The sequence below is a fragment of the Pseudomonas sp. O39 genome, from assembly GCF_045447295.1.
In the GTDB taxonomy this organism is placed as follows: domain Bacteria; phylum Pseudomonadota; class Gammaproteobacteria; order Pseudomonadales; family Pseudomonadaceae; genus Aquipseudomonas; species Aquipseudomonas antarctica_A.
Map to the genome: position 1 here is coordinate 56617 of NZ_JBJGXV010000002.1, position 56695 is coordinate 113311.

The 56695-nt window shown below is 60.2% G+C and carries 54 protein-coding genes (1 of these 54 cut by a window edge); 41 read left to right on the forward strand and 13 right to left on the reverse strand.

The genetic code is table 11. From position 1 onward, the window contains the following. The first annotated feature begins 20 nt into the window (after positions 1-20). The 3 genes from ACI77D_RS02695 to ACI77D_RS02705 are packed head-to-tail and all read left to right on the forward strand — an operon-like array spanning position 21 to position 1930. Positions 21-1229, forward strand: coding sequence for an MFS transporter (locus ACI77D_RS02695; protein WP_064453492.1), 1209 nt, complete (start codon positions 21-23; stop codon positions 1227-1229). After that, positions 1226-1348 (forward strand): hypothetical protein, encoded by a 123-nt coding sequence (locus ACI77D_RS02700; RefSeq protein ID WP_257784281.1) that lies wholly within the window; start codon positions 1226-1228, stop codon positions 1346-1348. Before ACI77D_RS02695 ends, ACI77D_RS02700 begins: the two co-directional genes overlap by 4 nt. A 33-nt stretch (positions 1349-1381) precedes the next feature. After that, a complete protein-coding gene (locus ACI77D_RS02705) occupies positions 1382-1930 on the forward strand; it encodes a glutathione peroxidase (protein WP_221295341.1) in 549 nt (182 codons plus the stop codon). Positions 1931-1993: 63 nt separating this feature from the next. Here the strand turns inward: ACI77D_RS02705 and ACI77D_RS02710 are convergent, their stop codons facing one another. The 4 genes from ACI77D_RS02710 to ACI77D_RS02725 form a co-directional block, all read right to left on the reverse strand. Further along, entirely contained in the window at positions 1994-3295 is a 1302-nt protein-coding gene (locus tag ACI77D_RS02710) for an OmpP1/FadL family transporter (RefSeq protein WP_064453490.1), read from the reverse strand. A gap of 146 nt (positions 3296-3441) precedes the next feature. Next, positions 3442-3924 carry a hypothetical protein gene (locus ACI77D_RS02715; RefSeq protein ID WP_407016007.1) on the reverse strand — a complete coding sequence of 161 codons (483 nt, stop codon included), beginning with the start codon at positions 3922-3924 and terminating at the stop codon, positions 3442-3444. Positions 3925-4200: 276 nt separating this feature from the next. After that, a complete protein-coding gene (locus ACI77D_RS02720) occupies positions 4201-4425 on the reverse strand; it encodes a hypothetical protein (protein ID WP_007898912.1) in 225 nt (74 codons plus the stop codon). Positions 4426-4868: 443 nt separating this feature from the next. Beyond that, positions 4869-5174, reverse strand: coding sequence for a hypothetical protein (locus ACI77D_RS02725; RefSeq protein WP_064453488.1), 306 nt, complete (start codon positions 5172-5174; stop codon positions 4869-4871). 461 nt (positions 5175-5635) lie between these two features. On the opposite strand from ACI77D_RS02725, the gene ACI77D_RS02730 reads away from it, so the two are divergent. Together ACI77D_RS02730 and rmuC are read left to right on the forward strand one after the other, a co-directional pair. Beyond that, positions 5636-5959 carry a sel1 repeat family protein gene (locus ACI77D_RS02730; RefSeq protein ID WP_221295339.1) on the forward strand — a complete coding sequence of 108 codons (324 nt, stop codon included), beginning with the start codon at positions 5636-5638 and terminating at the stop codon, positions 5957-5959. A 175-nt stretch (positions 5960-6134) separates the two neighbouring features. Continuing rightward, positions 6135-7499, forward strand: coding sequence for a DNA recombination protein RmuC (gene rmuC / locus ACI77D_RS02735; RefSeq protein ID WP_262668043.1), 1365 nt, complete (start codon positions 6135-6137; stop codon positions 7497-7499). Between the two features lie 103 nt (positions 7500-7602). Here rmuC and ACI77D_RS02740 read toward each other — a convergent pair whose 3' ends face one another. From ACI77D_RS02740 to ACI77D_RS02750, 3 genes are all read right to left on the reverse strand, one after another. Beyond that, complete coding sequence (locus ACI77D_RS02740) at positions 7603-11073, reverse strand: PAS domain-containing hybrid sensor histidine kinase/response regulator (RefSeq protein ID WP_064453485.1); 3471 nt, start codon at positions 11071-11073, stop codon at positions 7603-7605. Positions 11074-11289: 216 nt separating this feature from the next. Then, positions 11290-11673, reverse strand: coding sequence for a YbaN family protein (locus tag ACI77D_RS02745; RefSeq protein WP_407016008.1), 384 nt, complete (start codon positions 11671-11673; stop codon positions 11290-11292). Positions 11674-11693: 20 nt separating this feature from the next. Then, a complete protein-coding gene (locus tag ACI77D_RS02750) occupies positions 11694-12281 on the reverse strand; it encodes a YecA family protein (RefSeq protein WP_064453483.1) in 588 nt (195 codons plus the stop codon). Between the two features lie 276 nt (positions 12282-12557). Between ACI77D_RS02750 and recQ the strand changes: the two genes are divergently transcribed. Together recQ and ACI77D_RS02760 are read left to right on the forward strand one after the other, a co-directional pair. Then, a complete protein-coding gene (gene recQ, locus ACI77D_RS02755; protein ID WP_064453482.1) occupies positions 12558-14684 on the forward strand; it encodes a DNA helicase RecQ in 2127 nt (708 codons plus the stop codon). Positions 14685-14805: 121 nt separating this feature from the next. After that, positions 14806-15240 (forward strand): MarR family transcriptional regulator, encoded by a 435-nt coding sequence (locus tag ACI77D_RS02760; protein WP_053257333.1) that lies wholly within the window; start codon positions 14806-14808, stop codon positions 15238-15240. Positions 15241-15336: 96 nt separating this feature from the next. Here ACI77D_RS02760 and ACI77D_RS02765 read toward each other — a convergent pair whose 3' ends face one another. Further along, positions 15337-17526, reverse strand: a complete 2190-nt coding sequence (locus ACI77D_RS02765; RefSeq protein ID WP_262665799.1) for a patatin-like phospholipase family protein — start codon at positions 17524-17526, stop codon at positions 15337-15339. Between the two features lie 83 nt (positions 17527-17609). On the opposite strand from ACI77D_RS02765, the gene ACI77D_RS02770 reads away from it, so the two are divergent. Next, entirely contained in the window at positions 17610-17897 is a 288-nt protein-coding gene (locus ACI77D_RS02770; RefSeq protein WP_407016009.1) for a SelT/SelW/SelH family protein, read from the forward strand. A 3-nt stretch (positions 17898-17900) separates the two neighbouring features. On the opposite strand, the gene ACI77D_RS02775 is transcribed toward ACI77D_RS02770, so the two are convergent. Both ACI77D_RS02775 and ACI77D_RS02780 read right to left on the reverse strand, forming a co-directional pair. After that, positions 17901-18785: a DMT family transporter gene (locus ACI77D_RS02775; RefSeq protein WP_064453479.1), complete on the reverse strand. Its 885-nt coding sequence runs from the start codon at positions 18783-18785 to the stop codon at positions 17901-17903. 99 nt (positions 18786-18884) lie between these two features. Continuing rightward, positions 18885-19634, reverse strand: a complete 750-nt coding sequence (locus ACI77D_RS02780) for an AraC family transcriptional regulator (protein WP_407016010.1) — start codon at positions 19632-19634, stop codon at positions 18885-18887. 137 nt (positions 19635-19771) lie between these two features. Between ACI77D_RS02780 and ACI77D_RS02785 the strand changes: the two genes are divergently transcribed. Continuing rightward, complete coding sequence (locus ACI77D_RS02785; protein ID WP_053257328.1) at positions 19772-20581, forward strand: UDP-2,3-diacylglucosamine diphosphatase; 810 nt, start codon at positions 19772-19774, stop codon at positions 20579-20581. A 124-nt stretch (positions 20582-20705) separates the two neighbouring features. On the opposite strand, the gene ACI77D_RS02790 is transcribed toward ACI77D_RS02785, so the two are convergent. The 3 genes from ACI77D_RS02790 to phhA all read right to left on the reverse strand — a co-directional run bounded on the left by ACI77D_RS02790 (position 20706) and on the right by phhA (position 23151). Next, positions 20706-21899, reverse strand: a complete 1194-nt coding sequence (locus tag ACI77D_RS02790) for an amino acid aminotransferase (RefSeq protein ID WP_221295336.1) — start codon at positions 21897-21899, stop codon at positions 20706-20708. Beyond that, positions 21899-22255: a 4a-hydroxytetrahydrobiopterin dehydratase gene (locus ACI77D_RS02795; RefSeq protein ID WP_407016011.1), complete on the reverse strand. Its 357-nt coding sequence runs from the start codon at positions 22253-22255 to the stop codon at positions 21899-21901. Before ACI77D_RS02795 ends, ACI77D_RS02790 begins: the two co-directional genes overlap by 1 nt. 104 nt (positions 22256-22359) lie before the next feature. Next, positions 22360-23151, reverse strand: coding sequence for a phenylalanine 4-monooxygenase (gene phhA / locus ACI77D_RS02800; protein ID WP_064453476.1), 792 nt, complete (start codon positions 23149-23151; stop codon positions 22360-22362). 257 nt (positions 23152-23408) lie between these two features. Here phhA and ACI77D_RS02805 point away from each other — a divergent pair, with 257 nt between their 5' ends. From ACI77D_RS02805 to fliP, 32 genes are all read left to right on the forward strand, one after another. Beyond that, complete coding sequence (locus ACI77D_RS02805; protein WP_407016012.1) at positions 23409-24971, forward strand: sigma-54-dependent transcriptional regulator; 1563 nt, start codon at positions 23409-23411, stop codon at positions 24969-24971. A gap of 330 nt (positions 24972-25301) precedes the next feature. Next, entirely contained in the window at positions 25302-26042 is a 741-nt protein-coding gene (locus ACI77D_RS02810; RefSeq protein WP_053257324.1) for a flagellar basal body rod protein FlgF, read from the forward strand. Positions 26043-26111: 69 nt separating this feature from the next. After that, positions 26112-26897 (forward strand): flagellar basal-body rod protein FlgG, encoded by a 786-nt coding sequence (flgG, locus tag ACI77D_RS02815; RefSeq protein ID WP_064453474.1) that lies wholly within the window; start codon positions 26112-26114, stop codon positions 26895-26897. Between the two features lie 53 nt (positions 26898-26950). Continuing rightward, positions 26951-27646 carry a flagellar basal body L-ring protein FlgH gene (flgH, locus tag ACI77D_RS02820; RefSeq protein ID WP_064453473.1) on the forward strand — a complete coding sequence of 232 codons (696 nt, stop codon included), beginning with the start codon at positions 26951-26953 and terminating at the stop codon, positions 27644-27646. Positions 27647-27673: 27 nt separating this feature from the next. Next, complete coding sequence (locus ACI77D_RS02825; RefSeq protein WP_162232029.1) at positions 27674-28762, forward strand: flagellar basal body P-ring protein FlgI; 1089 nt, start codon at positions 27674-27676, stop codon at positions 28760-28762. A 10-nt stretch (positions 28763-28772) separates the two neighbouring features. After that, positions 28773-30032 (forward strand): flagellar assembly peptidoglycan hydrolase FlgJ, encoded by a 1260-nt coding sequence (gene flgJ, locus ACI77D_RS02830; protein WP_407016013.1) that lies wholly within the window; start codon positions 28773-28775, stop codon positions 30030-30032. Between the two features lie 10 nt (positions 30033-30042). Beyond that, complete coding sequence (gene flgK, locus ACI77D_RS02835; RefSeq protein WP_407016014.1) at positions 30043-32079, forward strand: flagellar hook-associated protein FlgK; 2037 nt, start codon at positions 30043-30045, stop codon at positions 32077-32079. Between the two features lie 14 nt (positions 32080-32093). Continuing rightward, positions 32094-33677 carry a flagellar hook-associated protein 3 gene (locus tag ACI77D_RS02840; RefSeq protein ID WP_407016015.1) on the forward strand — a complete coding sequence of 528 codons (1584 nt, stop codon included), beginning with the start codon at positions 32094-32096 and terminating at the stop codon, positions 33675-33677. A gap of 277 nt (positions 33678-33954) precedes the next feature. After that, the gene (locus ACI77D_RS02845; protein WP_064453469.1) at positions 33955-34884 is read left to right on the forward strand and encodes a ketoacyl-ACP synthase III; all 930 of its coding nucleotides are present in this window, start codon (positions 33955-33957) and stop codon (positions 34882-34884) included. Between the two features lie 265 nt (positions 34885-35149). Next, complete coding sequence (locus tag ACI77D_RS02850; RefSeq protein WP_407016016.1) at positions 35150-36595, forward strand: flagellin; 1446 nt, start codon at positions 35150-35152, stop codon at positions 36593-36595. A gap of 75 nt (positions 36596-36670) precedes the next feature. Beyond that, a complete protein-coding gene (locus ACI77D_RS02855; protein WP_128590691.1) occupies positions 36671-37030 on the forward strand; it encodes a flagellar protein FlaG in 360 nt (119 codons plus the stop codon). An 80-nt stretch (positions 37031-37110) separates the two neighbouring features. After that, positions 37111-38523, forward strand: a complete 1413-nt coding sequence (gene fliD / locus ACI77D_RS02860; protein ID WP_407016017.1) for a flagellar filament capping protein FliD — start codon at positions 37111-37113, stop codon at positions 38521-38523. A gap of 142 nt (positions 38524-38665) precedes the next feature. Continuing rightward, positions 38666-39055: a flagellar export chaperone FliS gene (gene fliS / locus ACI77D_RS02865; RefSeq protein ID WP_407016018.1), complete on the forward strand. Its 390-nt coding sequence runs from the start codon at positions 38666-38668 to the stop codon at positions 39053-39055. A 24-nt stretch (positions 39056-39079) separates the two neighbouring features. Further along, positions 39080-39376 (forward strand): flagellar protein FliT, encoded by a 297-nt coding sequence (locus ACI77D_RS02870; RefSeq protein WP_259763563.1) that lies wholly within the window; start codon positions 39080-39082, stop codon positions 39374-39376. 170 nt (positions 39377-39546) lie between these two features. Continuing rightward, positions 39547-41022 carry a sigma-54 dependent transcriptional regulator gene (locus ACI77D_RS02875; RefSeq protein WP_064453465.1) on the forward strand — a complete coding sequence of 492 codons (1476 nt, stop codon included), beginning with the start codon at positions 39547-39549 and terminating at the stop codon, positions 41020-41022. A gap of 110 nt (positions 41023-41132) precedes the next feature. Further along, the gene (locus tag ACI77D_RS02880; protein WP_064454989.1) at positions 41133-42344 is read left to right on the forward strand and encodes a PAS domain-containing sensor histidine kinase; all 1212 of its coding nucleotides are present in this window, start codon (positions 41133-41135) and stop codon (positions 42342-42344) included. 7 nt (positions 42345-42351) lie between these two features. Continuing rightward, the gene (locus ACI77D_RS02885; protein ID WP_407016019.1) at positions 42352-43731 is read left to right on the forward strand and encodes a sigma-54-dependent transcriptional regulator; all 1380 of its coding nucleotides are present in this window, start codon (positions 42352-42354) and stop codon (positions 43729-43731) included. A gap of 139 nt (positions 43732-43870) precedes the next feature. Continuing rightward, on the forward strand, positions 43871-44200 hold the full coding sequence (fliE, locus tag ACI77D_RS02890; protein WP_016972029.1) for a flagellar hook-basal body complex protein FliE: 330 nt from the start codon (positions 43871-43873) through the stop codon (positions 44198-44200). 16 nt (positions 44201-44216) lie between these two features. Further along, positions 44217-45992, forward strand: a complete 1776-nt coding sequence (gene fliF, locus ACI77D_RS02895; protein WP_064453463.1) for a flagellar basal-body MS-ring/collar protein FliF — start codon at positions 44217-44219, stop codon at positions 45990-45992. Then, positions 45985-47001, forward strand: a complete 1017-nt coding sequence (gene fliG, locus ACI77D_RS02900) for a flagellar motor switch protein FliG (protein WP_053257308.1) — start codon at positions 45985-45987, stop codon at positions 46999-47001. The genes fliF and fliG overlap by 8 nt, the downstream gene beginning before the upstream one ends. Positions 47002-47011: 10 nt before the next feature. Next, positions 47012-47776 carry a flagellar assembly protein FliH gene (gene fliH / locus ACI77D_RS02905; RefSeq protein ID WP_407016020.1) on the forward strand — a complete coding sequence of 255 codons (765 nt, stop codon included), beginning with the start codon at positions 47012-47014 and terminating at the stop codon, positions 47774-47776. Beyond that, positions 47766-49124 carry a flagellar protein export ATPase FliI gene (gene fliI, locus ACI77D_RS02910; protein ID WP_064453461.1) on the forward strand — a complete coding sequence of 453 codons (1359 nt, stop codon included), beginning with the start codon at positions 47766-47768 and terminating at the stop codon, positions 49122-49124. The genes fliH and fliI overlap by 11 nt, the downstream gene beginning before the upstream one ends. 3 nt (positions 49125-49127) lie before the next feature. Further along, the gene (gene fliJ, locus ACI77D_RS02915; RefSeq protein ID WP_064453460.1) at positions 49128-49577 is read left to right on the forward strand and encodes a flagellar export protein FliJ; all 450 of its coding nucleotides are present in this window, start codon (positions 49128-49130) and stop codon (positions 49575-49577) included. 200 nt (positions 49578-49777) lie between these two features. Further along, a complete protein-coding gene (locus ACI77D_RS02920) occupies positions 49778-50083 on the forward strand; it encodes an STAS domain-containing protein (protein ID WP_064453459.1) in 306 nt (101 codons plus the stop codon). Continuing rightward, positions 50080-51798, forward strand: a complete 1719-nt coding sequence (locus tag ACI77D_RS02925; RefSeq protein WP_407016021.1) for a SpoIIE family protein phosphatase — start codon at positions 50080-50082, stop codon at positions 51796-51798. Before ACI77D_RS02920 ends, ACI77D_RS02925 begins: the two co-directional genes overlap by 4 nt. Before the next feature lie 30 nt (positions 51799-51828). Continuing rightward, positions 51829-52176 carry an Hpt domain-containing protein gene (locus tag ACI77D_RS02930; RefSeq protein ID WP_064453457.1) on the forward strand — a complete coding sequence of 116 codons (348 nt, stop codon included), beginning with the start codon at positions 51829-51831 and terminating at the stop codon, positions 52174-52176. Between the two features lie 88 nt (positions 52177-52264). Next, positions 52265-53623 (forward strand): flagellar hook-length control protein FliK, encoded by a 1359-nt coding sequence (locus ACI77D_RS02935; protein ID WP_407016022.1) that lies wholly within the window; start codon positions 52265-52267, stop codon positions 53621-53623. Between the two features lie 222 nt (positions 53624-53845). Next, positions 53846-54346 carry a flagellar basal body-associated protein FliL gene (gene fliL, locus ACI77D_RS02940; RefSeq protein ID WP_064453455.1) on the forward strand — a complete coding sequence of 167 codons (501 nt, stop codon included), beginning with the start codon at positions 53846-53848 and terminating at the stop codon, positions 54344-54346. A gap of 9 nt (positions 54347-54355) precedes the next feature. Beyond that, entirely contained in the window at positions 54356-55324 is a 969-nt protein-coding gene (gene fliM, locus ACI77D_RS02945) for a flagellar motor switch protein FliM (RefSeq protein WP_064453454.1), read from the forward strand. A gap of 46 nt (positions 55325-55370) precedes the next feature. Further along, a complete protein-coding gene (fliN, locus tag ACI77D_RS02950) occupies positions 55371-55838 on the forward strand; it encodes a flagellar motor switch protein FliN (protein ID WP_064453453.1) in 468 nt (155 codons plus the stop codon). Position 55839: 1 nt separating this feature from the next. Then, a complete protein-coding gene (fliO, locus tag ACI77D_RS02955; protein ID WP_064453452.1) occupies positions 55840-56280 on the forward strand; it encodes a flagellar biosynthetic protein FliO in 441 nt (146 codons plus the stop codon). Further along, on the forward strand, positions 56280-56695 hold the 5' portion of the coding sequence (gene fliP / locus ACI77D_RS02960) for a flagellar type III secretion system pore protein FliP (RefSeq protein WP_017134948.1). It continues 328 nt past the right edge of the window; 416 of the gene's 744 nt are visible here — the first part of the coding sequence; it begins with the start codon at positions 56280-56282; its stop codon lies beyond the right edge, outside the window. Before fliO ends, fliP begins: the two co-directional genes overlap by 1 nt.

Here is a 56695-nt window from a genome sequence, read left to right on the forward strand (position 1 = left end):
CCGCGAGCGGAGAATAAGAAATGACCTCGATGTGGCGCACCAGTGGTTGGGTTCTTTTGGGCAGTGCGCTGATCCTGGCGTTGTCCTTGGGCGTGCGGCATGGCTTTGGCCTGTTCCTGGCGCCGATGAGCAACGAATTCGGCTGGGGTCGTGAGACTTTTGCCTTCGCTATCGCCCTGCAGAACCTGATCTGGGGCCTGGCACAGCCGTTTACCGGCGCCTTGGCCGACCGTTTCGGCGCTACCAAAGCGGTGTTTGTCGGTGGCGTGCTGTACGCCGTGGGGCTGGTGCTGATGGGCATGTCCGATTCGGCGTGGTCGTTGTCGCTAAGTGCTGGCTTGCTGATCGGGATTGGCCTTTCGGGCACCTCGTTCTCGGTGATTCTCGGTGTGGTCGGCCGCGCCGTGCCGCCGGAAAAGCGCAGCATGGCCATGGGTATCGCAAGCGCTGCAGGTTCCTTCGGTCAGTTCGCCATGGTGCCGGGCACCTTGGGGTTGATCGGCTGGCTGGGTTGGTCCGCCGCCTTGCTGGCGTTGGGCCTGATGGTGGCGTTGATCTTGCCGCTGGTGGCGATGCTCAAGGACAAGCCGCTGCCGGTGATGGCGGGTCAGCAAACCCTGCGTGAAGCATTGAAGGAGGCCTGCTCCCACTCTGGATTCTGGCTGCTGGCGTTCGGCTTTTTCGTCTGCGGTTTTCAGGTGGTGTTTATCGGTGTGCACCTGCCGGCGTATCTGGTCGACCAGCATTTGCCAGCGACGGTAGGCACTACAGTGCTGGCCTTGATCGGACTGTTTAACGTGTTCGGCACTTACACTGCCGGCTGGCTCGGCGGGCGCATGTCCAAGCCGCGCTTGCTGACCGGCCTGTACCTGTTGCGCGCGGTGGTGATCGTGTTGTTTCTGTGGGCGCCGGTCACTGAAGTCACGGCTTACCTGTTCGGCATGGCCATGGGCTTCCTCTGGCTGTCGACGGTGCCGCTGACCAACGGCACCGTCGCGACCTTGTTCGGTGTGCGAAACCTCTCGATGCTGGGCGGCATTGTGTTCCTGTTCCATCAGCTGGGCTCGTTCCTCGGCGGTTGGTTGGGCGGGGTGGTCTATGATCGAACCGGCAATTACGATTTGATCTGGCAGGTGGCGGTGCTGTTGAGCCTGCTCGCTGCGGCCCTCAACTGGCCGGTGCGCGAGCGACCAGTGGCGCGATTGCAGACGCAGATGGAGGCGGCATGAGTTTCAACAGGTACTGGCTTGGCGGGGCAGGGGCGGTGACGCTTCTGCTGCTTTTGGCGTGGTGGGGTTGGCAGCGCGGCGGGCTGGCGTTGATGCAACTGGGTATGTCGATCTGTTAAGTTCGTAATCTGGAAACTTTCAAGGACCACGACATGCAGTTGCGCTGGCTTGCAGTACCCATCTTGATGGCGATTGGCAGTGTTGCCATGGCCGCCGATTGCCCACCGTTGCTGGCGGGCGAGTTGCCCAAGCTGCGGGCCAAGGAATCCATTGATTTGTGCCAGCGCTTCGCCGGCAAGCCCTTGGTGATCGTCAATACCGCCAGCTTCTGTGGGTTCGCGCCACAGTTTAAAGGCCTCGAAGCCTTGTACCAGCGCTATAAGGGCCAAGGGCTGGAAGTGATCGGCGTGCCGTCCGATGATTTCAAACAGGAAGCCAAGACAGGTGAGGAGACCGCCAAGGTCTGTTATGTGAATTACGGCGTGACCTTCACCATGACCGAGCCGCAAAAAGTCAAAGGGCCGGACGCGGTGCACCTGTTCAAGATTCTGGCGCAGCAGACCAGCGCGCCGAAGTGGAACTTCTATAAGTACGTGGTGGACCGCCAGGGTAAGGTGATTGCCAACTTCTCCAGTTTGACCAAACCCGACAGCCCGGATTTGATCAAGGCAGTGGAAGAGGCGTTGGCCTCCAAACCTTGATCGTAGGCCATTAAAAAGCCCCGCTTCCTTTGCAGGAACGCGGGGCTTTTTTTACGGCTTAAATCAGAACTTGTACGTCACGCCCAGGCCGAAGCCGTTGGCGCTGTTTTCGTACTTGGAAGCGTAGGTCTGACCCAGCGCGTTCTGCTTGTTCACCTTGACCGGCTCTTCCTTGAGGTAGGAATAAGCCAGGTCGACGGTCATGTTATCCATCACCGCGTAGCCCAAGCCGACACTGAAGATCGTCCGGTCACCGGTAGGAATACGCGGCGAGCGATCAGTGTTGTTGGTAGGCGACTGGTCGAAGGTCAGACCGGTACGCAGTACCACTTGTTTGGTGATCTGGTACGAGGTACCCAGGGCGTAGGCCCAGGTGTCGTGCCAGTTTTGCGGCTCTTGGATCTGACCGACGATCTGAGGTGCGAGTGCACCACCGGCTCGGGTCACGCCTTCGTTGTTGACGGTAATGTCTTTCAGGCGGCTCCAGCGCGTCCAGGTTGCACCGCCGTAGACCTTCCAGGCATCGCTCAGGTCTTGAGTGACCGAAGCATCCCAGGATTCAGGGGTGTCAACTTTCAGCGATGCATCGTAGCGGCCTGCACCCAGATAGGCAGCTGGAACGCCAGTGCCCGGGGTTACGTCGGTGTGGCCTTCGAGCTTGTATTTCACTTCCGAGTGATAAGTCAGGCCAACGCGGGTGGTGTCGGTGGCTTGCACCAGGATACCGGCGTTGAAGCCAAGGGCGGTATCGTCGCCTTTGACTTTGACTTTGCTGTCACCGGTGCCTGCCAGCCCAGGAAGCGGCAGCAAACCCAGGTTTGGCTGCGACTCAAGGGTGCCCGAAATACGGTTGATGGTTGGACCAAAACCGATCGACACCTTGTCATTGAAGGCGTAGCTGACAGTCGGCTGGAAGGTAATGACTGCCACTTCACTTTTGCTGCCGAAAGCACGGCCCTGGAAGCCACGTTCGTAGTCAGTCTTCAGGCCGAACGGTGCGTAAACACCGAAGCCGATTGCCCACTGGTCGTTAAGTTTATTGGTGTAGAAGCCAAAAGGGACCGCGGTGAACGGGACCATGTCGCCTTTGTTACTGCCGCGCGAGCGACCGCTGGCGTCTTTGATGTCGGTTGTTGCATCGATCGCTGCAACACCACCAGTGATTTGCTGGCCTTCCAGGCGAGCCATACCGGCAGGGTTACCATAGACGGTGCTTGCGTTATCGGCAGAAGAAGAGCGGCCTGCGAAACCCGTACCCATGCCGGCGACGTCTTGTTCGTTCAGGGCAAAGCCGCTTGCGAACAGTTGGGAGGATGCCATGGTAACGGCGAGGCTAAGTGTGGTCTTGAGCATTACTTTTTTCATTATTAGAACTCCGTGGTGATCACCGCTGCGGAAAGTATCAACAATTTTAAGTTAGCGCTATAGGTTGTAATGTAGGAGATAGAGCGGTTTTGTAGGACAATCCGACCAAAATCAACGTTTTTAGCCGAATCTTGCAAAAAGCCTGATCAACAAGTGACGTGATTCTGGGGTGAAACACAGGTTTGCCAGGCTTGAGTGAAATCTCGCAGCCGGCCTTGAGGGTGAAATATTTCCTTCCAGATACGCGCCATGGCCAGTACGTCGCCCGGCTGTGGCAATGTGGTGCGATGCTGTTCTACCAGCAGCCAGGCGATGGCGGTGGCGTAACGCAGGTTCACCGTAAGCTCCAACTGGGGTGCACTCAGAAATGCATGCTGGCTGGCGAGGCCGCGCACCAGGCTGGCGCGCTCGGGGTCGCGAGCGAGGTATTCGTCCCAGAGGGCGCGGTGGCGAGGTTCGGTGATGCTGTACAGGCGGTGGCCGCGCCTGTCATGCAGGGCGGAGCCAAGTTCCGATTGGCTGGCGGCAATCCCCAGCAGCAGGGATTCGGCGGTCGGATGATGGCGGCCGAGGTAAATCAAGGTTGGCCTGATCACATAACGACACAATTCGCTGGCGGCGATACCCATACAGGCCTCAATCCATGAAAGTGGTCGACGAAACCTGAGAGAGGGAGCTTGGCAGCGGTGAATCGGACTCAGGCTCGTCGCAAGCGGATCATGCCGCTTGAGTTGAAGTGTAGTGTCATATTCACGATGTAAAGGACTGTTTTTAAAACATCTTCTTCATTTAGTTATAACGTTTATATCTATTCGTACTTAGTCAAAACGCCCGGACTTAAAAGCCAGGCAATAAAAAACCCTGCTTTTTAAACAGGGTTTTTGTATTTCAGCGACTCGGGTCGATCAGGCAACCAGTGCCTGACGGGTACGCTCGATCACAGCCTGCAGCGGTTCAGCGCTGGAGTATTGATCGGGGTACAGGCGTTCGCTGTGACGAGCGATGCCGTGTTCGTTGACCAGGGTGAAGCTGAAGCAGCCTTTGCGAGCGGCCATGATCAGGCAGTTCATTGGTGCAAAAGCGTTAGTGAGGGTGCGGATGGCATCCTGAGTGTGGATTTGAGTGGACATATTATTGGTGTTCCTACAAATGACACGGATAAGAACCGTGCAACGTTAAAACGTTCCAGTAACGTCGATCACCATTGATCGAACGAAGAACCCGACTGGAACAAAGCAGCCAGTTTGAAGCGCTAATAAGTTAGGCGCGCTTGGGCTGGCAGGTAGGTACTTAGGAGGGCAGGCAACACAACAAGGGCAAAGGTTCTGGGCCCGGGGTGAAGATCCTGATCAATTTGCAGGTTGGTTCGGTCAGAGTATTGAAACTTCGCGACACCCTTTGCTTGTTCAAAGGCAGTGCCGTCGCAAGAAATACCTGGAAACCATCGAGGTGGTCGATCCCGTGTTGTTCAAGGGAGTTGTTCGACCAGAATTGACTTTCAGCTTGGTACTAACGCCGCGGATAGTAACGGATTGAAGCAGGGAAGGGAAGTGTGCTAGCCAAAAAACTTTAATCAGCCGCCTGACCATCCGCGATACACCAGCACGGTTGCGGCGGCCGCCAGTGAGCAGCCCAGCCCGTAGGCCGCCAGGGTAAGGCGCCAGGAGCGGCCGGTCTCGATGATTTTCACCACGTCACGCATGTCATTGATCCTGCCTTCTCCCAACTCGATGCACAGGCTCACGGCGGTAAACGCTGCCGATAACAGGATGGCGATGGCAAACAAAGCACCATCGGGGGAAGGCAGGGCCGCATTGATTCCCAATGAGGTCGCACAGATGGCGAGCAGCAATAAGGCGAATAACAGTATTCCTTTCATCTGCCCCTACCTGAAGGTTGCGTCCTGGGTCGAGCAGTGTGGCGAGCCCGGGCACTTTTGAAAAGGCCACTGGTTTGGCCTGTCGGTAACATCTTTTGGGCGGGTTGAAGCAAAAAACGCCCGCGATATAGCCAATGGGTCGGTACTTGTGCACATTTGTTGCGAGGTGTGTAACCGCTCGGTCAACTGCCTTGAGGCACCGGCGTTTGCCTGCAATGGAAATTTAAGTCAATGAAAAATATCGCTTTTTTTTATTGGTGAAAAAATCGTCAGTTTGACTGCGGCCCCCGTTCCATGGGGCTTTGAGCGAGTTCAAGGCGGGTTGTCCACTGAGTTATCCACAGCTTCTGTGGATTGTCCCAAGCGCTTGCTCTAGAACGGGCGTGTGGGTTTTTTCTGGCTTTACGTCTGCGAAAAAAAGAGTAGAGTGGCGCGCCTTCCGTTCTGTCCCACAGTGCTTTATGAAGTTTCGCTCAGTATCACCTTCTGTTACCGACACCCCTCAAACTGTTACCGCACCCAAGCGTTTCTCCTTGAAAGTTGCCTTGTGGCTGCTCGACAGCCCGCGCCTGGGGCATAACACCAGCGTCAAGCACTTTGCCGGGTGTTTGCTCAAGCAGCCGGCGCGTGAAGGGGTGGTCGCCGCACAGAGCCGCCTGGGTCAGTTGATGTGCCGTGAGTGCGGCAACGCCCGCGACCGTCGCATCGGCCATGACTTGTTACGGCTGGCCGCCCGCGCCGGTGACCGCGGCGCCCAGCGCGAACTGGGGCAGGTCGAAGACTGAGCTGTCCTCAAGCCCTGCGCTTGGTTAACCTTGCTCTTTTTCGGTAATGGCAGAAATGGCTATGGCTTTTGACTGGACCAGTATTGCCTTGGGTCTTGCTGGCGCTGCAGTGCCTTTATTGGCCGTATGCTGGCAGATTCAACGGCGGCTGACCGTGCGCATGACGGGCTGGGAGTTGCTTGAAGAGCGCCTGGCCACTGCGCAACTGGCCCAGGAAGGACTGGCGGCGCAACTCGACGCCAGCCGCGACGAGATCAGTGACCTCAGCCAGGCCAACGCTGCCAAACAAGCTGACCTGGCCGCCGTGCGCCGTGAGGTCGAACTGCTCCAGATCGACCGCGACAACGCTCGCGACGCGGCACACGCCTGGAACCTTGACCGCAGCGCCAAAGAAACCGAGCTGCGTCGGCTCGACGCGTTGTCAGCGGCTTTGCGCGCCGAACTGCGCGAACAGCAGGAAAGCCATCAACAACGCCTTGCCGACCTGCAGGGCTCGCGTGACGAACTGCGCGCGCAGTTCGCCGAGCTCGCCGGGAAGATCTTCGACGAGCGCGAACAGCGTTTTGCCGAAACCAGCCAAGAACGCCTGGGCCAGTTGCTCGATCCGCTCAAGGAGCGAATTCAGTCCTTCGAAAAGCGTGTGGAAGAAAGCTATCAGAATGAGGCGCGTGAACGTTTTTCGCTGGCCAAAGAGCTTGAACGCCTACAGCAACTGAACTTGCGTCTGTCCGACGAAGCCACCAATCTCACCCGCGCCCTCAAGGGCCAGAAAACCCAGGGCAATTGGGGGGAGCTGATCCTTGAGCGGGTGCTGGAACATGCGGGGCTTGAGAAAGGCCGCGAGTATCAGACCCAAGTCAGCCTCAAAGGCCCGGATGGCGAGCGTTTCCAGCCGGACGTGTTGATCATGTTGCCCGGCGACAAGCAGGTGGTGGTCGACTCCAAGGTCAGCCTCACGGCTTATCAGCAGTACGTTGCGGCGGAGGATGATGTGATTGGCCAGGCAGCGCTGAAGCAGCATGTGCTGTCCCTGCGCAATCACGTCAAGGGCTTGGCCGGCAAGGATTACAAGCGCCTGGAGGGCCTGCACAGCCTGGATTTCGTTCTCCTGTTCGTACCTATCGAGGCGGCGTTTTCCGCCGCGTTACAGGCTGAGCCGAACCTGTTCCAGGAAGCCTTCGACCGCCATATCGTCATCGTCAGCCCGACCACTTTGCTGGCCACCCTGCGGGTGATCGACAGCCTGTGGAAGCAGGAACGCCAAAGCCAGAACGCCCGGGAAATCGCCGAGCGGGCCGGCTGGCTCTACGACAAGTTCGTGCTGTTTATCCAGGATCTGGACGAGGTAGGCAACCGTCTGCAACAGTTGGATAAAGCCTACAGTGCAGCACGGAACAAGCTGACAGATGGACGCGGAAACCTCGTCAGTCGTACTGAGCAATTAAGGTTGCTTGGCGCGCGCGCCAGTAAAAGCCTGCCGGCTGATTTGCTTGAACGGGCGATGACGGATGCAGACGGTGTGGCGCATCTGCCGGAATAGAGCCCGGCTGATGCGGGAGCTTGCGTGCCTGCGGTAGTGGGGGCGGCTGATCCACTGCTATCGCAGGCAAGCCAGCTCCCACAGGTTATTTTGTTCAGGCTTCCTACAGAGGTAGGTGCCGACTCAACAGCGCACGCAACGCCGCAGGCTTCACTGGCTTGGCCAGGTAATCCAACCCCGCCGCATGCACCTCGGCCACCATCTCCGGCCGTCCGTCCGCGCTGATCACCACCCCGGGAATCGGCTCCGCCAATTGCGCCCGCAGCCAACCCATCAGCTCGGTGCCGGTCTCGCCGTGGTCCAGGTGGTAATCCACCAGCGCCAGTTGTGGGCGTATGCCTTCGGCCAGCAGCGCCGCACACTGCGCCTGGTCGGTGGCGGTCCACACTTCGCAACCCCAGCGGGTCAGCAGGCTGCGCATGCCAATCAGAATGCTCTCTTCATTATCCACGCACAGCACCTGCGCACCGCTGAGTGGCAACCCACTGTCCTGCGCGGTCTTGACCTGCGGGCTGGCCTGGTTGCGCGCCAGTGGCACGCTCACGCTGAACACGCTGCCTTTGCCCGGCCACGAGCGCACGCTCAGTTTATGCTCCAGCACACGGCACAGGCCGTCGGCGATCGCCAGGCCCAGGCCCAGACCTTTTTCCGCGCGTGTCTGGTGGCTGTCCAAGCGCTTGAATTCTTCGAAGATGACCGTCTGTTTATCCAGCGGAATGCCAGGGCCACGGTCCCAGACCTCCAGGCACAGTTCGCCCTTGCGCCGGCGGACTCCAAGTAGCACAGGGCCGTCGGCATAGCGGAATGCATTGGTCAGAAAATTCTGCAAGATCCTGCGCAGTAATTTGATGTCGCTGTCCACCCGCAAACGACTGCCGCGCAGGCGAAAACGCAGGCCTTGCTCGTGGGCCAGCGCCTTGAATTCCGCGCCCAGGGTGTCGAACAGTTCATTGAGTACAAAAGGCTGTCGCTGCGGGTTGATCTTGCCGTTTTCCAGGCGCGAGATATCCAGCAGGTCGCTGATCAGGTCTTCGGCGGAGCGCAGCGAGCTGTCCAGGTGCTGCACCAACTGCCGCGCCTCCCTGGACAAACCGTCGTTCTGGTGGGAGAGGGCGGCGGAGAACAGCCGTGCGGCGTTCAGCGGTTGCATGAGGTCATGGCTCACCGCTGCCAGAAAGCGCGTCTTCGACTGGCTGGCGGATTCGGCCACGCCTTTGGCGTCGGTGAGCGCCACATTCAGTTGCGACAGTTCATGGGTGCGCTCGGTCACCCGTTGTTCAAGGCCCTCGTTGGCCTCGGTCAGTGCCTGCTCGGCTTCCCGGAATGCGGTGATGTCCGTGAAGCTCATGACAAACCCGCCGCCGGGCATCGGGTTGCCGATCAGCTCAATCACGCGCCCATTCGGGAACAAGCGCTCGGACGTGTGGGCGCGGCCCTGGCGCATCCAGTGCAGGCGTCGGGCTACGTGCACTTCGGCTTCGCCCGGCCCGCACAGGCCGCGTTCGGCGTTGTAGCGAATGATGTCGGCAATTGGCCGCCCGACACTGATCAAACCTTCCGGGTAGTTGAACAGCTCCAGGTAGCGCCGGTTCCAGGCCACCAGCTTGAGTGACTGGTCGACCACGCTGATGCCTTGGGTGATGTTTTCGATGGCGCCCTGCAGCAGCGCACGGTTGAACTGCAGCACCTCGGAGGCTTCGTCGGCGATCCGTACGACGTCCTCCAGCTGCATTTCCCGCCCTTCAATCGCGGCTTTTACTACAGCGCGTGTCGACGATGCACCGAGCACACCGGCCAAGAGCCGTTCGGTGTGGGCGATCCAATCGTTATCGGCATTCTGGTTGGGGTTGAACCCTTTGCCTTGGCGATAGGCAAAGCGGATAAAACTCTGCTGGGCGCGTTCTTCACCGACAAAGCGTGCTGCGAGGCTGAGTAAGTCGCTGATTTGCACTGACAACATCGAGCGAGCACTGGCGCGCTGGCTGATTTCCTGGCCGATAAAACGCCCGGCCTGCCAATGCTCGGAAACGCGTGTGCGCGACAGCATCGAGACCCAGACAAACAGCGTGAAGTTACCCGCCAGGGAAAACACGGTGCCCAGCGTGAGCGAGTTAACGGATAAACCAAATGGGTGCGAATGCATCCACGTCAGCCCGGGGAAAAGGCTGAACGACCAGCCGAGACTTTTCGCCGTCACCGGCAGGACCAAGGTGTAGAACCACAAAAAGGTGCCCGCCGCCAATCCGGCAAACACGCCACGCCGGTTGGCCTGCTTCCAGTAAAGTGCGCCGAGCATCGCCGGGGCCAGTTGGGTCACGGCGGCGAAAGCGATTTGGCCGATGGTCGCCAGGCTCGCGGTGGAGCCAAGCAGGCGATAGCTCACGTAGGCCAGCAACAGGATGATCACAATGCTGACCCGGCGTACCGACAGCATCCAATGGCGAAACACTTCAAACGGCCGCTCAGCGCTGGAGCGCCGCAGCAGCCATGGCAGCAACATGTCGTTGGAAACCATGGTCGACAGCGCAATACTCGCGACAATCACCATGCCGGTAGCCGCCGATGCGCCGCCGATAAATGCCAGCACAGCGAGGGCTGGATGCGCCTGTGCCATGGGCAGGCTGATGACGTAGGAGTCCGGTAATACCGAGCCAGGCAATAGCATTTTGCCGCCGAGTGCGATGGGAATGACGAACAGCGCGGCGAGGATCAAGTACGCCGGGAACACCCACTTGGCGAGGCGCAAATCCTGCGGGTCGATGTTCTCCACCACGGTGACGTGAAACTGCCGGGGCAGGCAGATGATTGCCATCATCGCCACACCGGTTTGCACCACCATCGACGGCCAGTTGATGGTTTCTTTCCAGTATTCCTCCAGGCGTGGTTCGAGCATCGCCTGGCTGAACAGGTCGCCGAAACCGTCGTACAGGCCGTAGGTCACAAACGCGCCGACGGCGAGAAAGGCGAACAGTTTGACCAGGGATTCAAACGCAATCGCCAGCACCATGCCTCGGTGGTGTTCGGTCGCGTCGAGGTTGCGGGTACCGAACACGATGGTGAACAGCGCCAGAACCAGCGACACAATCAGCGCGGTGTCCTGAGCGCGGGTGCCGGTGGTGTCGGGGCCGGAACCGATCAACAGGTTCACGCCCAGCACGATGCCTTTGAGTTGCAGGGCGATGTAGGGCAGTACGCCAACCAGGCAGATCAGCGCCACCACCACCGCCAGGGACTGGGACTTGCCGTAGCGCGCGGCGATAAAGTCAGCAATCGAGGTGATGTTTTCCTGCTTGCTGATCAGAATCATCTTCTGCAGCACCCACGGTGCCAGCACCAGCAGCAGGACCGGTCCCAAGTAGATCGGTAAAAATGCCCACAGTTGTTCGGCGGCTTGGCCTACAGCGCCGAAGAAGGTCCAACTGGTGCAGTAGACGGCCAGAGAAAGGCTGTACACCCAGGCGCGCACTCGTGGTGGCAGCGGCGCGTGGCGGCGGTCACCGTAGAAGGCGATGGCAAACATAATGGCCATATAGGCCAAGGCAACGGCGGCGATCAGCCCGCTGGACAGCGTCATGGTAACTCCGAGCATAAAAACACCCGGGCATTCCAGGCCCGGTTGGACAGTCTCGCATGATGCTCGGGGTTAGTCAGTGTCGACCAAGGTCGTGTGTAGGATCTGGCTTATGTGAGCGCTGGCTTGCCTGCGATTCAGGCACGGCGTTGTAGACACTTACAGCCTGGCGATGCTGTCGCGGGCAAGCCCGGCTCCCACACAAGCCAGCGCCCACCGTTATCGCGGTGGCAAGGTCTTCTGACGCAAGATATAGAGCGTTACAAGAATGGCACTGGTCAGCATAAACCCGCGTGCCCACGGTAGTGGCACCAGGTAACAGGAGAAGCCGATGCTCAGCCACATCAAGCCGATTGCATAGACCTTGCCCTTGAGCGGAATGCCATTGCCGTCCAGGTAGTCTTTGATCCATGGGCCCAGGCGCGGGTGTTCCACCAGCCAGTGGTAGAAACGCGGGGAGCTTCGAGCGAAACAGGCGGCGGCGAGCAAGAGGAAGGGCGTGGTCGGCAAGACCGGTAGGAAAATGCCGACAACCCCCAGCGCTACGCTCAGCCAGCCGATGGCCAGCAGCACGTAACGCAGGAGCAGCGAGCGGTTGCCCATGGGTGCCACGGGCAAACGACTCAGTGGTGACGTGGCTTGAGGATCGCCGGTTTTTCGTCGGGCGCGTTGCACAGCAGGTACAAGGCGGTCAGGGCTTCCGGGATCTGTACGATCATGTCGTCCATCAGGTTGGCGTCAGCGGCGATGTCGGCGAATTCCGGCTGGTCATCGAACAGGCCCGAACCCACCATGATCGGCAGCAGCATTTCGCTGACTTCTTCTTCGGCGGTTTCGAACCAGGCGGCTTCGCGCAGGAACACACCTTCCATGAAACCGATGCACCAGCCGCGCAGGTCGGAATCATCCGGCTCTTCGCCCAGGTCGAGGTCGCAGGGCAGTTCGAATTCCTCATCGGCAGCCAGTTGGCGACCGATATGGGCCTTGAGGGCCAGCAGGGTGGATTCGATTTCCTCACGCTGGGCGGCGTCGGCGTAGTGAGGTTCTTCGGCGAACAGCGCGTCGATCCATTCACGGTCAGGCACGACTTCGGAGCAGATCGACAGGGCGGTCAGGTAGCCGTGAGCGGCCACGTAGTCCAGCGCCTCGTCATGCAGCTCATCGGCGTCGAGGAAGGCTTGCAGGCGGGTTAGTTGCTCAGCGAAGGACATTGAAGGGCTACCTTGGGAATAAACGATGCTGAATTCTAGGCTTTCTTGAGCGCCCAGGCCAGCCACACTGCATATTTGCCAGGTTTTAGATAGCGGCCGCTATTCGTCAGCGGTGCCCTTTGCGGGGTAACGCTCGGGTATACTGCCGCGTTTTGTGATGCCCCTGCAGGCCAAGCGCCAACCCGAGAAAACTTCGCTTACGGATTATTTCCCGTGACCCCGCGTTTTTTCGGCCAGCCTGTACAGAGGAATTTCGGCACCATTTTGGAGTTTTACATGCTCGAGCAGGCTCAACGCGTCCTCAAGGACATCTTCGGCTACGACAGTTTTCGTGGCCGCCAGGGTGCGATCATTGAGCGCGTGGCCAGTGGCGGTGATGCCCTGGTCCTGATGCCTACCGGCGGCGGTAAATCGCTGTGCTTCCAGGTGCCGGCGCTGTTGCGTAATGGCTTGGCCGTGGTGGTGTCGCCGCTGATTGCGTTGATGGACGATCAGGTTGCCACCCTTGAGGAACTCGGCGTTGCCGCGGCGGCCTTGAACTCCACCCTCAGCGCTGAGCAACAGCGCGACCTGGCCGCGCGAATCAAGCGCGGTGAAGTAAAGATGCTTTACCTGGCCCCCGAGCGACTGGTGCAGCCGCGCATGCTGGCCTTCTTGCAGAGCCTGGAGATCGCGCTGTTCGCCATTGATGAAGCCCACTGCGTGTCGCAATGGGGCCATGATTTCCGTCGCGAATATTTGCAACTGGGCCAGTTGGCCGAGCTGTTCCCTGACGTGCCGCGTATCGCGCTGACAGCCACGGCCGACAAACGGACCCGTGAAGAAATCGTCGAGCGTCTGCATTTGCAGAATGCCGAGCGCTTCCTGTCGAGTTTCGACCGGCCGAATATTTTCTACCGCATCGTGCCCAAGGAACAGCCGCGCAAGCAGTTGCTGGCGTTCCTGTCCGAGCGGCGCAGTGATGCGGGCATTGTGTATTGCCTGTCGCGCAAGAAGGTGGATGAAGTGGCCGCGTTCCTCTGCGAGCAAGGCTACCCGGCGCTGCCGTACCACGCGGGCCTGCCGAATGAAACGCGCTCTGCCCACCAGAAACGCTTCCTCAACGAGGAAGGCCTGATCATGGTCGCGACCATCGCCTTCGGCATGGGTATCGACAAATCCAACGTGCGTTTTGTGGCGCACATGGACCTGCCCAAATCCCTTGAGGCGTACTACCAGGAAACCGGTCGCGCCGGCCGTGATGGCCTGCCCGCAGATGCCTGGATGGTCTATGGCCTGCAAGACGTGGTGATGCTCAAGCAGATGCTGCAGAACTCCGAAGGCGACGAGCGTCACAAGCGTCTTGAGCAGCACAAGCTCGACGCCATGCTGTCATTGTGCGAAGAGACCCGCTGCCGCCGCCAAACATTGCTGGCGTACTTCGACGAGGACATGCCCGAGCCGTGCGGCCACTGTGACAACTGCGTGGATGGTGTGCAGACATGGGACGCCACCGAGCCGGCGCGTCAGGCCCTCTCGGCCATCTACCGCACCGGCCAGCGTTATGGCGTTGGCCATCTGGTGGATGTATTGCTGGGCAAGGACAACGAAAAGGTACGCAGCTTCGGCCACGAAAAACTCTCGGTCTACGGCGTGGGCAAGGCCCGTGCAGAGGGCGAGTGGCGTTCACTGTTCCGGCAGATGGTGGCGCGCGGCTTAGTGGATATCGACCTGGAAGGTTATGGCGGCCTGCGCCTGAACGACAGTTGCCGGCCTTTGCTCAAGGGCGAAGTGAGCCTTGAGCTGCGTCGCGACCTCAAGCCGCAGACCACCGCCAAAAGCAGCACCAGCCAGGCCAGCCAGTTGGTGCGTGGCGAAGAACGCGAGCAGTGGGAAGCCTTGCGCACCCTGCGGCGCAAACTGGCGCAAGAGCACAGTGTGCCGCCTTACGTTATTTTCCCCGACTCCACCTTGCTGGAGATGCTGCGCGAACAGCCGACCACCCTGGCAGAAATGGGCAGGGTCAGTGGCGTGGGTGCACGCAAACTGGAACGCTACGGGCAGGCCTTCCTTGAAGTGCTCGGCGGCCAGGCCGAAGCGCCGAAGGAAGTCGCCGACATTCGCCACGAACTGATCAGCCTGGCGCGTGCCGGCATGACTCCGATCCAGATCGCCGGCCAACTGCAATGCTCGGAAAAAAACGTCTACACCTTGCTGGCTGAATCCATTGGCAAGCAGCAGTTGTCGCTGGAGCAGGCCCTTGATTTGCCGGAAGATCTGCTCGGTGAAATCCAGGACGCCTTCCTCGACGGAGAAGGCGAATTGCCACCTGTTGCGGAGATCGCGCCGCTGTTTACCGGGCGTGTTCCGGAAGGTGTTTTGTATTGCGTGCGTGCCGCTTTACAGTCGGAATTCGAAATTTAATGTGCCAATTACGACAATGTAACGAATCAGAACATAGCAACTCTTGCCTCATGGCATGGCTCATGCTTAGCTGACTAATAATTAGCCACACTTTATTTTCAGTCTAACCCACGAGTTTTTTATGCCTTTAACCGATCAACACCGCTTTGGCATGCAGTTGGCGCAAATGTCCCGAGGTTGGCGCGCCGAGCTGGACCGCCGTTTGGCGGGCCTGGGTTTGTCCCAGGCGCGTTGGCTGGTGCTGTTGCACCTGGCCCGTTTCGAGGAAGCACCCACCCAACGCGAATTGGCACAAAGTGTCGGGGTAGAAGGCCCGACCCTCGCACGCCTGCTCGACAGCCTGGAAGGCCAAGGCCTGGTGCAACGCCAAGCCGTGCTGGAAGACCGGCGAGCCAAGCGCATTCTGCTGTGCGACACCGCCCGCCCCTTGATCGAGCAGATTGAAACCATTGCCACGGCCTTGCGCCACGAGTTGTTTGTGGGCGTGGATGAAGAGGATTTGCGCGTGTGCATGCGTGTGCACGGGCATATTTTGGCGAATCTGGAAAAGCCCTGAGGTAGCGCCTGACTAATGTCGGGCAGGGTTGTTGTGGCGAGCGGGGCAAGCCCGCTCACCACACGAGCTCTTCGCACATTTGATGTGTGTTGAGCGTTAGAAGGTCTGGCCCAGGTTCAGGTACACCGCCTGCTGCTTATCATCATTGAACCCATAGCTGAAATTCAGCGGCCCCAGCGGCGTATCAAACCCGAGGAATATACTCGCGGCATTGATATACCCACTGTCGAACTGATTGTCGTTGTTCCACGCGCGGCCGCGTTCCAACGAGGCTCCGAGGTACAGCGGGAAATCCAGTGGTAGGTACGAGCGCGGTGTCAGGCGGCGGTAGTACACCGCACGCATCAGCGCGATGTTCTGCCCCGAGATCGAGTCTTCGCGAAAGCCCGATAATTGCCGTGCACCGCCGAGCAGGAAGCTGGAAATTACCACGTCGGATTTATCCAGCGTGCGCCCGTAGCGACCGCCCAGTATCAGCGTGTCCGGGCCGTGGCTCATGGCCTTGTCCAGCTTGAACTCCCACTGGCGGTAGCGTTGGTCCGAGCCCAGGCCAGGTGCGAACTCGCGGAAGGCCAGGCCGATGTCTTCGCCAGTGTGGGGGAAGTACACGTTGTCCAGCGAGTCGAAGGAGTATTTCAGCTCATAGAAACCCTCGCTGAAGCTCACGCTTGGCAGGTCGCGCTCGCCAATGCGCACATCCGCCTTGCCCCAGGCTTCGCCGACGCCGAAGCGAATTTCGCCGCTGTTGCCAATCTGTCGCCCCACATTCAGGCCAAAACCGTAGCGCTCCAGGCGGTATTCGGCGATGGGGTCGCTGTCCAGAACCAGATCAACGTTCTGCGCCTGAGCACTGATATAGGGCGCGACGAAGTAACGTGAGCCCACATCCAGCGGTTGGTAGAACTCGCTGTACAGTTCCTGACGATCGCCAATCTGTACCCGTGTCAGCCATTCAGCGCCGAGACGGTTGATGCCGTTCATGCGGTAACTGGCGCCGAGGTTGTAGGCGCTGTCGCCGCGCATGTCATCCGACAGGTTGAGGCCCAGGCGCAGATAATCGGTGCCGCTGCGTTTGCCGCGTGCGCTGATGACCAGGGTGTTGTCCGGGCCCTTTTTCACCACGCGGTATTGCACCTGCTCGAAGTAATCCAGGCCGTACAACGTGCCCATATCGGTTTGCAGGCGGTCCAGGTTCAGCGGCTCGCCCAGGGTTTGGCGGATGTAATAGCGGATCACGTCATCGCTGACTTTCGAGTCGTTCTCCACTTTGATCGCGGTGATTATCGGCGTGCGTTCGCCAGGGGTGCGTGCCTCCACCAGTTGCGGGTCGACCGGCTCTGCGGGGCGCAGATGTGCCAGGCGTACATCGAGCGCGCGGGTGGCGCGGTAGCCGGCGTCGATCATGTCCTTGGCGCGGCCAAAGTCCGTAACGCCATAGGCAGCCAGGGGCGGCTGGATCAGCACGTCCTTCGGATGCAAGGCCTTGAGTTGCTCCTCGGAATTGCGTCGGGTCATCAGGGTGATGGACTGGTTGAGCACGTCCACCACTGTCGCCAGTTGTTTACGTGAACGCAGCGGCGTACCGATATCCACCACGATAGCGATGTCGACGCCCATCTCCCGGGCCACATCCAGCGGAATGTTGTCGGTCATGCCGCCGTCCACCAGCAGCCGTCCGTCCAGTTCCACCGGGGCGAACACGGCGGGGATCGACATGCTGGCGCGGATCACCTGGGGCAGGTGGCCTTTGTTGAACACCACTTTTTCGCCGGTGGTGATGTCGGTGGCCACTGCGCGGAACGGGATCGGCAGCTTGTCGAAATTACGCGTGTTGCTGGCGTGAGCGAACATACTTTCCAGCAGCAGGGCCAGGTTCTGGCCCTGTATCACGCCGAGCGGCAGGCCCAGACTGCCGTCGTCGCGGAAACTGAGTTTTTGTTTGACCAGGAAATCCCGGTCATCCTGTTTGCGTCGAAACGGTACATCCTCCCGCGGTGGCGCATCGGACAGCGCCTGCTGCCAATCGATATTCAGCGCGAGCTTTTCCAGCTCATCTATTTTGTAGCCCGAGGCGTACAAACCGCCAATCACCGCGCCCATGCTGGTGCCGGCAATGGCATCGATCTGAATACCTTGCTCTTCCAGGGCCTTGAGCACACCAATATGCGCCAGGCCACGGGCGGCGCCGCCGGACAATACCAGGCCGATTTTGGGGCGTGGTGTTTCAACGGCGTCGGCAAGGAGCGGGAGCAGGCACAGGAAAAGGCAGGACAACAGGCGGCGCATCATGTATCTCGGGCTGGGCGATAAAGGCCGGTATTATAGCCACTCGATCCTCCGAGCCCGTTACGCCAGGAACCTCTCAAATTATGTCTGCAAGCAAACCCGAGATCGTCATTACGTATTGCACCCAGTGCCAGTGGCTGCTGCGCGCCGCATGGCTGGCCCAGGAGTTGTTGAGCACGTTCTGCGACGACCTGGGGCGTGTGACGCTGGAACCGGCCACCGGTGGCGCGTTTCGTATCACCTGTGACGGCGTGCAGATCTGGGAGCGCAAGGCGGACGGTGGCTTCCCTGAAGTCAAAGTGCTTAAACAGCGCGTGCGCGATCAGATCGACCCGCAGCGGGATTTGGGTCACAACGATCGTAACGCCTGAAGGTCATGCCGTTGCAGCGGGCTGTTTGGCCTGGCTGGCACTGCCCATCAGCCCCGAAAGCACGATGGCGACGATGATCAGTGCGCCCCCCAGCATCATGCGCAACGTCGGGGTTTCGGCAAACAGCAGCCACGCCGCAGTGATGCCGTAGACCGGCTCCATGGCAAACACCACCGACGCCGTGCGTGCCTTGATCACCGCGAGGCTGGCGACAAACAGGCTGTGGGCCAGGCCCGTACAGAAAACCCCGAGCAGCCCGATCCACAACCAGTCCAAGGCCCGCACATCCGCCAGCCCCGGCGCTGCCACGGGCAACAGGCAGGCCGCAACCACGACGTTCTGGCACAGCGCTGCCTGCACCGCCGGGATGCGCCCAGAACTGGCGCGATTGTTCAGCGACAGCAGTGAAAACAGCAGCCCTGAGGCGATGCCCCACAGCAAGCCGCCGGTTGCGGCACTGGCAAGGTTGAAGTCTGGAGTCACCAACACCAGGCCGATGCTGACCAGTACCACCAGCAGGATTTCATTGGCGCGAATGCGCTCACGGAAGATCAGCCCTTCGAGAATCACGGTAAAGGCCGGGAATGCGGTAAAGCCGAGCGTGGCGACGGCGACCCCGGCGACTTTGACTGCAATAAAGAAGGTCACCCAGTGCGCCGCCAGCAACACGCCGCTGACCAGCAGCCGACGCCAGTCGCGCATCTGCAGTTTTTTCCAGGTGGTATTGCTGGCGAATCGGGCAAACACCGCCAGGGCGAGCACGGCAAACGCGGCGCGGCCAAACACAATGATGGCGGGCGAGGCGGCCGCCAGCTTGCCGAATACGCCGGTAAGGCCAAACATCAATGCGCCGATATGCAGGGCGCCGAGGGCTGAACGGGGAGTCATTGCGATCCTTGAAACAACGGAGTGTCAGCATCGCAGTCTAGAGGGTCGAGGGCGTCGGTGTCTGTCGCGACTCTCGTGGTGATTAACGCAAGGCTCTTGTCAGGCCGCCCGCCGCAACGCGCCGGGTGAGGCGCCGAATTCGCGCAGCATGGCGGCAGAGAATGCACTTTGCGAGGCATAGCCGACGCGTTCGGCGATGTCGCCAATGACCAGGGGTGTCTCACGTAGAAGCCCGAGCGCCATGTGCAAGCGACGGCTGCGTAGATAGTCCATCGGCGTTTGTCCGCACTCCGCCATAAAGCGTGCATGCAGGCGCGCCACTGAAAGCTCGGCAATCCGTGCCAGGTCGGCCACCTGCAGCGGGCGCGCGGCGTGCCGCTCGATGTGCGCGTTGAATGCCGCATAGGGCAGGCGCTTGCCCTGCATCGGGCGGGCCAGCGGGTGATTGAGGCTGGCCAGTAACAACACTGCGCCTTGCTGCACGATCAGCGGATCATCCACCGGACTGTGCGCCAGCCATTGCACCAACTGGCTTTGCCGGGAGTCCAGGGCCAGGCGCGCCGGTTGATTGAGCAGGCGGCGGCTCGCGTCGGCATGGTCTCCCAAGGATTGCACCACCCAGTGTTCGGTGGGCACATCCAGCACCAGGCAGCGGCTGCCATCGCGACTGCCGCAGGTATGGTGGGCGGAGAAGGGCAGCACCATCACGCTGCTTTCGTGCACCTGGCTGCCATGGCCGTCGACTTCCAGGTCCAGGTGCCCGGACAGGCCGAACACCAACTGCGCATGATCATGGCTGTGGGCGAGGGGGGCTTCGATGTAGTGGCGCAGCGTGAGGGTCGGTCTCATCGCGGTCTCCTGGGCAGCATGGCGCCAGTCTACAACGCTTTGCGGCCAGCAAACGCTGTCATCAGACTGACGCACGCCTGTCATGGTCTATTAATCGCAAGGGTGCAAGCTCGCGAAAACACCGTCGAGGGATGCCCATGACCAGTGCCGAGTTCGTCAAGCCCAGCCGTAAGCAACGGGTGCGTACCCTGTGGATTTCCGACGTGCACCTGGGCACCCGGGATTGCCAGGCCGAGCACTTGTCACAGTTCCTCAAGGGCTATCACGCCGACAAGGTGTACCTGGTCGGCGACATCATCGATGGCTGGAAGATGCGTGGCGGCATGTATTGGCCCCAGGCCCACACCAACGTGATCCGCCGGCTGCTGACCATGGCCAAGCGCGGCACCGAGGTGATCTACGTCACCGGCAACCATGACGAATTTCTACGGCGTTATTCCAAGCTGATCCTGGGCAATATCCAGTTGGTGGACGAGGCTGTGCACGTCACCGCTGATGGCCGCCACCTGCTGGTGATTCACGGCGACCAATTCGATGTGATCACCCGTTACCATCGCTGGTTGGCGTTTCTCGGGGATTCGGCTTACGAGTTCACGCTGACGCTGAACCGCTGGCTCAATCACTGGCGTGCGCGGTATGGCTATGGCTACTGGTCGCTGTCGGCGTACCTCAAGCACAAGGTCAAAACGGCGGTGAGCTTTATCAGTGATTTCGAAGAGGCGATCGCCCACGAAGTGACCAAGCGTGAGCTGCATGGCGTGGTCTGTGGGCATATCCACCATGCGGAGATTCGCAAGGTCGGTGAGGTGGATTACCTCAACTGCGGGGATTGGGTGGAGTCGTGCACGGCGTTGATCGAGCACTGGGATGGGCATATCGAGTTGTATCGGTTGGCGGATGCGCAGGCAAAAGAGGCACAGCTAAAAGCGGAAATGGTCGCGGGCTAAAGCCGGGCGCGATCCAAATGTGGGAGCGGGCTTGCTCGCGAATGCAGTGTGTCAGTCAATGCATCTGGCGACTGATCTACCGCATTCGCGAGCAAGCCCGCTCCTGCCTTTACTTCCGGCTGCTTCAGTTGGATACGTCGGCGATGGCTTGGGCGAGCAGGCTCAAGCGTGTCGCATCAATACCTGCGACGTTAGCCCGTCCCGAACTGACCATGTACACGCTGTGCTTCTCCCGCAGTTGCTTCACCTGCTCGGCACTCAAGCCTGTGTAGGAAAACATCCCGCGCTGTGCACCAATATGCGCAAACCGTTCGGACAGCCCGTGTGGCGCCAGCGCCTCCACCAACCCGGAGCGCAACTGTGCGATCCGCGAACGCATGGCTTCGACTTCGTCGCTCCACACCTGCTTAAGCGCGGCATCACCGAGGATGGTCGCGACCACTGCGGCGCCATGATCCGGCGGTGTCGACCACAAATTACGCGCGATATTGGCCAATTGGCTGCGCACATCCGTGAGCTTTTCGGCATCCGCCGCACACACGATCAACGCACCGACACGGTCGCTATACAGGCCGAAGTTCTTCGAGCAGGAACTGGTGATCAGCACTTCCGGCAGCTCGGCTGCCAGCAACCGTACCGCCCAAGCGTCCTGCTCCAGACCGTCGCCGAAGCCCTGGTAGGCAAAGTCAATCAATGGCAGCAGTTGGCGCTCGCGTACGATTTGCAGCACTTGGCGCCAGTCATCCCGGGACAGGTCGAAACCGGTCGGGTTGTGGCAGCACGCATGCAGCAACACCACGTCGCCCTTCGGTACCGTGGAGAGTGTCGCCAGCATCGCCGCCACGTCCAGGCGATTGTCAGCGTCCACGTACGGGTAATGGCTGACCTTGAGGCCGGCCTTGGCGAAGATGGTTTCGTGGATCGGCCAGGTCGGGTTGCTCAGCCATACACCACGGCCGGGCAGGCTGTGGGCGATAAAGTCGGCACTCAGGCGCAGGGCGCCGGTGCCTCCTGGGGTCTGGGTCGCGCCGGCACGGCGTTCGCGGATCAACGTTGAATCGGCGCCGAGCACCAGTTCGCTGATCAACGTGCCGAAAGCTGCGTCGCCGTGCCCGCCGATGTAGGTTTTGGTGGTTTGAGTGTCCACCAGGCGCTGTTCGGCGAGTTTCACCGAGTGCGGAATCGGGGTCAGGCCCTGGTCGTCCTTGTAGACACCCACGCCCAGGTCGAACTTGTTCGGGTTGCTGTCCTGGGCATACAGGTCCATCAGCCCGAGGATCGGGTCGCCGGGCACGCGGCCAATGGCATCGAAATGCATTACTTGCGGCCCTCGGCGTCCTTGGCCACTTCGTCGGTGCGCGCGGCCATGATGAAGTCGTTGCGGTGCAGGCCCTTGATCGAGTGGCTCCACCAGGTCACGGTGACTTTGCCCCACTCGGTGAGCAAGCCTGAGTGGTGGCCTTCGGCTTCGGAGATTTCACCCATGGCGTTGGTAAAGGCCAGGGCGAATTTGAAATTCTTGAACAGGAAAACTTTTTCCAGCTGCATCACGCCGTCGCGGACTTCGATGTTCCAGTCGGGAATCTGCTTGATCAGTACCGGCAGCTCTTCGTCGCTGACTTGCGGGGCGTCGGCGCGGCAGGCTTCGCAGTGGGCTTGGTTCAAGGTGGTCATGTGTGTGTCCTGAATTCGAGTGTTTGAAAAACGGTCGTCAGTAGCGTCACCCTAAAGCAACGCGGGGCCAGGGAACAGACTCACCTGGCGTCAAAACGTAAGGCTCAAGCCGCTTTGGGTTTGGGTGGGAATTTGGGCGCGTGAAGACCCAACTGCATCCCGCGCTCGACCATGCCCATGATGTCTTCCTGCGCCACTTCGAACAGGCGCTTGAGCTCGGGCAGTACGAAGTACAGCGGTTGCAGGATGTCGATACGATACGGCGTGCGCATGGCTTCCAGCGGGTCGAAGGCTTGATGCTCCGGCTCATCCGACAGGCAATACACGCTCTCCTTGGGCGACGACAAAATGCCGCCACCGTAGATGCGCCGACCTTGTGGCGTATCCACCAGGCCAAACTCGATGGTCATCCAGTACAGGCGCGCCAGGTACACCCGTTGCTCCTTGGTCGCTGCCAGGCCGAGCTTGCCGTAGGTGTGGGTGAATTCGGCAAACCAGGGGTTGGTCAGCAGCGGGCAGTGGCCGAAGATCTCGTGGAAAATGTCCGGCTCTTGCAGGTAGTCCAGTTCTTCACGGGTACGAATAAAGGTCGCCACGGGAAACTGTTTGCTGGCGAGCAATTCGAAGAAGGTCTGGAAGGGGATCAGCGCCGGCACGCGGGCGACTTGCCAGCCGGTGGTCTCGGCCAGCACTTTGTTGATTTCACCCAGTTGCGGAATGCGGTCCAGGGGCAGGCCGAGCTTGTCGATGCCGTCCAGGTATTCCTGGCAGGCGCGACCTTCGATGACTTTCAGCTGACGAGTAATCAGGGTGTTCCACACCGCGTGTTCTTCCGGCGGGTAGTGGATAAAACCTTGCGCATCGGGCTCGCGGGCCACGTATTGCGTCTGCTTCATACGGCTCTCCTGCTAGGCATTCGTTCTTGTTATGTTCGGCGTATGGCCTATTGATAACGCGGAAGGCGGCGGATTCCATCCAGCCCTGACTTGGTCGCGTAGGAAAAGTTACCGATTTTCGTAAAGTATTCGTTACGATCACCCGGTTCTTCTGTGTCTTGGGCTGTGAAAAGCGCGCGCTCTGTCACATAATCTTGACGACTATCTGCGCCCAGCGGCAAAAAGACGCGGCGCCTTCCCACCTTTCGGGCCTTTTCATGCGTATCAAAGTGCACTGCCAGAACCGCATCGGCATCCTGCGGGACATCCTCAACCTGTTGGTGGAGTACGGCGTCAACGTCGCCAAAGGCGAAGTTGGCGGTGAGCATGGCAACGCGATTTACCTGTTTTGCCCCAATCTGGTGAACATGCAGTTCCAGGCATTGCGCCCGAAATTCGAGGCGATTGCCGGGGTGTTTGGCGTCAAGCGAGTAGGGCTGATGCCCAGCGAGCGTCGGCATATGGAGCTCAATGCGTTGCTCGGTGCGCTGGAGTTTCCGGTGCTCTCCATCGACATGGGCGGCTCCATCGTCGCCGCCAACCGTGCGGCGGCGCAGTTGCTTGGGGTGCGGGTCGACGAGGTGCCGGGGATTCCGTTGTCGCGTTATGCCGAGGACTTCGATCTGCCGGAGCTGGTGCGCGCGAGCAAGTCGCGGATCAATGGCTTGCGGGTCAAGGTCAAGGGTGACGTATTCCTGGCGGACATCGCGCCGCTGCAATCCTCCGAGCACGATGACAGCGAAGCCATGGCCGGCGCAGTGCTGACCCTGCACCGCGCCGACCGCGTCGGTGAGCGTATCTACAATGTGCGCAAGCAGGAGCTTCGCGGTTTCGATAGTATTTTCCAGAGCTCCAAGGTCATGGCGGCGGTGGTTCGTGAAGCACGGCGCATGGCGCCCCTGGATGCGCCTCTATTAATAGAAGGCGAAACCGGCACCGGCAAAGAGTTACTGGCGCGTGCCTGTCACCTGGCCAGCCCGCGCGGGCAATCGCCATTGATGGCGCTTAACTGCGCCGGGCTGCCAGAGTCGATGGCTGAGACCGAGCTGTTTGGTTATGGCCCGGGTGCCTTTGAAGGCGCGCGCGCGGAAGGCAAGCTCGGGCTGCTGGAACTGACGGCGGGCGGTACGTTGTTTCTCGATGGTGTGGGAGAAATGAGCGCGCGGTTGCAGGTGAAGTTGCTGCGTTTTCTGCAGGACGGTTGCTTTCGCCGGGTGGGCAGTGATGAGGAGGTGTATCTGGATGTGCGGGTGATCTGCGCCACCCAGGTCGATTTGTCGGAGCTGTGCGCCCGGGGCGAGTTTCGCCAAGACCTGTATCACCGCCTTAACGTGCTGTCGTTGCACATCCCGCCCTTGCGTGAATGCCTGGATGGGTTGGCGCCTTTGGTTGAGCATTTTCTTGATCAAGCCAGTCGGCAGATTGGCTGCCCACTGCCCAGGTTGGCACCGGCGGCAATGGATCGGCTCAGTCATTACCATTGGCCGGGTAATGTGCGGCAGTTGGAAAACGTGCTGTTTCAGGCAGTGTCGTTATGCGAGGGCGGCACCGTCAAGGCTGAGCATATTCGCTTGCCGGATTACAGGGTGCGTCAGCCGCTTGGCGATTTTTCGTTGGAGGGCGGGTTGGAAAACATCGTCGGGCGTTTCGAAAAGGCGGTTCTGGAAGCCTTGTATGCCGAGCACCCGAGCAGTCGTCAATTAGGCAAGCGACTGGGCGTGTCGCACACCACCATCGCCAATAAGTTGCGCGATTACGAAATTCTTAAGAGCGATAAATAAGGCACCAGGCTAAACACGGTTTAAAACTGTGGGAGCTGGCTTGCCTGCGATGGCGGTGTATCAGTGACACATAAGCCAACTTACCCTCCGCCATCGCAGGCAAGCCAGCTCCCACATTTGTTATTTGTCATCTTCAAGACCTGTGCTTGCCGCAGGCGGCAGTAGTCCGCCGTTTTTTCGACTCTCTCCCAGCCTTGAAATCCTCACACCTCCCCGCAAACCCCCGCGCTGTCTGGACTTTTCCCTCTTTTAAAAAGTTGGTTCGCAAATTGCTTAAGCCTTATCAGTACAGCGGTGGGCGGCAAGCGTCCGTCAGAGAGAGGATAGAGCGTGGACAAGTACCTTTATGTGGCAATGACCGGCGCCAGCCAGAATGCACTGGCGCAGAAGGCCCATGCCAACAATCTGGCGAACATTTCCACCAACGGTTTCCAGCGTGACCTGGAGCAGGCGCGTTCGATGCCGGTGTTTGGTGACAGCTTTCCGGCGCGGGCGTTTGCCATGACCGAACGACCAGCCACCGATTTTTCCCCGGGCGCCATGATCGAAACCGGTCGTGACCTTGATGTGGCCGTCAACGGCAATGGCTGGATGGCCGTGCAAACGCCGGATGGCAGCGAAGCCTACGTGCGCAGCGCCAGCATGAACGTCGACGCGTTGGGCGTGCTGCGCGCCGGCAACGGCATGCCGATCATGGGCAACGGTGGCCCGATTGCCGTGCCGCCCCAGCAGAAAATCGAAGTGGGTGCCGACGGCACCATCAGCATCCGCGCCATGGGCGAAGGCCCGCGGGTGATGGCTGAAGTGGACCGCATCAAGCTGGTCCAGCCTGACCTCAAGAACATGACCAAAGGTCTGGACGGCACCATCCACACCAAGGATGGCCAGCCAGCCCAGGCCGACGCGAACGTGAAGTTGACCTCGGGCTTCCTGCAGGCGAGCAACGTCAATGCCGTTGAAGAAATGACCGCAGTGCTGTCGCTTTCCAAGCAGTTCGAGCTGCACATCAAAATGATGAACAGCGCTAAAGAAGACGACCAGGCCATGACCCGCGTATTGGCGATGAGCTGATAGCCGTTTCTGACGGAACACTAATTTTGCAGCGCAGCGCCAACAAACAGGCGCACGAAGGAGAACAGCATGCTTCCGGCTCTATGGGTTGCCAAAACAGGTTTGTCCGCCCAGGACACTAACCTGACCACCATTTCCAACAACTTGGCGAACGTGTCGACCACGGGCTTCAAACGTGACCGCGCCGAGTTCCAGGACTTGCTCTATCAGATCAAGCGCCAGCCAGGTGCCCAGTCGACCCAGGACAGCGAACTGCCGTCGGGCCTGCAACTCGGTACCGGTGTGCAAATCGTCGGCACCCAGAAGAACTTCACCGCGGGTAACCTGCAGCAAACCGGACAGCCGCTGGACATGGCCATCAACGGCAAAGGTTTTTTCCAGATCCTGCAACCGGACGGCACCACCACCTACACCCGTGACGGCACGTTCCACCTGGACGCCAATGGCCAGGTCGTTACCTCCAACGGCTTTGCCTTGGAACCGGCGATCGTCGTACCCGCCAACGCCCAGACCTTCACCGTTGGTAACGACGGCACCGTGTCCATCACCGTTGCCGGCAACCCGGCTTCGCAAGTGATCGGCAACCTGCAAACCGCCGACTTCATCAACCCGGCCGGCCTGCAAGCCATTGGTAACAACCTGTTCCTGGAGACCGCTTCCAGTGGCGCGCCGCAAATCGGCACCCCTGGCCTGAACGGTTTCGGCACCACCCTGCAAAGCACCCTGGAAACGTCCAACGTCAGCACGGTTGAGGAGATGGTCAACATGATCACCACTCAGCGCGCCTACGAGATGAACTCCAAGGTGATTTCCACCGCCGACCAGATGCTTTCGTTCGTAACGCAGAATCTGTAATCAAGTCTATGGGGCGCCTTCGACGGCGCCTGCAACACCGTGAGGTAAGGGTCATGAATCGCTATGTTTCTGTTCTGGCATTGAGTGGGATCGCCGTGCTCGCGGGCTGTGTCGCCCCGACGCCAAAACCCAATGACCCGTACTACGCGCCGGTGCTGCCGCGCACGCCCTTGCCTGCGGCGGCCAACAATGGCTCGATCTACCAGGCCGGTTTCGAACAGAACCTGTACAGCGATCGCAAGGCGTTCCGGGTCGGTGACATCATCACCATCACCTTGAACGAGAAGACCCAAGCCAGCAAAAACGCCAACTCGCAGGTGGGCAAGACCAGCAAGACGAGCATTGGCTTGACCTCGTTGTTTGGTGGCGTCCCCAATACCAATAACCCGTTGGGCAGTGGTGATCTGAGCTTGAATGCCGGCTACAGCGGCGACCGCGCCACCAATGGCAAGAGCGCGGCGGGGCAGGGTAACAGCCTCACCGGTTCGATCACCGTGACCGTCGCGGATGTGTTGCCCAACGGCATCATCGCCATCCGTGGCGAAAAGTGGATGACCCTCAATACCGGTGATGAGTTGGTGCGTATTGCCGGGATGGTGCGGGCCGATGACATTGCCACTGACAACACTGTGCCGTCGACGCGGATTGCCGACGCACGCATCACCTACTCGGGTACGGGTTCGTTTGCTGATGCCAGTCAGCCGGGCTGGTTCGACCGTTTCTTCCTTAGCCCGCTGTTCCCTTTCTAGGTGACCACTTTGAAATTCAAACAGCTGATGGCGGCGGCACTCCTGCTTTCCTTAAGCGCTGTCGCCCAGGCCGAACGCCTCAAAGACATCGCCAGCATTTCCGGCGTGCGTTCCAACCAGTTGATCGGTTACGGCCTGGTGGTAGGGCTCAATGGCACGGGTGACCAGACCACCCAAACCCCGTTCACCCTGCAGACCTTCAACAACATGCTCTCGCAGTTCGGCATCAAGGTGCCGGCGGGTTCGGGCAACGTGCAGCTGAAAAACGTCGCGGCCGTGTCCATCAGTGCTGACTTGCCGGCGTTCGCCAAGCCGGGCCAGGTGGTGGACATCACCGTATCGTCCATCGGTAACTCGAAAAGCCTGCGCGGCGGCACGCTGTTGATGACGCCGCTCAAGGGTATCGACGGTAACGTCTATGCCATCGCCCAGGGCAACCTGGTCGTGGGTGGTTTTGATGCCGAAGGCCGTGATGGCTCGAAAATTACCGTGAACGTGCCGTCTGCCGGACGGATTCCGGGTGGCGCCATGGTCGAACGCACCGTGCCCAGCGGTTTCAACCAGGGCAACAGCCTGACGTTGAACCTCAACCGTTCTGACTTCACCACCGCCAAGCGCGTGGTCGACAAGATCAACGACATGCTCGGCCCTGGCGTGGCTCAGGCCATCGATGGCGGCTCGATCCGTGTGACGGCACCGTTGGACCCAAGCCAGCGTGTCGATTACCTGTCGATCCTGGAAAACCTTGAGGTCGACCCGGGCCAGGCGGTGGCCAAGGTCATCATCAATTCGCGTACCGGCACTATCGTTATCGGCCAGAACGTCAAAGTGTCGCCGGCAGCGGTGACCCATGGCAGCCTGACTGTCACCATCACCGAAGACCCTATCGTCAGCCAGCCTGGGCCGTTGTCCAATGGCCAGACGGCGGTGGTACCTCGCTCGCGGGTTAATGCTCAGCAAGAAGCCAAGCCGATGTTCAAGTTCGGCCCCGGCACTACCCTGGACGAGATTGTCCGTGCGGTGAACCAGGTGGGCGCGGCCCCAGGCGACTTGATGGCGATCCTCGAAGCTTTGAAACAGGCCGGCGCCTTACAAGCCGACCTGATTGTGATCTGAGGCCATCGCCATGGACATGCGCAAGAGCGGGATCAGCAGCACGGCGGACTCGGGGTCTTACTCCGACTTGAACCGGCTTAACCAGCTCAAGGTCGGTGCCGACAAGAACAGCGACGGCAACATGCGCAAAGTGGCGCAGGAGTTCGAGTCGCTGTTCTTGAGCGAAATGCTCAAGTCCATGCGCTCGGCCACCGAGGCCCTCGGCAAGGACAACCCGCTGAACACCCCGGCGGCCAAGCAATATCAGGAAATGTACGACCAGCAACTGGCGGTCTCGATGTCCCGCGAAGGCGGCGGTATCGGCCTGGCCGACGTGCTGATGCGCCAGATGCAGAAGAACAAGCCAGTGGACGCCCAGGCCGCTACCTTGCAGGGCCCGGCGGCTGCCGAGCCGCTGAAGAAAGCGGATGTGCCGACGGAAATCGCGGCGGGTACCAAGGCGAATGGGCCGCTGGGTCGCTCCAATGGGCAGCGGCCTCTGTGGGCGTTCCGTGTGGCGGTCCCAGAAGGCACCAACAGCCATGCCAACGACGTGGCGCTGATGAACCAGCGCCGTATCTCCTTGCCGAGCAAGCTGACTGATCGCCTGCTCATTGGCATCGTGCCAAACGCTACCGCTGCCACCACCCCGGCAAGCGCGCCACTGCGTAACAGTGTCGCCGCCGATACGGTGATCAACAGCGCGGCGCGCAGCTTTGCCGTACCGAGCGGGCGCATGCAGGTTTATGGTCGCGCCGTTGCCCAGCCACCCTTGGCACCGGCGAAGAAGGCCTTCAGCTCGCAGGATGAATTCGTCGCCACCATGCTGCCGATGGCCAAGGCGGCCGCCGCGCGTATCGGTATCGATCCGAAGTACCTGGTGGCCCAGGCCGCGCTGGAAACCGGTTGGGGTAAGTCGGTGATGCGCGCCGAAGACGGCAGCAGCAGCCACAACCTGTTCGGTATCAAGGCCGGTCAGAGTTGGCAGGGTGCCCAGGCCCGCGCAATCACCAGTGAGTTTCGCGATGGGGCGATGGTCAAGGAGACGGCGCATTTCCGTTCCTATAACTCTTACCAGGACAGCTTCCATGACCTGGTGACACTGCTGCAAAGCAATGATCGCTATAAAGAAGTTGTGAAATCAGCCGACAACCCGGAGCAGTTTGTACGCGAGTTGCAGAAAGCCGGTTATGCAACCGATCCGGCTTACGCCAGCAAGATTTCGCAGATCGCCAAAACGATGAACAGTTACCAGAATTACGCAGCCGCTGGCGCTACCACACATTTATAAGGTCTGAATCATGAGTTTGCTCAGTATCGGGATGTCAGGGCTCAACGCCGCTCAAGGATCGCTGTCGGTCTTGAGTAACAACATTGCCAACGTCAACACCCCGGGATACTCGCGTCAGCAGACCACTCAGAACGCCAATGCCAGCAACCCCTATGGCGGCGTGTTTATCGGCAGCGGCACGACGCTGGCGGATGTGCGCCGCATTTATAACGACTTTTTGGGCGCCGCCTACCAGAGCAGCACGGCGCTCAATAGCGATGCCACTGCCTACGCGGGCCAGGCCGCAGCGATCGACAAGACCTTGTCGGACAAATCCACCGGCATGTCTGCGGTGCTCAGCGCATTTTTTGCCTCGCTGCAGACCGCCGCGGCGACGCCCAGCGACGTGTCCGCCCGGCAACTGCTGGTGACCAGTGCCCAGACCTTGAGCAACCGCTTCAACGCGATTTCCACGCAATTGACTCAGCAGAAAGAAGGCATCAACGCCCAGTTGACCACCATGAGCGATCAGGTCAACAAGCTGACGTCGTCGATTGCGTCGCTCAATGGTCAGATTTCCCAGGCCCAGGGCTCCTCGACCAGCGCGCCGGCCAACCTGCTGGATGCGCGTAACGAGGCGGTACGTTCGCTCAATGAACTGATTGGTGTCACGGCCACCGAGAAGAACGGCCAGGTCAGCATCACCACCGGCACGGGGCAGTCGCTCGTGGAGGGTAATGTCGCCAACACGATTTCAGCCGTGCCCAGCAAGACCGACAACAGCCAGTACACCATCCAGCTGAATATGGGCGACACACCGATGGACATCGGTAATGTCGTTTCCGGTGGCAGCATTGGCGGCTTGTTGCGTTACCGCAGTGATGCGCTGATGCCGGCCATCAACGACCTGGGCCGCATCGCCATCGCCACGGCGGACAGCGTCAACAGCCAGTTGGGTCAGGGTTTGGACCTCAACAGTGATTTCGGCTCTTCGCTGTTCAGCGACATCAACAGTGCAGCAGCGATTGCTCAACGTAGCCAGGCCGCCTCGGGTAACAGCGCAGGCTCCGGCAACCTGAACGTGACGATTGCCGACAGCAGCAAGCTGTCGACCTTCGACTACAAAGTCACCTTCACCAGCGGCAACCAGTACAACGTGGTGCGTTCCGATGGCAAAGCCATGGGTTCGTTCGACACCACCACCACGCCGCCGCCGGTGATTGACGGTTTCACCCTGGCCTTGAATGGCAAGGGGCCGGTCGCTGCCGGTGACAGCTTCAAGGTCAGCCCGACCGCCACGGGTGCGAGCAACATTAGTGTCGACCTCAAAGACCCGAACAAACTTGCGTTCGCTGCACCCTTGGCGGGGAATGCCAGCAAAACCAACACCGGCACCGGCGCGTTCACGTCACCGACATTAACCGTGCCGATCGATATCAACGGCGGCGCCGCCACTGCTCAATTGCGTGCCGGGATCGAAAACTCGATGCCGGTGAAGATGGTGTTCGGCAAGCCTGCGGCGGACGGCACCCAGTCCTACACGGTCAACGATGCCCAGGGCAACGCGATCGGCACCGGCAGTATCATCCCGGGGCAGGGCAACAAGGTCACCATCAATGTGCCGATGCGCGATGCCACTGGCACGTTGATCCCAGGCAAGAGCTTCAGCTTTGATACCACGGTGTCCGGTGCGCCCGCCAATGGCGACAGCACGACCTTTTCGTTCAACAGCGGTGCGACCTCCGATGGCCGTAACGCCCAGCAATTGCTGGGGTTGCAGACCAAGGCGACGGTCGGCGCGGTGGATGGCAACGCGGGCGTCAGCCTGGTCAGTGCCAATAGCCGGTTGGTGTCGCAGGTGGGCTCCAAGGCGGCCCAGGCCAACACCGACAGCACCGCCACCGGCGCCTTGCTGGCGGCGAACAAGGCGGCCAGCAACTCCGTGTCCCAGGTCAACCTGGATGAGGAGGCGGGCGACATGATCAAGTTCCAGCAGTACTACACCGCGTCGTCGCAGATCATCAAGGCTGCGCAAGAAACCTTCAGCACACTGATTAACGCCCTTTAAAGGAGTCTGGAACGATGCGTATCTCTACACAGCAGTATTTCGACACCAGCTCCAGCAAGTATCAGGATAACTATTCGGGTGTGGTGAAGGCCCAGGACCAGGCGAGTTCCGGTGTGCGTGTGCAGACCGCTGCGGACGATCCGGTTGCCGCCGCCCAATTGCTGCTGTTGCAACAGCAGAAAGACATGCTGGGGCAATACAACGGCAACATCACGACCTTGCAAAACTCGCTGACCAACGAAGAAAGTGTCCTGGCGAGCATCAACACCACCATGCAAAGCGCGCAGGGCCTGGCATTGCAGGCCGGTAACCTCAAGCTCAGCGATGATGATCGCAAGGCGATCGCCAGCCAGATAGGTGCGCTTGAAGACCAGGTGTTGGGCCTGCTCAACACCAAGGACTCCAGCGGCAACTACATGTTTTCCGGGACCAAGACCGACACGCCGCCCTACAGCCGTAACAACGATGGCACCTACACCTACCAGGGTGATGAGACGCCGCTGAGCCTGCAAGTGTCGAGCAACCTGACGATTTCTGCGGGTGATACCGGCAAGACGTTGCTGGAAAGTTCCTCCAATACCGGTCGCACCCAGGCTACCTTGTTGCCGCCTGCAGTGAATGACGGCAAGGTTGCGATCTCGGCGGGCCTGATCACCTCCGGCACCGCTTACACCAAGAGTTTTTCCGATGGTCAGCCCTATAAGTTGACCTTCTCCAGCAGTACCCAATACAGCGTGAGCGACAAGGACGGTAACGACGTTACCTCCGAGATCACCGGTAACGGCACGTTTGACTCCACCAAGGAAGGCGCCGCCAGCGTCAACCTGCGCGGGGTCAAGTTTGACATCAGCTTGAACCTCGGTCCGGACGTCGCATCGGGTGCTCCTTCTGATGCATTGGTGGCGGGCAAGGCGTTCACCCTGGAAAGCAAGCCGGATACGTTCAGCAGCTCGCGTACCGCCAGTAATCCGTCCACGGCGCAACTGACCGGCGGCCGGGTCACGGATCAGGCGAGCTACGCCAGTACCTTTCCCAACTCGGGGGCGGTGATCAAGTTCACCAGCGGCAGTGCCTACGACGTGTATGCCCAGCCGTACACGCCGAACAGCAAGTCGATTGCCTCGGGCACCATGGCCGCAGGCGCGACGTCGATTACCGCTGCCGGGGTGACGTTCGATGTGAGCGGTACGCCGGGGGCTGGTGATCAGTTTTCCATCGGCGCCACCAGCAACAAGAACATGAACGCCCTGGATACCCTGAGCCAGTTGCGCCAGGCGCTGCTAACGCCGGCCGATGGCAACCAGGTCGCCAAGAACAACCTCAAGGACGTTATCAACACCACCATCGGCAACCTGACGAACGCTTCGGCGCAGATTGACCAAGTGCGTGGTTCGATTGGTGCGCGCCAGAATGCGCTGGATATTCAGGGCCAGGAAAACACCAGCCTGGGCTTGGCCAACACCTCCACCATGTCATCGCTGGCCAACGTCGATATGGGCCAGGCTGCCATTGACCTGACGTTGCAACAGACCATGCTGCAGGCCTCACAACTGGCCTTCGTGAAGATTTCCCAGTTGAGCCTGTTCAGCCGGATGTAATCGGCGGCAGCGCAAGCGGCCCACCCTGGAAGCAGGGTGGGCCGTTGTCGTTTCTGCCGCCGGGAATGTTGCAGGGTTTTGCACAAAGCGCACAAAATTGAGTGACCTGTGAGTCATAAAGCGCATCTTCACTGTATCGTGTGAAAAGGATAAGTCGTCTTCGGGTCTTTACGCGGCGGCTTTCAGCGATATTTTTATGGGGTTATCCCCTTTATTGTCAGCGCTCCCGGCGTAGCCCGAGGGGCGTTATCCAGCTATTTAGTATTGGGAAGCCACAATGATTGGCATAAAAAGCATCGCCAGTTACGTGCCGGCAGACGGGGTTGATAACTACGCCCAGGGCGCCAAATTCGCCAAGGATGAAGATTTCATCATCGGCAAGATCGGTTCGGCGTTCCTGCCGCGCAAGGATGCTGCGCAGGAAACCTCTGATCTGTGTGTCGAGGCGGTCAACGCCTTGTTTGCGGCTAACCCGGATTTGAAGCGCGAATCCATCGACGCGCTGATCGTCGTGACGCAAAACGGCGACGAAGAGGGTTTGCCCCACACCGCTGCTATCGTTCAGGACAAGCTGGGCCTGCCGACCCACGTAGCTGCGTTCGATATCTCCCTGGGCTGCTCCGGCTATGTCTACGGCATCTATGCGATGAAGGGCTTCATGGAAGCCACCGGCCTGAAAAATGGCCTGCTGATCACCGCCGACCCGTATTCGAAGATCGTGGACCCGGAAGACCGCAACACCACCATGCTGTTCGGCGATGCCGCCACCGCCACCTGGATGGGTGAAGACGCGCCCTGGTTGCTGGGCAAGTCGAAGTTCGGTACCGACGGTTCCGGCGCGCCGCACTTGAAGGTCAGCGACGGCGTGTTTTTCATGAACGGTCGCCAAGTGTTCAACTTCGCGTTGCTCAAGGTGCCGGCGCATTTGCACGAGCTGCTCAATGAGTCTGACCTTAAGGCTGACGAAATTGACGCGTTCTGCATCCATCAGGGCAGTGCGGCGATTGTCGACGCCGTCGCGCGGCGTTTCGAAGATGCGCCCGTGGAGAAGTTCATCAAGGACATGGTCGAGACCGGCAACACGGTGTCTTCGAGCATTCCGCTGCTGCTGGAAAAGCACATGATGGATGGTGACTGGAAGCGGGTTGCCATCAGCGGGTTTGGTGTGGGCCTGTCGTGGGGTTCGGCGATTCTCTATCGCCCGTGATGCCTTGATAGGTTGCACAAAAAACGCCCAGGCTTGAAAAAGCCTGGGCGTTTTTTATTTGGCGCCAAAAAACCCAGCATTTGCTGGGCATTGAGCTATCGTAAACGCTTGAATTACAAAGGGTGGCCCCGTGCTAGTAAAAAAAATCAAAAAAGTCCTCAAGCAACTTGCATTCACGACGATAACTATTACGAAGGTTCTCTAGGCCACACCCGGCGGTTGCCAGGGCCGGAAGCCGCAGTACACCACCCACGAGGATTTCGTCATGACTTTAACAGTAAACACTAACCTTGCTTCGTTGACCGTACAGAACAACCTGAACAAGGCTTCCGGTGCCCTGCAAACCTCCATGCAGCGTCTGTCCTCCGGCCTGCGTATCAACAGCGCCAAAGACGATGCGGCCGGCCTGCAAATCTCCAACCGTCTGACCAGCCAGATCAACGGCCTGGGCGTTGCAATCAAGAACGCCAACGACGGCAGCTCGATTGCTCAGACCGCTGAAGGCGCCATGCAGCAGTCCACCAACATCCTGCAAAGCATGCGTACCCTGGCTCTGCAATCCGCCAACGGCTCGCCAAGCGCTGACGACCGTAAGTCGAACCAGGCTCAATACGCAGCACTGACTGCTGAATTGACCCGTATCGCTACCACCACTACTTTCGGTGGCAAGAACCTGCTGGACGGTTCTTTCGGTACCACTTCGTTCCAGGTCGGCGCCAACGCCAACCAGACCATCGACATGAGCATCGGTAACGTTGCAGCCAACAACATTGGTTCGCAGCAGCTGAAAACCCAATCCCTGACGCCTTCGGCAACAGGTATTGCTGGTGGCGCGATCACCGTTACCGGTGGTGGCCAGTCTGCAACCGTTACCCTGGCAGCTGGCGCTTCCGCCAAGCAGATCGCTGCTCAAATGAACGGCGCCGTCGGCGGCCTGGCTGCTACCGCCAGCACCGAAGCTCAGTTCACCGTGAACGCGGCTACCATTGGTGCTGCTACTCCTCCGAACGCTAACTTCACCCTGCAAGTGGGCAGCGGTGCAGCCGTTCAGTTCACTGGCGTGACCAGCACTTCCGACCTGGCTAGCCAACTGGCGTCCAACGCTGCCAAGCTGGGCATCAGCGTTAACTACGATTCGTCGACCAACGCTCTGTCGGTCAAGTCTGACACCGGTGAGAACCTGACCTTCAACGCTGGTGACGGCGGTGCTGCTGGTATCTCGGTTGCAACCAAAGACGGCACCGGTACCTACGGTACTGCTACTGCACTGGCCGCCACCGCTATCGTTGCTACCGGTGCTGTTTCGCTGAACTCCTCCAGCAGCTACGCGCTGAACGGCGCTGGTGTAGCCGGTGTGTTCGCTGCCGGTGCTGCTACCGCTGCCAACTCCACCAAAACCACCGTCAACAACACCGACGTTACTACCGCTGCCAACGCGCAAAACGCGATCGACGTGATCACCCAGGCGATCTCGGACATCGACTCCCAGCGTGCCGGCCTCGGTGCTGTACAAAACCGTTTCGACAACACCGTTGCCAACCTGCAGAGCATCTCCGACAACTCCAGCGCCGCTCGCGGTCAGATCCAGGACGTTGACTACGCTGCTGAAACTGCTCAGTTGACCAAGCAACAAACCCTGCAACAGGCTTCCACTGCGATCCTGTCTCAGGCCAACCAACTGCCATCCGCTGTACTGAAGCTGCTTCAGTAATAGCAATGGGTAGATGACTGACGGAAGGGCGCGTTTACGTGCCCTTTTGTCTTTTGCGTGATGAGGAGATTGGACATGGACATGAGCGTCAAGTTGAACCTGTCTTATCCGGCAGCGGCGCCGCAAAGTGCTCCTGCTCCAGTAAGTGCCGGTCCGCAGAAAACCAAGGTAGACCCTACGGTTGCCACGGTCGAACCCAAGCAGGACTCGAAGCCGTCCGACCTTGAACAGGCGGTCACGGATATTCGCAAATTCGTCCAGGCTGCCCAGCGCAACCTGGATTTTTCCATTGATGACACCACCCATCAGGTGGTAGTCAAGGTCATTGCGACCGACAGCGGCGAGGTGATTCGGCAGATCCCTTCGGAAACTGCGTTGAAACTCGCACAAAGCCTTCACGACGCCAGCAGCGTGTTGTTTGACGCCAAAGTCTGAGCTGGCATGAATTTTGTTGCTGAAGCTGCTTGAGGCGTCGTACGTCAAGAAAGCGCCAGCCCCGGATCAGGAGAACAGTCATGGGTGATATTACGGTTAGCGGCCCAGTTACGAACATCGATACCCAGTCGATCGTGACGGCATTGGTGAACGCGGAACAAGCACCCAAGCAGTCGCAGATCAACAAGCAGACGCAGACGTCGACCGCTCAGCTGTCCTCGATCGGCAAGATTCAAGCAGCACTGGATGCGTTCCGCGGCGCCATGGACAACATGGCCAAAGACGCCAGTATCGGCGGTTTGTCGGCCACGACCTCGGATAACAACGTATCGGCCATCACCCTGGGGGCCGGTGCCTCCGCCGGTAGTTACCAACTGGTGGTCAATCAGTTGGCGACGGCCTCGAAGGTCGCTACCCAGACTTTTGCAGCCGGGACGAAGGCTGTCGTCAATACCGGCACTACGTCGACCACCCTGGAGATCTCCCAGTCCGGCAAGAGCTATGGTGTGAGCGTTCCGCCAGGTGCGACGTTGCAGCAGGTGCGTGACTCGATCAACGCGCAATACAGCAGTGCAGGCTTGAGTGCCAACATCCTGACTGACGCCACCGGTTCCCGCTTGGTCATGACGTCGACCAATACCGGCGTCGGTACCGACATTACCCTTGGCGGTAACTCTGGCCTGGAAGCCGGAACGTCCGTCGTGACCGTGCCGAAGAATGCACAGTACACCATTGACGGCACCGCTCAGGAATCCAAGAGCAACACCTTGGGTGACGCGATCAGTGGCGTGAGTATCAAGTTGACGGCTGTGTCGCCTCTGCCTGCCGGTTCTACAGATCCGCTGCCCGCAGGCTCCACCGTTACGCGCCTGAGTTCGACCATTACCATCGCGCGAAGCACTGACACCCTCAAGAGTTCGGTCAAGGGCTTTGTCGACACCTATAACGCCTTGATGACGGCGATGAACACTGAGACCGCCGTGACCACCAATGCCGATGGTTCCACGACGTCTGCTGCGCTGACGGGCGACGCTACCCTACGTACCCTGTCCTCGGCCGTACGTAGCGAGCTGAACGCGTTGGGTGGTACGGGGGCGTTGAAGTCCCTGGCCCAGTTTGGTGTGAACACTGACCAGAAGACCGGCAAGCTCAGCATTGACGATAAGTTGTTCAGTGCCGCGATCGCGACCAACCCCACTGACATTGGCGGCATTTTCAACGGTGACACGGGGCTGCTGGCTCGGATGAAGTCCGCGACCGACAGCTATGCGCTCAGTGGCACCGGGGTTCTCGCCACGCGTACGTCGACACTGTCGGCAAACATCAAGGACCTGCAAAACCAGCAGGACACCCTGACTGCGCGCATGGCTGCATTGAAGACGAGCCTGACCGCCAAATATACCACGATGAACAACTTGGTTGCCCAGCTCACCAGTCAACGTTCCAGCGTCATGACCACGCTTAACGCGCTGAATAGTCCGAAGACCAGTTGATCCTCAATGAGGCCGCCCGGCGAGGTGATTAACTTTGTCGGGCGTGACCTTCGCAAGACCACCGGCTTAAAGTTTTTTGCGACGCCGTCGACATAATAGTCAGAACCCTTTCTTTTAGTGTTGCCTGTCACGAGGTAGAAACATGAATCCCATGAGAGCCCTTCGCCAATATCAGAAGGTCAATTCCCATGCCCAGGTCTCCGAGGCCACTCCACACCGTCTGGTCCAGATGCTGATGGAAGGCGCGTTGGATCGCATGGCTCAGGCCAAGGGCGCCATGGCTCGTGGTGATATCGCGCAAAAAGGCCTGCTGCTGGGCAAGGCGATCGACATCCTGATTGGTTTGCGTGACGGCCTGAACCCGGAAAAAACCGATGATCCGGCCGCGTTGCAGCAATTGGATAACCTGTATGCCTACATGACCACGCGCTTGCTGGAAGCAAACAGCAAAAGCGATGTCGCCATGATCGACGAAGTAGCCGGCCTGATGATTACGCTTAAGGAAGGCTGGGACGGTATTGCAACGCTGTAGGCCTCTGGGCCTGAGGATGATGTCATGAGCCACGCCCTGCAACGGATTGACGAGACCCGCGAAGCCTTGGTCGATGCATTGGCCAAACGTAACTGGGACGCTATCGGCGAACTGGATTTGGGTTGCCGTGCGGTGATCGATGAGGCGCTCAATAATGCGCCGGTGGACGAAGACGCCCTGCGGGAAAAACTGGAGAGTCTGCTGGCGGTATATCAGCAGTTGCTTGAGGTAACGACGGGCGAGCGCCAGGCGATTTTCGAAGAGATGTCGCAGATCAATCGAGCGCAAAGTGCGTCAAAGGTTTACCATCTGTTCGGCTGAATGGGCTCAGTTAATCCGAACGGCGCGTCATATATTTGACTGTGCCAGCATTTTTGACTTAACTAGTGCTGTTTTCAGATTTCAGACGTCTAGTAATGTAAGAAGTCTTACAGGCGTCTAGATTGCCCTCACTCTGGGGCAGAGCGTTTTACTAGGGAAGTTGCTATTGCATGTGGCGTGAAACCAAAATTCTGCTGATTGATGACGATAGCGTCCGCCGCCGCGATTTAGCGGTAATTTTGAATTTTCTTGGCGAAGAAAATTTGCCCTGCGGCAGCCATGATTGGCAGCAGGCGGTCAGCTCGTTGTCATCGAGCCGTGAAGTCATTTGTGTGCTGATCGGGACGGTAAACGCTCCTGGCGCAGTTCTAGGCCTGTTAAAGACACTGTCGACCTGGGATGAGTTCCTTCCGGTGTTGCTAATGGGTGATATTTCTTCCGTGGATCTGCCGGAAGACCAGCGCCGCCGTGTGCTTTCCACCCTGGAAATGCCGCCCAGCTACAGCAAATTGCTCGACTCCCTGCACCGTGCCCAGGTCTATCGCGAGATGTACGACCAGGCCCGCGAGCGCGGCCGTCACCGCGAACCCAACCTGTTCCGCAGCCTCGTCGGCACCAGTCGTGCGATCCAGCACGTGCGCCAGATGATGCAACAAGTGGCCGATACCGACGCCAGTGTTTTGATCCTCGGCGAGTCGGGCACTGGCAAGGAAGTGGTCGCGCGCAACCTGCACTATCACTCCAAGCGCCGCGACGGACCCTTTGTGCCGGTCAACTGCGGGGCGATCCCGGCAGAGCTGCTGGAAAGCGAATTGTTCGGCCACGAGAAAGGCGCCTTTACCGGGGCAATCACCAGCCGTGCCGGGCGTTTCGAGCTGGCCAATGGCGGTACGTTGTTCCTCGATGAAATCGGCGACATGCCGCTGCCGATGCAGGTCAAGCTGCTGCGTGTACTGCAGGAGCGCACCTTCGAGCGCGTGGGCAGCAACAAGACCCAGAGCGTCGACGTGCGCATCATCGCCGCTACGCACAAGAACCTCGAAAGCATGATCGAGGTCGGCAGCTTCCGCGAAGATTTGTACTACCGCCTCAATGTATTCCCAATCGAGATGGCTCCGCTGCGTGAGCGCGTAGAAGACATCCCGTTGCTGATGAACGAACTGATTTCGCGCATGGAGCACGAAAAGCGCGGCTCGATCCGCTTCAACTCCGCCGCGATCATGTCGCTGTGCCGTCACGGCTGGCCGGGCAACGTCCGTGAGCTGGCCAACCTGGTGGAGCGCATGGCGATCATGCACCCCTATGGCGTGATCGGCGTGGTCGAGTTACCGAAGAAATTCCGCTACGTCGATGACGAAGACGAGCAACTGGTGGACAGCCTGCGCACCGACCTCGAAGAGCGCGTCGCCATTAACGGCCACACGCCGGACTTCGGTTCCACCGCCATGCTGCCGCCGGAAGGCCTGGACCTGAAGGACTACCTCGGTAGCCTGGAACAGGGCCTGATCCAGCAGGCTCTGGACGATGCCAACGGTATCGTCGCGCGCGCCGCCGAGCGCCTGCGCATCCGTCGCACGACCCTGGTTGAGAAGATGCGCAAGTACGGTATGAGCCGTCGAGAAGGTGATGAACAGGCGGATGATTGACGCCTGTTTTTCAAGTGACTGAAAAATAAGCCTATTATTTTAGGCACGGGTATTGCTACAGCCCTCGCAACGTTCCGTTTAACTGACGGTCAGCCAAGCGAGAGAGCATGATGCCCCACGCCGCCCAACTTTCTTCAGCCCCTGCTATCCCGGGGCTCGTTCCGTCCGCAGAGCCGCTTACCCGGCAGGGTCTTGAGCAGGCGTTCTCGCAGTTCAGCCAGATGTCGAGTCAACTGACTGACTCCTACAGCTTGCTGGAAGCCCGGGTGTCCGAGCTCAAAGGCGAGCTGGCGGTGGTGAGCGCTCAGCGCATGGAAGAGCTGGCCGAGAAAGAGCGTCTGGCCAACCGCCTGCAAAATCTCCTCGACCTGTTGCCCGGTGGCGTGATCGTCATTGATGAAATGGGCCATGTTCGCGAAGCCAACCCGGCCGCGCGCGACTTGTTGGGCGAACCGCTGGAAGGTGAGCTGTGGCGCCACGTCATCACCCGATGCTTCGCACCGCGTGAGGACGACGGTCACGAAATCTCCCTCAAGGATGGTCGTCGCCTGTCCATCGCCACCCGCTCCCTGGACGCCGAGCCCGGCCAGTTGGTGCTGCTCAACGACTTGACTGAAACCCGTCACCTGCAAGACCAGCTGGCGCGCCATGAGCGTTTGTCGTCGTTGGGGCGGATGGTCGCTTCTTTGGCGCATCAGATCCGTACGCCGCTCTCGGCGGCGTTGATCTACGCCAGTCATTTGACTGATGAGCAACTGCCGGCCGCCACCCACCAACGATTTGCCGGCCGCCTCAAGGAGCGCCTGCACGAATTGGAGCACCAGGTACGCGACATGCTGGTGTTTGCCCGCGGCGAACTACCGCTGACCGACCGCATCACGCCGTCCGAGTTGCTGCAGTCGCTGCAATCGGCGGCGGCTACCCATATCCATGATGCCAATGTGCGCTGGCAGTGCGACAGCCACCTCGGCGAGTTGCTGTGCAATCGCGACACGCTGGTCGGTGCTTTGCTCAACCTGATCGAAAACGCCACCCAGGCCAGCGGCCCGGGTGCACGCCTCAAGGTGCACCTGTACAGCCGCGAGCAAACCTTGCGGCTGTGTATCAGCGACAGCGGCAGTGGCATCGACCCGGTGGTGTTGCAACGCCTGGGCGAACCCTTTTTTACCACCAAGACTAACGGCACTGGCCTCGGCCTGACCGTGGTCAAGGCGGTGGCACGGGCCCATCAGGGAGAATTGCAACTGCATTCCCGGTTGGGGCGTGGCACGTGTGCATTGATGACCTTGCCGCTGTTTTCCAGCGCGGCAAGCGCGGAGTAAAAGGACTATGGCTATCAAGGTTTTATTGGTGGAAGACGATCGCGCCCTGCGTGAAGCATTGGCTGACACGCTGCTGTTGGCGGGCCATGACTACCGGGCGGTCGGTTCTGCCGAGGAGGCCTTGGAGGCTGTTGATCAGGAGTCCTTCAGCTTGGTGGTCAGCGACGTGAACATGCCCGGGATGGACGGCCATCAGTTGCTCGGCCTGCTGCGCGCGCGCCAGCCGCAACTGCCAGTGTTGTTGATGACCGCCCATGGCGCCGTGGAGCGGGCCGTGGATGCCATGCGCCAGGGCGCGGCGGATTACCTGGTCAAACCGTTTGAACCCAAAGCCCTGATCGAGCTGGTCGCCCGGCATGCCCTGGGCGTGGTCTCGGCTGCCGAAGGCGAAGGCCCGATTGCCTTCGAACCTGCCAGCGCACAGTTGCTGGAATTGGCCGCCCGTGTGGCGCGCAGTGATTCAACCGTGCTGATATCCGGCGAGTCCGGCACCGGTAAAGAGGTGCTGGCACGCTATATCCACCAGCAGTCCGGTCGCGCCAAGCAACCCTTCATCGCCATAAACTGCGCGGCCATCCCCGACAACATGCTCGAAGCCACCTTGTTCGGTCACGAGAAGGGCTCGTTCACCGGCGCCATTGCGGCCCAGGCCGGCAAGTTCGAACAGGCCGACGGCGGCACCATCCTGCTCGACGAAATCTCGGAAATGCCCCTGGGTCTGCAAGCCAAGCTGCTGCGGGTGTTGCAGGAGCGTGAAGTAGAGCGCGTCGGTGCGCGCAAGCCGATTCAGCTGGATATCCGCGTGGTCGCCACCACCAACCGTGACCTGGCGGGCGAAGTGGCGGCCGGGCGCTTTAGGGAAGATTTGTTTTACCGGCTGTCAGTCTTTCCTCTGGCCTGGCGCCCATTGCGTGAGCGCCCGGCGGACATCATCCCGCTGGCCGAACGCCTGCTGAACAACCACGTCAAAAAAATGAAGCACGCCCAGGCACGGCTGTCGGCTGAAGCACAGGCCTGCCTGATCAGCTACCCATGGCCCGGCAACGTGCGGGAGCTGGACAACGCGATCCAGCGTGCGTTGATTTTGCAGCAGGGCGGTTTGATCCAGCCCCAAGACTTCTGCCTCGCCATGGGCAGTGGCGCGGCACCCTTGCCGAGTCTTGCGCCGTCGCCTGTGGCGGTTGCCGAAGCCGAGTCCGGCGGTGCGTTGGGTGATGACCTGCGGCGCCGCGAATTCCAGATGATCATCGACACCCTGCGTGCCGAGCGCGGCCGCCGCAAAGAAGCGGCCGAACGCCTGGGCATCAGCCCGCGCACCTTGCGCTACAAGCTGGCGCAGATGCGCGATGCCGGGATGGATGTGGAAGCCTACCTTTTCGCGACCTGACAACCGCGCCTTACAACTAGGCCGACAGGGTTTGTCGCCTTTTCTTACGAATCGCCACGGATCTGGCACCCTTGTTGCTACCACTCTAGTAACCGCTGCGTAGTGTCAAAAAATTGCGGGTCGTCGGAGAGAGAAGGTCATGAGCCAGGGTATTGAGTTCAATCGGTTGATGTTGGATATGCGCTCCATGCAAATGGATGCCATGGCTCAACCGAAATCCGTCGCGCCAGCGCCGGAATTGGGCCAAAGCAGTTTTGCCGACATGCTCGGTCAGGCAATCAACAAAGTCAGTGATACCCAGCAAGCCTCGAACCAGTTGGCGACCGCCTTCGAAATCGGCAAAAGCGGCGTGGACCTCACCGATGTGATGGTCGCCTCGCAAAAGGCCAGTGTTTCCTTCCAGGCCTTGACCCAAGTGCGTAACAAGCTGGTTCAGGCTTATCAAGACATCATGCAGATGCCGGTTTAAGGACGAGATTTAAGTCATGGCAGAAGCAGTCGTGGACAACGTACCCGCCAAGACAGACGGCAAGCCGCCGCTGTTTGGTTTGTCGTTCCTGGAAAACCTCTCCGAGATGACCATGTTGCGTCAGGTGGGCCTGATGGTCGGCCTGGCTGCCAGCGTGGCGATTGGTTTTGCCGTGGTGCTGTGGTCGCAGCAACCTGATTACCGCCCGCTGTACGGCAGCCTGGCCGGCATGGATTCCAAGCAGATCATGGAAACCCTGGCCGCCGCCGACATCGCCTACACCGTAGAACCCAACTCCGGCGCCTTGCTGGTCAAGGCCGACGACGTCGCCCGTGCACGCATGAAGCTGGCCGCCGCCGGCGTGACGCCGTCCGACAGCAATATCGGTTTTGAAATCCTCGACAAGGACCAGGGCCTGGGTACCAGCCAGTTCATGGAAGCCACTCGCTACCGTCGTGGTCTGGAAGGCGAACTGGCGCGCACCATCTCAAGCCTCAATAACGTCAAAGGCGCCCGCGTGCACCTGGCGATTCCGAAGAGTTCGGTGTTTGTGCGTGATGAACGCAAGCCGAGCGCCTCGGTGCTGGTGGAACTGTTTTCCGGCCGCTCCCTGGAGCCTGGCCAGGTTCTGGCGATCATCAATCTGGTGGCCACCAGCGTTCCCGAATTGAGCAAATCGCAAATTACCGTGGTCGACCAGAAGGGCAACCTGCTGTCGGACATGGCGGAAAATTCCGCGCTGACCCAAGCCGGCAAGCAGTTCGACTACAGCCGCCGCATGGAAAGCATGCTCACCCAGCGCGTGCATAACATTTTGCAGCCGGTGCTGGGCAACGACCGCTACAAGGCTGAAGTGTCTGCCGACGTGGACTTCAGCGCGGTCGAATCGACCTCTGAACAGTTCAACCCGGACCAGCCGGCCCTGCGCAGCGAGCAGTCCACCAGCGAACAACGCACCGCCAGCAATGGCCCGCAAGGTGTGCCGGGTGCCCTGAGCAACCAGCCACCGGCGCCTGCCTCGGCGCCGCAAACCACCGGTGGCGCCGCTGCGACCGCCGGTGCGATCCAGCCTGGCCAGCCATTGTTGGACGCCAACGGTCAGCAGATCATGGACCCGGCCACCGGCCAGCCGATGCTCGCGCCATACCCGGCGGACAAGCGTAACCAGTCGACCAAGAACTTCGAACTCGACCGTTCCATCAGCCACACCAAGCAGCAGCAGGGCAAAATCAATCGCCTGTCGGTGTCGGTGGTGGTCGATGACCAAGTCAAGGTCAACGCCGCTGACGGCGCTGTTACCCGTGCGCCGTGGAGTGCCGACGAACTGGCGCGCTTCACTCGCCTGGTGCAGGACGCCGTTGGTTTCGACGCCAGCCGGGGTGACAGCGTCAGCGTGATCAACATGCCGTTCTCGGTCGAGCGTGGCGAAGTCATCACTGACCCTGCGTTCTACACGCAGCCGTGGTTCTGGGACATCGTCAAGCAAGTGCTGGGTGTGTTGTTCATCCTGGTGCTGGTGTTTGGCGTACTGCGTCCGGTGCTCAACAACATCACCGGCCACGGCAAGAAGCAGCTTGCTCTTGCAGGAAGCGACGTCGAGTTGGGTGGCATGGGCGGCCTGGACGGCGAACTGGCCAACGACCGCGTCAGCCTGGGCGGCCCGCAAAGTATTCTGTTGCCAAGCCCGAGCGAAGGCTATGACGCTCAGCTGAATGCAATCAAGAGTCTGGTAGCAGAAGACCCGGGCCGTGTGGCTCAGGTCGTGAAAGAGTGGATTAACGCAGATGAATGATCGAGCCGCTGTTGCCAAGCTCACCAAAGTCGATAAAGCCGCAGTCCTGCTGCTGTCCTTGGGTGAGACCGACGCCGCACAAGTGCTGCGCCACATGGGCCCCAAAGAGGTTCAGCGCGTGGGCGTGGCCATGGCGCAGATGCGCAATGTGCACCGTGAGCAAGTCGAGCAGGTGATGAGCGAGTTCGTCGAGATTGTCGGCGACCAGACCAGCCTGGGCGTCGGTTCCGACAGCTATATCCGCAAGATGCTCACCTCGGCCCTGGGCGAAGACAAGGCCAACGGCCTGATCGACCGCATCCTGCTCGGCGGCAACACCAGTGGCCTCGACAGCCTGAAATGGATGGAGCCGCGCGCCGTGGCTGATGTGATCCGCTACGAGCACCCGCAGATCCAGGCCATCGTGGTGGCCTACCTCGACCCGGACCAGGCCGGTGAAGTGCTCGGCCACTTCGACCATAAAGTGCGCCTGGACATCATCCTGCGCGTGTCGTCGCTGAACACCGTGCAGCCGGCCGCGCTGAAAGAACTCAACACGATTCTCGAGAAGCAGTTCTCGGGCAACTCGAATGCCTCGCGTACCACCCTGGGTGGCATCAAGCGCGCGGCCGACATCATGAACTTCCTCGACAGCTCGGTCGAAGGCCAGTTGATGGACTCGATCCGCGAGATCGACGACACCCTGTCCGGCCAGATCGAAGACCTCATGTTCGTGTTCAACAACCTCTCCGATGTCGACGACCGTGGCATCCAGGCGTTGCTGCGTGAGGTCTCGTCCGACGTTTTGGTACTGGCCCTCAAGGGCTCGGACGAAGGTGTCAAAGAGAAGATCTTCAAGAACATGTCCAAGCGCGCGTCCGAACTGTTGCGCGACGACCTGGAAGCCAAAGGCCCGGTACGCGTCAGCGACGTGGAAACCGCCCAGAAGGAAATCCTCACCATTGCCCGCCGTATGGCCGAAGCCGGAGAAATCGTTCTCGGCGGGAAGGGCGGCGAAGAAATGATCTAAGGCGCTTCCCATGTCGAACAAAGATGAGACGCCCAGCGATCTGATTCGCGCGCGGGATGTCGGCGGGTTCGACATCTGGTCGTTGCCCAGTTTCGACCCGCATGTGCCCGTGCCGGAACCAGAGCTGGTCGAAGAACCGCCTGCGCAAATGGAAGAAGTGCCGCTGGATGAAGTCCAGCCACTGACCCTTGAAGAATTGGAAGCCATCCGTCAGGAGGCCTACAACGAAGGTTTCGCAGCGGGTGAAAAAGACGGTTTTCGCAGCACCACGCTCAAGGTGCGCCAGGAAGCCGAAGAGGCCTTGAGCGTCAAGCTGGCCAGCCTGGAACGCTTGATGGGCAGCCTGTTCGACCCAATCGCCGAACAGGATTCGCAACTGGAAAAATCCATGGTCGGCCTGGTTGAGCACATCGCTCGCCAGGTGATCCAGCGCGAGCTGGTGCTCGATTCCAGCCAAATCGAAAGCGTGATGCGCGAAGCTCTCAAGCTGCTGCCCTTGGGTGTTGGCAATGTGCGGTTGTACATCAATCCCCAGGATTTCGAACAGGTCAAAGCCCTGCGCGAGCGCCATGAAGAAACCTGGCGCATTGTCGAGGACGCGGCGTTGCAGCCCGGTGGTTGCCGCGTCGAGACCGAACACAGCCGCATCGATGCCACGGTGGAAACCCGTATCAGCCAGATCATGGCCAAGCTCTTCGATCAACTCCATGAACAGGTCTTGCACCCGGCCGAGCCAGACTTGAGCGTGGACCTGGACGCCCCCGATGCGCCTTGATCGCACCAGTTTCGCCAAGCGCCTGAGCGGCTACGCCGAGGCCACCGAGTTGCCTGGCCATCCCATTCTTGAAGGGCGCCTGTTGCGCATGGTCGGCCTGACCCTCGAAGCCGAAGGCCTGCGCGCCGCCATGGGCAGCCGCTGCCTGGTGATCAACGACGACAGCTACCACCCGGTGCAGGTCGAAGCCGAAGTGATGGGCTTTTCCGGCAGCAAGATTTTCCTGATGCCGGTCGGCAGCCTGGCGGGCATCGCCCCCGGCGCCCGCGTGGTGCCGCTGGCCGATACCGGCCGCCTGCCGATGGGCATGAGCATGCTCGGCCGAGTGCTGGACGGCGCCGGTCGCGCGCTGGACGGCAAGGGCGGCATGAAGGCCGAAGACTGGGTGCCGATGGACGGCCCGACCATCAACCCGCTCAATCGCAACCCGATCAGCGTGCCGCTGGACGTGGGTATCCGCAGCATCAACGGTTTATTGACGGTCGGTCGCGGCCAGCGTCTGGGCCTGTTTGCCGGTACTGGCGTGGGTAAGTCCGTGCTGCTCGGCATGATGACGCGCTTTACCGAGGCCGACATCATCGTGGTCGGGCTGATCGGTGAGCGGGGCCGTGAAGTAAAGGAATTCATCGAGCACAGCCTCGGTGAAGAAGGCCTCAAGCGCTCGGTGGTGGTGGCGTCCCCCGCGGACGATGCACCGCTGATGCGCTTGCGCGCCGCGATGTACTGCACGCGCATCGCCGAATATTTTCGCGACAAGGGCAAGAATGTCCTGTTGCTGATGGACTCGCTCACGCGTTTCGCCCAGGCCCAGCGTGAAATCGCCCTGGCCATCGGCGAACCGCCTGCCACCAAAGGCTACCCGCCGTCGGTGTTTGCCAAGCTGCCCAAGCTGGTGGAACGTGCCGGTAATGCCGAGGCCGGGGGCGGCTCGATAACGGCGTTCTACACCGTGTTGTCCGAAGGCGATGACCAGCAGGACCCGATTGCCGACTCGGCGCGGGGCGTGCTCGACGGGCACATCGTGCTATCGCGGCGGCTGGCGGAGGAGGGGCACTATCCGGCCATCGATATCGAAGCATCGATCAGCCGGGTGATGCCGGCCGTGGTCACGCCGGAGCACATGGCCCGCGCGCAACATTTCAAACAGCTGTGGTCGCGTTATCAGCAGAGCCGCGACCTGATCAGCGTCGGCGCCTACGTGGCCGGTGGCGATCGCGAAACCGACCTGGCGATTGCCCTGCAACCGCAACTGGTGACCTACCTGCGCCAGGGCCTCAACGACAAGATCAGCATGGGTGAAAGCGAAGCGCACCTGGGCTCGATCTTCGCCCCGGCGCCAGGCGGCTAAGCCATGGCCAGTACCCGTTCGTCGCGCCTCGCGCCGGTGGTGGACATGGCCGAAAAAGCCGAAAAAGCCGCTGTCCAGCGCCTGGGTTACTTCCAGGGCCAGGTGCGCCTGGCGGAAAGCAAGCTGGGCGACCTGGAACGCTTTCGTGGCGAATACCAGCAGCAGTGGATCGACCGCGGCAGCAAGGGCGTGTCCGGCCAGTGGCTGATGGGCTACCAGGGCTTTCTCAACCAGCTGGAAACTGCCGTTGGCCAGCAGCGCCAGAGCCTGGCCTGGCACCAGAACAACCTCGATAAGGCCCGCGAGAGCTGGCAGGCGGCATTTGCCCGTGTGGAAGGTTTGCGCAAGCTGGTGCAGCGCTATATCGACGAAGCGCGGGCGATTGAAGACAAGCGCGAGCAAAAGTTGCTCGATGAGCTATCACAACGTCTTCCCCGTCAATCGCCGTACTAACGGCCACCACCGGCCCACTGTGGGAGCCGGGCTTGCCCGCGATGCAGGCGATGAGGTGTACCAGTGACACTGCGGTGATGCTATCGCAGGCAAGCCAGCTCCCACACAAGCCAGCTCCCACATTGAGTACTCGATGTTGCTCACTTCTGGTTCACCTGCTAAACCTTGTTGCACATAGCCAATGACAAGGAAGCAGTCGCATGTCAGTTGAGTCAGAAGTATCCCTGGATGGGACGAAGTTGACGATTACAGTCAAGGGCCGATTCGATTTCGGTAGCCACCAGAAATTTCGCGAGTCGTATGAGCGCTTCTACAAGGTGCCCGAGGTCTATGTGGTGGACTTGAAAGACACCACCTACATGGACAGCTCGGCGCTGGGCATGCTGCTGCTTTTACGTGACCATGCCGGTGGCGATACTGCCGAGGTGCAGGTGGTCAACAGCAACTCCGATGTGCGCAAGATCCTCGGTATCTCCAACTTCGACAAACTGTTCGACATCAGTTGAGCAGCCTGGCCCCCGTCCTTGAACCGCTGACGATCCTGATCGCCGAAGACAGTGCCGCCGATTTGCTGTTGCTGTCGACCATCATCCGGCGTCAGGGCCATCAGGTGATGACGGCGACTGACGGCGCGCAAGCCGTCGACGTGTTTGCCCGCGAGCGCCCGCAGCTGGTGTTGATGGATGCACTGATGCCGGTGATGGACGGCTTCGAAGCGGCGCGCCGAATCAAACAGCTGGCGGGGGAGGCGCTGGTGCCGATCATCTTTCTCACCTCCTTGCGTGAGAGTGAAGCCCTGGCCCGGTGCCTGGACGCCGGGGGGGATGATTTCCTGCCCAAGCCTTACAACCCACTGATCCTGGCAGCCAAGATCAATGCCATGGACCGTCTGCGCCGCCTGCAGGCCACGGTCCTGCGCCAGCGTGACCTGATCGCCAGGCACCACGATTACCTGCTGCATGAGCAGCGGGCGGCCAAGGCGGTGTTCGATAAGGTGGCGCACTCCGGCTGTATCAACGCGGCGCCGAATATTCGCTACCTGCAATCGCCCTATGCGCTGTTCAACGGCGACCTGCTGTTGGCGGCGTATACCCCGTCGGGTGACATGCACGTGCTGCTCGGCGATTTCACCGGCCATGGTCTGCCCGCAGCCGTCGGCGCCATGCCCCTGGCGGAAGTGTTCTACGGCATGACGGCCAAGGGGTACGGCCTGGCGCAAACCCTGCGGGAGATGAATGCCAAGCTCAAGCGTATTCTGCCGGTGGACATGTTCTGTTGCGCCACACTGATCTGCCTGAGTGCCCAGCGGCGCGTGGTGGAGGTGTGGAACGGCGGCATGCCCGAAGGCTATGTGCATGAGGTCGCCACGGGCAAGCGCACGCCGTTGGTGTCGCGGCATCTGCCGTTGGGCGTGCTGTCGGCCGAGGCGTTTGATGACAGCACGGAAGTCTGGCCCATGGTCCTGGGCGACCGGGTATTCTTACTTTCCGATGGCGTGCTGGACACCGCCGACGCCAATGACCAACTGTTCGGTGCCGAGCGCTTGCAGCAGGTGTTCGCCACCAACCGCAAGCCTGACCGCCTGTTTGAAGATATCGAACAGGCCCTGGCGGCATTTCGGGGTCAGGCGCGGGATGACGTCAGCATGGTCGAGATCACCTTGCAGGCCGGCCAGCCGCTGCGTGCGGCGGAGCCCATGTATGCCGACAGCGGCCAGTCGAGCCCGCTGGACTGGTCGGTGAGTTTCGAATTTCGCGCGCAGACCCTTAAAAGCTACAACCCGCTGCCGTATTTGCTGCAATTGCTGCTGGAGATCCATGGCCTGCGTGAGCAGAGCGGGGCGCTCTACAGTGTGATGGCCGAGCTGTATTCCAACGCGCTGGAGCATGGCGTGCTGGGGCTGGATTCGCGACTCAAGCGTGATGCACGGGGTTTTGCCGAGTATTACCACCTGCGCAATGAGCGCCTCGTGCAATTGAACAGTGGTTATGTGCGTGTGCACGTGCTGGTGGTGCCGACCCCCATGGGTGGCAAAATGACGCTGCGCATCGACGACAGCGGCCCCGGGTTTGACGTGGAGCAGGTGCTGGCGCGCCCGCTGGATGTCGACCGTCTGTCTGGCCGCGGTCTGAGTCTGGTGCGCCAACTGAGCAGCGATGTACGCTGGTCGGAAGGCGGGCGCAGTGTCTGCGTGGAGTTTTGCTGGGGGGCTCTGGCATAATCCGCCGATTCTTGATCAAGGAGCGAACAAGTGCTTGAGATTCATCTGGACCCTGATGTGTTGTCGGGTTTGCAAGAAGTTATGGAGAGCGAGTACCCCAAGCTGCTCGATACCTTTCTTGACGATTCGCAAAAGCGTGTCGAGGCGTTGCGCAAGGCGCGTGATGATGCCAAGGCGCTGGGGCGGATTGCGCACAGCTTCAAGGGCAGTAGCGGCAATCTGGGCGCGGTGCGGTTGGCAGAGCTTTGCCGCCGGTTGGAAGACGGCTCTGCCGAACCCTTTCGCGTGGACCTCGGTGAACTGATCGATGAGATCGACCAGGAGTTCGCTCTGGTCCGGCCGTTGTACGAGCACGAGCGCCAGCGGTTTCAGCTTTGACTGAAGGGCCTCGGAAAACGTGGCCCGACTCTTGCTATATCACCTCTGACTGCATCCTCGACCCCCAATGCAGTGGAGACCTTTACCTATGCCAGTTGCCCCGAATTCGCTCCTTCAGGCTGCCCCAGTGGCCAAGCCTCAAGCGCCTGCCGCCGCACCCCCGGTGGTGGCTGCGGACCCACGGGACAAGGGCCCTGGCTTCGCTCAAGTGTTTGCCAATCAAGGTGCGAAACCGACGGCGAAGATCGACGTCACGCCGGCCAAACCCACGCGCGACAAGTCTTCCGACACCAGCGCCAAGCCTGTGACCGGTAACGATAAGCCTGCCGTCAGTTCGCCAGCCGTTGCCGATAGCGGCAATCCCTTGCCTGCCAAGCCGGCCGCCACGTCCGACGCCAGCACCAGTACCGACACCAGCAGCAAAGACGACAAACCCACCGACCCGTCCGTGGCGCAGCAACCCCCGGTTGATCCTGTCGTTGATCCGGCATTGATTGCCACGGTCACGCCGGTTGTCGTGCCTGTCCCCGTGGAAACACCGACGCCTGTGGCCGCCAAGGACGACAATGCCCAGCCTGTCGTCGCGGCACCGGTTGCGGCCACGGATGAGGCCAAGCAACCCGCGTTCGACCCTGCAGCCGACCCGCTGGATTCGATGCCGGCCGTGCGCCTGGCGATGGAGCAGGGCGGTCACGTCTCGGCCAGCAGCCAGACACCGCAGAAAACCGCCCCGACGACTCAGGACCCACTGACCTCCGCGCAGAATTTTGCCGCCGGTCTGGCAAATATGGTTGACCAGCAAGACACCAAGGACAGCACTGACCAAGGCGGCGACAAAGCCTTCAGCGGGCTGATCGAAGGGGGGCTCAAGGATTTGAAAGACGCCAGCAGTGACACCCGTGTCGATGACTTCGCCAGCCGTCTGGCCGCGTTGACCCAGGCTGCCACGCCGAAAACGGCGAATGCCTTGCCGCCGGTCGCGAATGCGCCACTGGCCATGCACCAGAGCGGCTGGACCGACGAAGTGGTCAACCGCGTAATGTACTTGTCCAGCGCCAACCTCAAGTCGGCAGAGATCCAATTGCAGCCGGCTGAGCTGGGGCGCCTGGATATCAAGGTCAACATGACGGCGGACCAGCAGGCCCAGGTCACGTTCATGAGTGGTCATGCCGTGGTGCGCGAAGCGCTGGAAAGCCAGTCCGGGCGTTTGCGCGAAATGTTTGCCCAGCAGGGCATGGGGCAGGTGGACGTTAACGTCTCCGATCAGTCCCGTGGTTGGCAGGGGCAAGGGCAGGAGCAACAGCAGCAGAACCAGGCTCGCGGCGTGAGTGGCAGCGGTGGGCGGAGTGAGGGTGGTGACGCGGGTGAGCATGCTGAAGTGGCTGCGGCAGTCGCTCCGGTGACCCAGACCATCGTCGGCTCCAGTGCCGTTGATTACTACGCCTGATTCCAGCCCAGCGCAGCTCTAAAGGTGGGAGCGGGCTTGCTCGCGAAAGCGCAATGTCAGTCAAAGGATTCATCGACTGACCCACCGCATTCGCGAGCAAGCCCGCTCCCACAGGGACCTGTGGTGTTGCATCTATCCCCGATCATCTGACAACTCTGGCATAACACTTGCTCTTGCCTTTCCGTAGATCTATGAATTCCCGAATAGTGACGGATTATTGGCATGGCGAAGAGCGACGACGCAGCAACACCCCCCGCAAGCAAGGGCAAGCTCAAGCTTATCCTGCTGATTGTGCTGGGCCTGCTCCTGGCCATCGGCGCTTCGGTGGGCGGTACCTGGTACATCATGCACAGCAGTGCAAGCAAACCGGCCCCCGCCGCCGAAACCGCCAGTAACGCCAAACAACCGGCAATCTTCGAGCCGATGCTTCCGGCCTTTGTCGCCAACTTCAACCAGAACGGCCGTCAACGCTACCTGCAGGTGAGTATCACCTTGCTGGCGCGTAACCAGGCGGACCTGGATGCCCTCAAGGTGCACATGCCGGTTATCCGCAACAATCTGGTGATGCTGTTCTCCGGGCAGAGCTTCGAAAGCCTGGCCACGCCGGTCGGCCAGGAAATGCTGCGCCAGAAGGTCACTGCCAGTGTGCAGGAAGTGGCCCAGAAAGAGCTTGGCAAAGTCGTGGTCGAGCAGGCGCTCTTCACTAACTTCGTATTGCAGTAGGATCACGAGATGGCCGTGCAAGACCTGCTGTCCCAGGATGAAATTGACGCGCTGTTGCATGGCGTCGACGATGGTCTGGTACAGACCGAACTGGCTGCCGAGCCCGGCAGCGTCAAAAGTTATGACCTCACCACCCAGGATCGCATCGTCCGTGGACGCATGCCGACGCTGGAAATGATCAACGAGCGCTTCGCCCGGTACACCCGTATCAGCATGTTCAACATGCTGCGCCGTTCGGCGGACGTGGCGGTGGGCGGTGTGCAGGTGATGAAGTTCGGCGAGTACGTGCACTCGCTGTACGTGCCCACCAGCCTCAACCTGGTCAAGATCAAGCCGTTGCGCGGTACCGCACTGTTCATCCTCGACGCCAAACTGGTGTTCAAACTGGTGGACAACTTCTTCGGCGGCGACGGCCGTCACGCGAAGATTGAAGGCCGTGAATTCACCCCGACCGAATTGCGCGTGGTGCGCATGGTGCTGGAGCAAGCCTTCATCGACTTGAAGGAAGCCTGGCAGGCGATCATGGAAGTCAATTTCGAGTACATCAACTCGGAAGTGAACCCGGCCATGGCCAACATCGTCGGCCCCAGCGAAGCGATTGTGGTGTCCACCTTCCACATCGAACTCGATGGCGGTGGCGGCGACCTGCACGTGACCATGCCGTACTCGATGATCGAGCCGGTGCGCGAGATGCTCGACGCCGGTTTCCAGTCCGACCTGGACGACCAGGATGAGCGTTGGGTCAAGGCGCTGCGCGAAGACCTGCTCGACGTCGACGTACCTTTGAGCGCCACCGTGGCCCGTCGCCAGCTGCGTTTGCGCGATATTTTGCACATGCAGCCGGGGGACGTGATTCCGGTGGAATTGCCGGAAGAACTGATCATGCGCGCCAATGGCGTGCCATCGTTCAAGGTCAAGCTCGGCTCCCACAAGGGCAACCTGGCGTTGCAAGTGATCGAACCGATCAACCGTCGCTGATCCGCCCCTATTTTTTGATGAATGTTTGCTCCGCCGAGGACATGTAATGGCTACCGAACACGAAAACACTTCCGCCGAAGACCAGGCCCTGGCTGACGAGTGGGCTGCGGCCCTGGAAGAAACCGGCGATGTTGGCCAGGACGATATCGACGCGCTGCTGGCCGCCGACGCCGCCAGTGCGCCGGCCGGCAACCGCCTGCCGATGGAAGAATTTGGCAGTGTGCCGAAGAACAACGACCCGGTGACCCTCGACGGCCCGAACCTGGATGTGATCCTCGACATTCCGGTGTCGATTTCCATGGAAGTCGGCAGCACCGAAATCAATATCCGTAACCTGCTGCAACTCAACCAGGGTTCGGTGATCGAGCTTGATCGCCTGGCCGGCGAGCCACTGGACGTGCTGGTCAACGGCACGCTGATCGCCCATGGCGAGGTGGTGGTGGTCAACGAGAAGTTCGGCATCCGCCTGACGGACGTGATCAGCCCGAGCGAACGCATCAAGAAGTTGCGCTGATATGAAGTATTCGATGGCGGGACTGTTTCTGGCGCTGCCATTGAGCGCCCTGGCGGCTGAGCCGGTCGCGCAAGCGGCGGCTGCGGCGCCCGTAGTCAGCAGTGGCATCGGCGGGCAATTGACCCAGTTGGTGCTCGGTCTGTTGCTGGTGGTGGGGTTGATCTTTGTATTGGCCTGGTTGATGCGCCGCGTGCAGCGCATCGGCCCGGGCAATGGCCAGGTGATCGAGATGATCGGCTCGCGTGCACTCGGCCCGCGTGACCGTCTGGTGCTGGTGCAAGTCGGCGAGGAGCAGATTCTGCTCGGCATCACGCCTGGCCGCATCACCCCGCTGCACGTGCTCAAGTCGCCGGTCGAAGTGGCCAGGACCGAGGCCGCCACGCCAGAATTCGCCCAGCGCCTGATGGAGTTGCTGGGCAAGGATCAGAAGGATAAGAAGTAATGCGCGTTTTATTGACGCTCATGCTGTTGCTGGCGGCGCCGTTGGCGTTGGCGGCCGACCCGTTGTCGATCCCGGCGATCACGCTGGGCACCAACGCTGCCGGCGCCCAGGAATATTCGGTCAGCCTGCAGATCCTGCTGATCATGACCGCGCTGAGTTTTATCCCGGCGTTTGTGATGCTGATGACCAGCTTTACGCGGATCATCATCGTCTTCTCGATTTTGCGTCAGGCCCTGGGCCTGCAACAGACGCCGTCGAACCAGATTCTCACCGGCATGGCGCTGTTTTTGACGCTGTTCATCATGGCGCCGGTGTTCGACAAGGTTAACCAGCAAGCGCTGCAACCGTATCTTGCGGAAAAACTCACGGCTCAGGACGCGATCGACAAGGCCCAGGGCCCGATCAAGGACTTCAT

Coding starts and splice junctions, on each gene's coding strand:
- ACI77D_RS02775 (WP_064453479.1), bottom strand. CDS start 18,785: ATGACTCCCCGTTCAGCCCTCGGCGCCCTGCATATCGGCGCATTGATG.
- ACI77D_RS02740 (WP_064453485.1), bottom strand. CDS start 11,073: ATGACGCTGTCCAGCGGGCTGATCGCCGCCGTTGCCTTGGCCTATATG.
- recQ (WP_064453482.1), top strand. CDS start 12,558: ATGCTCGAGCAGGCTCAACGCGTCCTCAAGGACATCTTCGGCTACGAC.
- ACI77D_RS02705 (WP_221295341.1), top strand. CDS start 1,382: ATGCAGTTGCGCTGGCTTGCAGTACCCATCTTGATGGCGATTGGCAGT.
- ACI77D_RS02825 (WP_162232029.1), top strand. CDS start 27,674: ATGGCGGCGGCACTCCTGCTTTCCTTAAGCGCTGTCGCCCAGGCCGAA.
- ACI77D_RS02790 (WP_221295336.1), bottom strand. CDS start 21,899: ATGCATTTCGATGCCATTGGCCGCGTGCCCGGCGACCCGATCCTCGGG.
- fliS (WP_407016018.1), top strand. CDS start 38,666: ATGAATCCCATGAGAGCCCTTCGCCAATATCAGAAGGTCAATTCCCAT.
- fliE (WP_016972029.1), top strand. CDS start 43,871: ATGAGCCAGGGTATTGAGTTCAATCGGTTGATGTTGGATATGCGCTCC.
- ACI77D_RS02780 (WP_407016010.1), bottom strand. CDS start 19,634: ATGAGACCGACCCTCACGCTGCGCCACTACATCGAAGCCCCCCTCGCC.
- ACI77D_RS02840 (WP_407016015.1), top strand. CDS start 32,094: ATGCGTATCTCTACACAGCAGTATTTCGACACCAGCTCCAGCAAGTAT.
- ACI77D_RS02750 (WP_064453483.1), bottom strand. CDS start 12,281: ATGTCCTTCGCTGAGCAACTAACCCGCCTGCAAGCCTTCCTCGACGCC.
- ACI77D_RS02875 (WP_064453465.1), top strand. CDS start 39,547: ATGTGGCGTGAAACCAAAATTCTGCTGATTGATGACGATAGCGTCCGC.
- ACI77D_RS02765 (WP_262665799.1), bottom strand. CDS start 17,526: ATGCGCCGCCTGTTGTCCTGCCTTTTCCTGTGCCTGCTCCCGCTCCTT.
- fliD (WP_407016017.1), top strand. CDS start 37,111: ATGGGTGATATTACGGTTAGCGGCCCAGTTACGAACATCGATACCCAG.
- fliJ (WP_064453460.1), top strand. CDS start 49,128: ATGGCCAGTACCCGTTCGTCGCGCCTCGCGCCGGTGGTGGACATGGCC.
- ACI77D_RS02870 (WP_259763563.1), top strand. CDS start 39,080: ATGAGCCACGCCCTGCAACGGATTGACGAGACCCGCGAAGCCTTGGTC.
- fliG (WP_053257308.1), top strand. CDS start 45,985: ATGAATGATCGAGCCGCTGTTGCCAAGCTCACCAAAGTCGATAAAGCC.
- ACI77D_RS02730 (WP_221295339.1), top strand. CDS start 5,636: ATGAAGTTTCGCTCAGTATCACCTTCTGTTACCGACACCCCTCAAACT.
- ACI77D_RS02850 (WP_407016016.1), top strand. CDS start 35,150: ATGACTTTAACAGTAAACACTAACCTTGCTTCGTTGACCGTACAGAAC.
- ACI77D_RS02785 (WP_053257328.1), top strand. CDS start 19,772: ATGACCAGTGCCGAGTTCGTCAAGCCCAGCCGTAAGCAACGGGTGCGT.
- ACI77D_RS02760 (WP_053257333.1), top strand. CDS start 14,806: ATGCCTTTAACCGATCAACACCGCTTTGGCATGCAGTTGGCGCAAATG.
- fliL (WP_064453455.1), top strand. CDS start 53,846: ATGGCGAAGAGCGACGACGCAGCAACACCCCCCGCAAGCAAGGGCAAG.
- fliF (WP_064453463.1), top strand. CDS start 44,217: ATGGCAGAAGCAGTCGTGGACAACGTACCCGCCAAGACAGACGGCAAG.
- fliI (WP_064453461.1), top strand. CDS start 47,766: ATGCGCCTTGATCGCACCAGTTTCGCCAAGCGCCTGAGCGGCTACGCC.
- ACI77D_RS02715 (WP_407016007.1), bottom strand. CDS start 3,924: ATGGGTATCGCCGCCAGCGAATTGTGTCGTTATGTGATCAGGCCAACC.
- flgG (WP_064453474.1), top strand. CDS start 26,112: ATGCTTCCGGCTCTATGGGTTGCCAAAACAGGTTTGTCCGCCCAGGAC.
- ACI77D_RS02935 (WP_407016022.1), top strand. CDS start 52,265: ATGCCAGTTGCCCCGAATTCGCTCCTTCAGGCTGCCCCAGTGGCCAAG.
- ACI77D_RS02880 (WP_064454989.1), top strand. CDS start 41,133: ATGCCCCACGCCGCCCAACTTTCTTCAGCCCCTGCTATCCCGGGGCTC.
- ACI77D_RS02795 (WP_407016011.1), bottom strand. CDS start 22,255: ATGACCACCTTGAACCAAGCCCACTGCGAAGCCTGCCGCGCCGACGCC.
- ACI77D_RS02845 (WP_064453469.1), top strand. CDS start 33,955: ATGATTGGCATAAAAAGCATCGCCAGTTACGTGCCGGCAGACGGGGTT.
- ACI77D_RS02720 (WP_007898912.1), bottom strand. CDS start 4,425: ATGTCCACTCAAATCCACACTCAGGATGCCATCCGCACCCTCACTAAC.
- flgK (WP_407016014.1), top strand. CDS start 30,043: ATGAGTTTGCTCAGTATCGGGATGTCAGGGCTCAACGCCGCTCAAGGA.
- flgH (WP_064453473.1), top strand. CDS start 26,951: ATGAATCGCTATGTTTCTGTTCTGGCATTGAGTGGGATCGCCGTGCTC.
- ACI77D_RS02770 (WP_407016009.1), top strand. CDS start 17,610: ATGTCTGCAAGCAAACCCGAGATCGTCATTACGTATTGCACCCAGTGC.
- ACI77D_RS02745 (WP_407016008.1), bottom strand. CDS start 11,673: ATGGGCAACCGCTCGCTGCTCCTGCGTTACGTGCTGCTGGCCATCGGC.
- ACI77D_RS02855 (WP_128590691.1), top strand. CDS start 36,671: ATGGACATGAGCGTCAAGTTGAACCTGTCTTATCCGGCAGCGGCGCCG.
- ACI77D_RS02695 (WP_064453492.1), top strand. CDS start 21: ATGACCTCGATGTGGCGCACCAGTGGTTGGGTTCTTTTGGGCAGTGCG.
- fliM (WP_064453454.1), top strand. CDS start 54,356: ATGGCCGTGCAAGACCTGCTGTCCCAGGATGAAATTGACGCGCTGTTG.
- ACI77D_RS02805 (WP_407016012.1), top strand. CDS start 23,409: ATGCGTATCAAAGTGCACTGCCAGAACCGCATCGGCATCCTGCGGGAC.
- ACI77D_RS02700 (WP_257784281.1), top strand. CDS start 1,226: ATGAGTTTCAACAGGTACTGGCTTGGCGGGGCAGGGGCGGTGACGCTT.
- fliN (WP_064453453.1), top strand. CDS start 55,371: ATGGCTACCGAACACGAAAACACTTCCGCCGAAGACCAGGCCCTGGCT.
- fliH (WP_407016020.1), top strand. CDS start 47,012: ATGTCGAACAAAGATGAGACGCCCAGCGATCTGATTCGCGCGCGGGAT.
- phhA (WP_064453476.1), bottom strand. CDS start 23,151: ATGAAGCAGACGCAATACGTGGCCCGCGAGCCCGATGCGCAAGGTTTT.
- ACI77D_RS02885 (WP_407016019.1), top strand. CDS start 42,352: ATGGCTATCAAGGTTTTATTGGTGGAAGACGATCGCGCCCTGCGTGAA.
- fliO (WP_064453452.1), top strand. CDS start 55,840: ATGAAGTATTCGATGGCGGGACTGTTTCTGGCGCTGCCATTGAGCGCC.
- ACI77D_RS02710 (WP_064453490.1), bottom strand. CDS start 3,295: ATGAAAAAAGTAATGCTCAAGACCACACTTAGCCTCGCCGTTACCATG.
- ACI77D_RS02920 (WP_064453459.1), top strand. CDS start 49,778: ATGTCAGTTGAGTCAGAAGTATCCCTGGATGGGACGAAGTTGACGATT.
- flgJ (WP_407016013.1), top strand. CDS start 28,773: ATGGACATGCGCAAGAGCGGGATCAGCAGCACGGCGGACTCGGGGTCT.
- ACI77D_RS02725 (WP_064453488.1), bottom strand. CDS start 5,174: ATGAAAGGAATACTGTTATTCGCCTTATTGCTGCTCGCCATCTGTGCG.